This is a genomic window from uncultured Acetatifactor sp. (genome assembly GCF_948601915.1).
Taxonomy (GTDB): domain Bacteria; phylum Bacillota; class Clostridia; order Lachnospirales; family Lachnospiraceae; genus Acetatifactor.
This window is the reverse complement of the sequence record NZ_CAPDXS010000008.1, coordinates 1-55360: the sequence shown is the minus strand read 5'-3', so window position 1 is coordinate 55360 and position 55360 is coordinate 1. Positions and strand designations below refer to the sequence as shown.

The 55360-nt window shown below is 56.5% G+C and carries 54 protein-coding genes and 3 pseudogenes (1 of these 57 cut by a window edge); 13 read left to right on the top strand and 44 right to left on the bottom strand.

The window, feature by feature from the left end; all coding sequences use genetic code 11:
- The 7 genes and pseudogenes from nagB to Q2B33_RS02515 all read right to left on the bottom strand — a co-directional run.
- Nucleotides 1–617: pseudogene (nagB, locus tag Q2B33_RS02545) on the bottom strand (glucosamine-6-phosphate deaminase); it reaches 179 nt to the left of the window's first position.
- A gap of 268 nt (nt 618–885) precedes the next feature.
- Nucleotides 886–3255, bottom strand: coding sequence for a TIM-barrel domain-containing protein (locus tag Q2B33_RS02540; protein ID WP_300564262.1), 2370 nt, complete (start codon nt 3253–3255; stop codon nt 886–888).
- A gap of 106 nt (nt 3256–3361) precedes the next feature.
- Nucleotides 3362–4174 (bottom strand): hypothetical protein, encoded by an 813-nt coding sequence (locus Q2B33_RS02535; protein WP_300564264.1) that lies wholly within the window; start codon nt 4172–4174, stop codon nt 3362–3364.
- A complete protein-coding gene (locus tag Q2B33_RS02530) occupies nt 4171–6510 on the bottom strand; it encodes a glycoside hydrolase N-terminal domain-containing protein (RefSeq protein WP_300564266.1) in 2340 nt (779 codons plus the stop codon). The genes Q2B33_RS02535 and Q2B33_RS02530 overlap by 4 nt, the downstream gene beginning before the upstream one ends.
- Nucleotides 6511–6577: 67 nt before the next feature.
- Entirely contained in the window at nt 6578–8338 is a 1761-nt protein-coding gene (locus Q2B33_RS02525; RefSeq protein ID WP_300564268.1) for an extracellular solute-binding protein, read from the bottom strand.
- 304 nt (nt 8339–8642) lie between these two features.
- The gene (locus Q2B33_RS02520; RefSeq protein WP_296471296.1) at nt 8643–9557 is read right to left on the bottom strand and encodes a carbohydrate ABC transporter permease; all 915 of its coding nucleotides are present in this window, start codon (nt 9555–9557) and stop codon (nt 8643–8645) included.
- 10 nt (nt 9558–9567) lie between these two features.
- Complete coding sequence (locus tag Q2B33_RS02515) at nt 9568–10536, bottom strand: sugar ABC transporter permease (RefSeq protein ID WP_300564271.1); 969 nt, start codon at nt 10534–10536, stop codon at nt 9568–9570.
- A gap of 374 nt (nt 10537–10910) precedes the next feature.
- Between Q2B33_RS02515 and Q2B33_RS02510 the strand changes: the two genes are divergently transcribed.
- From Q2B33_RS02510 to Q2B33_RS02500, 3 genes are all read left to right on the top strand, one after another.
- On the top strand, nt 10911–11780 hold the full coding sequence (locus Q2B33_RS02510) for a helix-turn-helix domain-containing protein (protein ID WP_300564273.1): 870 nt from the start codon (nt 10911–10913) through the stop codon (nt 11778–11780).
- Nucleotides 11781–11855: 75 nt separating this feature from the next.
- Complete coding sequence (locus Q2B33_RS02505) at nt 11856–12125, top strand: hypothetical protein (protein WP_300564275.1); 270 nt, start codon at nt 11856–11858, stop codon at nt 12123–12125.
- The gene (locus tag Q2B33_RS02500) at nt 12118–12330 is read left to right on the top strand and encodes a DUF4160 domain-containing protein (protein ID WP_300564277.1); all 213 of its coding nucleotides are present in this window, start codon (nt 12118–12120) and stop codon (nt 12328–12330) included. The genes Q2B33_RS02505 and Q2B33_RS02500 overlap by 8 nt, the downstream gene beginning before the upstream one ends.
- Before the next feature lie 76 nt (nt 12331–12406).
- Here Q2B33_RS02500 and Q2B33_RS02495 read toward each other — a convergent pair whose 3' ends face one another.
- Together Q2B33_RS02495 and Q2B33_RS02490 are read right to left on the bottom strand one after the other, a co-directional pair.
- Nucleotides 12407–13135 (bottom strand): HAD family hydrolase, encoded by a 729-nt coding sequence (locus tag Q2B33_RS02495; protein WP_300564279.1) that lies wholly within the window; start codon nt 13133–13135, stop codon nt 12407–12409.
- A gap of 35 nt (nt 13136–13170) precedes the next feature.
- Entirely contained in the window at nt 13171–13398 is a 228-nt protein-coding gene (locus Q2B33_RS02490) for a hypothetical protein (protein WP_296471311.1), read from the bottom strand.
- On the opposite strand from Q2B33_RS02490, the gene Q2B33_RS02485 reads away from it, so the two are divergent.
- Nucleotides 13361–14707 (top strand): TrkH family potassium uptake protein, encoded by a 1347-nt coding sequence (locus Q2B33_RS02485; RefSeq protein ID WP_296471313.1) that lies wholly within the window; start codon nt 13361–13363, stop codon nt 14705–14707. The two genes, Q2B33_RS02490 and Q2B33_RS02485, sit on opposite strands and share 38 nt — an antisense overlap.
- A gap of 50 nt (nt 14708–14757) precedes the next feature.
- Here Q2B33_RS02485 and Q2B33_RS02480 read toward each other — a convergent pair whose 3' ends face one another.
- A complete protein-coding gene (locus Q2B33_RS02480) occupies nt 14758–16449 on the bottom strand; it encodes an AAA family ATPase (protein WP_296471316.1) in 1692 nt (563 codons plus the stop codon).
- Nucleotides 16450–16606: 157 nt separating this feature from the next.
- Between Q2B33_RS02480 and Q2B33_RS02475 the strand changes: the two genes are divergently transcribed.
- Together Q2B33_RS02475 and Q2B33_RS02470 are read left to right on the top strand one after the other, a co-directional pair.
- Nucleotides 16607–16930 (top strand): PadR family transcriptional regulator, encoded by a 324-nt coding sequence (locus Q2B33_RS02475; RefSeq protein WP_330691343.1) that lies wholly within the window; start codon nt 16607–16609, stop codon nt 16928–16930.
- 1 nt (nt 16931) lies between these two features.
- A complete protein-coding gene (locus Q2B33_RS02470; protein ID WP_296471321.1) occupies nt 16932–17483 on the top strand; it encodes a DUF2812 domain-containing protein in 552 nt (183 codons plus the stop codon).
- 168 nt (nt 17484–17651) lie between these two features.
- On the opposite strand, the gene Q2B33_RS02465 is transcribed toward Q2B33_RS02470, so the two are convergent.
- Nucleotides 17652–18818 (bottom strand): methyltransferase domain-containing protein, encoded by a 1167-nt coding sequence (locus Q2B33_RS02465; RefSeq protein WP_300898318.1) that lies wholly within the window; start codon nt 18816–18818, stop codon nt 17652–17654.
- A 122-nt stretch (nt 18819–18940) separates the two neighbouring features.
- Between Q2B33_RS02465 and Q2B33_RS02460 the strand changes: the two genes are divergently transcribed.
- On the top strand, nt 18941–19621 hold the full coding sequence (locus Q2B33_RS02460) for a TrkA family potassium uptake protein (protein ID WP_300564290.1): 681 nt from the start codon (nt 18941–18943) through the stop codon (nt 19619–19621).
- A 230-nt stretch (nt 19622–19851) separates the two neighbouring features.
- Nucleotides 19852–20973: a hypothetical protein gene (locus Q2B33_RS02455; protein WP_330684568.1), complete on the top strand. Its 1122-nt coding sequence runs from the start codon at nt 19852–19854 to the stop codon at nt 20971–20973.
- 333 nt (nt 20974–21306) lie between these two features.
- On the opposite strand, the gene Q2B33_RS02450 is transcribed toward Q2B33_RS02455, so the two are convergent.
- From Q2B33_RS02450 to Q2B33_RS02330, 25 genes are all read right to left on the bottom strand, one after another.
- Nucleotides 21307–23001, bottom strand: a complete 1695-nt coding sequence (locus Q2B33_RS02450) for an ATP-binding protein (RefSeq protein WP_300564292.1) — start codon at nt 22999–23001, stop codon at nt 21307–21309.
- Nucleotides 23002–23085: 84 nt separating this feature from the next.
- Complete coding sequence (locus Q2B33_RS02445; RefSeq protein WP_296471336.1) at nt 23086–24114, bottom strand: glycoside hydrolase family 172 protein; 1029 nt, start codon at nt 24112–24114, stop codon at nt 23086–23088.
- Nucleotides 24115–24389: 275 nt separating this feature from the next.
- Nucleotides 24390–26627, bottom strand: coding sequence for a complex I subunit 5 family protein (locus Q2B33_RS02440; protein ID WP_300564295.1), 2238 nt, complete (start codon nt 26625–26627; stop codon nt 24390–24392).
- A 37-nt stretch (nt 26628–26664) separates the two neighbouring features.
- Entirely contained in the window at nt 26665–27069 is a 405-nt protein-coding gene (locus Q2B33_RS02435; RefSeq protein WP_300564296.1) for a DUF4143 domain-containing protein, read from the bottom strand.
- Complete coding sequence (locus Q2B33_RS02430; protein WP_300564298.1) at nt 27056–28531, bottom strand: complex I subunit 5 family protein; 1476 nt, start codon at nt 28529–28531, stop codon at nt 27056–27058. The genes Q2B33_RS02435 and Q2B33_RS02430 overlap by 14 nt, the downstream gene beginning before the upstream one ends.
- A gap of 28 nt (nt 28532–28559) precedes the next feature.
- The gene (locus Q2B33_RS02425) at nt 28560–30203 is read right to left on the bottom strand and encodes a complex I subunit 5 family protein (RefSeq protein WP_300564300.1); all 1644 of its coding nucleotides are present in this window, start codon (nt 30201–30203) and stop codon (nt 28560–28562) included.
- Between the two features lie 180 nt (nt 30204–30383).
- The gene (locus Q2B33_RS02420; RefSeq protein WP_300564401.1) at nt 30384–31907 is read right to left on the bottom strand and encodes a proton-conducting transporter membrane subunit; all 1524 of its coding nucleotides are present in this window, start codon (nt 31905–31907) and stop codon (nt 30384–30386) included.
- Nucleotides 31907–32284 (bottom strand): sodium:proton antiporter, encoded by a 378-nt coding sequence (locus Q2B33_RS02415; RefSeq protein ID WP_296471351.1) that lies wholly within the window; start codon nt 32282–32284, stop codon nt 31907–31909. The genes Q2B33_RS02420 and Q2B33_RS02415 overlap by 1 nt, the downstream gene beginning before the upstream one ends.
- A 14-nt stretch (nt 32285–32298) precedes the next feature.
- Nucleotides 32299–33261, bottom strand: coding sequence for a hydrogen gas-evolving membrane-bound hydrogenase subunit E (gene mbhE, locus Q2B33_RS02410; protein ID WP_300564302.1), 963 nt, complete (start codon nt 33259–33261; stop codon nt 32299–32301).
- Nucleotides 33242–33526 carry a hydrogenase subunit MbhD domain-containing protein gene (locus Q2B33_RS02405; RefSeq protein WP_296462366.1) on the bottom strand — a complete coding sequence of 95 codons (285 nt, stop codon included), beginning with the start codon at nt 33524–33526 and terminating at the stop codon, nt 33242–33244. Before Q2B33_RS02405 ends, mbhE begins: the two co-directional genes overlap by 20 nt.
- A 3-nt stretch (nt 33527–33529) precedes the next feature.
- Nucleotides 33530–34012 carry a monovalent cation/H(+) antiporter subunit G gene (locus Q2B33_RS02400; protein WP_300564305.1) on the bottom strand — a complete coding sequence of 161 codons (483 nt, stop codon included), beginning with the start codon at nt 34010–34012 and terminating at the stop codon, nt 33530–33532.
- Nucleotides 34013–34103: 91 nt separating this feature from the next.
- On the bottom strand, nt 34104–34478 hold the full coding sequence (locus Q2B33_RS02395) for a monovalent cation/H+ antiporter complex subunit F (protein ID WP_300564307.1): 375 nt from the start codon (nt 34476–34478) through the stop codon (nt 34104–34106).
- Nucleotides 34479–34531: 53 nt separating this feature from the next.
- Complete coding sequence (locus Q2B33_RS02390) at nt 34532–34996, bottom strand: Na+/H+ antiporter subunit E (protein ID WP_300564309.1); 465 nt, start codon at nt 34994–34996, stop codon at nt 34532–34534.
- A 174-nt stretch (nt 34997–35170) separates the two neighbouring features.
- On the bottom strand, nt 35171–35362 hold the full coding sequence (locus Q2B33_RS02385; RefSeq protein ID WP_300564311.1) for a hypothetical protein: 192 nt from the start codon (nt 35360–35362) through the stop codon (nt 35171–35173).
- Between the two features lie 45 nt (nt 35363–35407).
- On the bottom strand, nt 35408–35893 hold the full coding sequence (locus Q2B33_RS02380) for an AAA family ATPase (protein WP_296462373.1): 486 nt from the start codon (nt 35891–35893) through the stop codon (nt 35408–35410).
- A gap of 282 nt (nt 35894–36175) precedes the next feature.
- The gene (locus Q2B33_RS02375) at nt 36176–37204 is read right to left on the bottom strand and encodes a lactonase family protein (RefSeq protein ID WP_300564314.1); all 1029 of its coding nucleotides are present in this window, start codon (nt 37202–37204) and stop codon (nt 36176–36178) included.
- Nucleotides 37205–37426: 222 nt separating this feature from the next.
- Nucleotides 37427–38413 (bottom strand): C39 family peptidase, encoded by a 987-nt coding sequence (locus tag Q2B33_RS02370; protein ID WP_300564316.1) that lies wholly within the window; start codon nt 38411–38413, stop codon nt 37427–37429.
- A gap of 78 nt (nt 38414–38491) precedes the next feature.
- The gene (locus tag Q2B33_RS02365) at nt 38492–38689 is read right to left on the bottom strand and encodes a hypothetical protein (protein ID WP_300564318.1); all 198 of its coding nucleotides are present in this window, start codon (nt 38687–38689) and stop codon (nt 38492–38494) included.
- A 114-nt stretch (nt 38690–38803) separates the two neighbouring features.
- On the bottom strand, nt 38804–39982 hold the full coding sequence (locus tag Q2B33_RS02360) for an aldo/keto reductase (RefSeq protein WP_300564320.1): 1179 nt from the start codon (nt 39980–39982) through the stop codon (nt 38804–38806).
- A 132-nt stretch (nt 39983–40114) separates the two neighbouring features.
- Nucleotides 40115–41020, bottom strand: a complete 906-nt coding sequence (locus Q2B33_RS02355; RefSeq protein ID WP_300564322.1) for an AAA family ATPase — start codon at nt 41018–41020, stop codon at nt 40115–40117.
- 25 nt (nt 41021–41045) lie between these two features.
- Nucleotides 41046–41219 (bottom strand): hypothetical protein, encoded by a 174-nt coding sequence (locus Q2B33_RS02350; protein ID WP_300564323.1) that lies wholly within the window; start codon nt 41217–41219, stop codon nt 41046–41048.
- Between the two features lie 11 nt (nt 41220–41230).
- Nucleotides 41231–42307 carry a DUF4253 domain-containing protein gene (locus Q2B33_RS02345; RefSeq protein WP_300564324.1) on the bottom strand — a complete coding sequence of 359 codons (1077 nt, stop codon included), beginning with the start codon at nt 42305–42307 and terminating at the stop codon, nt 41231–41233.
- Nucleotides 42298–42612: a hypothetical protein gene (locus tag Q2B33_RS02340; protein WP_300564326.1), complete on the bottom strand. Its 315-nt coding sequence runs from the start codon at nt 42610–42612 to the stop codon at nt 42298–42300. Before Q2B33_RS02340 ends, Q2B33_RS02345 begins: the two co-directional genes overlap by 10 nt.
- A gap of 308 nt (nt 42613–42920) precedes the next feature.
- Nucleotides 42921–43760, bottom strand: coding sequence for a hypothetical protein (locus tag Q2B33_RS02335; protein WP_300564328.1), 840 nt, complete (start codon nt 43758–43760; stop codon nt 42921–42923).
- A gap of 19 nt (nt 43761–43779) precedes the next feature.
- The gene (locus Q2B33_RS02330) at nt 43780–44400 is read right to left on the bottom strand and encodes a hypothetical protein (RefSeq protein WP_300815610.1); all 621 of its coding nucleotides are present in this window, start codon (nt 44398–44400) and stop codon (nt 43780–43782) included.
- A 398-nt stretch (nt 44401–44798) separates the two neighbouring features.
- Between Q2B33_RS02330 and Q2B33_RS02325 the strand changes: the two genes are divergently transcribed.
- On the top strand, nt 44799–45227 hold the full coding sequence (locus Q2B33_RS02325; RefSeq protein ID WP_300564332.1) for a hypothetical protein: 429 nt from the start codon (nt 44799–44801) through the stop codon (nt 45225–45227).
- Nucleotides 45228–45278: 51 nt separating this feature from the next.
- Here Q2B33_RS02325 and Q2B33_RS02320 read toward each other — a convergent pair whose 3' ends face one another.
- Both Q2B33_RS02320 and Q2B33_RS02315 read right to left on the bottom strand, forming a co-directional pair.
- Nucleotides 45279–45509, bottom strand: coding sequence for a hypothetical protein (locus tag Q2B33_RS02320; RefSeq protein ID WP_300564334.1), 231 nt, complete (start codon nt 45507–45509; stop codon nt 45279–45281).
- A gap of 20 nt (nt 45510–45529) precedes the next feature.
- Nucleotides 45530–45973, bottom strand: coding sequence for a hypothetical protein (locus Q2B33_RS02315; protein ID WP_300564336.1), 444 nt, complete (start codon nt 45971–45973; stop codon nt 45530–45532).
- A gap of 265 nt (nt 45974–46238) precedes the next feature.
- Between Q2B33_RS02315 and Q2B33_RS02310 the strand changes: the two genes are divergently transcribed.
- On the top strand, nt 46239–46982 hold the full coding sequence (locus Q2B33_RS02310) for an MBL fold metallo-hydrolase (RefSeq protein WP_300564338.1): 744 nt from the start codon (nt 46239–46241) through the stop codon (nt 46980–46982).
- A 451-nt stretch (nt 46983–47433) separates the two neighbouring features.
- Here Q2B33_RS02310 and Q2B33_RS02305 read toward each other — a convergent pair whose 3' ends face one another.
- Entirely contained in the window at nt 47434–48531 is a 1098-nt protein-coding gene (locus Q2B33_RS02305; RefSeq protein ID WP_300564340.1) for a helix-turn-helix domain-containing protein, read from the bottom strand.
- A 262-nt stretch (nt 48532–48793) separates the two neighbouring features.
- Here Q2B33_RS02305 and Q2B33_RS02300 point away from each other — a divergent pair, with 262 nt between their 5' ends.
- Complete coding sequence (locus Q2B33_RS02300) at nt 48794–49360, top strand: Uma2 family endonuclease (RefSeq protein ID WP_296462398.1); 567 nt, start codon at nt 48794–48796, stop codon at nt 49358–49360.
- 66 nt (nt 49361–49426) lie between these two features.
- Nucleotides 49427–50227, top strand: coding sequence for an SDR family NAD(P)-dependent oxidoreductase (locus tag Q2B33_RS02295; protein ID WP_300564343.1), 801 nt, complete (start codon nt 49427–49429; stop codon nt 50225–50227).
- 79 nt (nt 50228–50306) lie between these two features.
- On the opposite strand, the gene Q2B33_RS02290 is transcribed toward Q2B33_RS02295, so the two are convergent.
- The 3 genes from Q2B33_RS02290 to Q2B33_RS02280 all read right to left on the bottom strand — a co-directional run bounded on the left by Q2B33_RS02290 (nt 50307) and on the right by Q2B33_RS02280 (nt 54340).
- On the bottom strand, nt 50307–50798 hold the full coding sequence (locus Q2B33_RS02290) for a Fur family transcriptional regulator (protein WP_300564345.1): 492 nt from the start codon (nt 50796–50798) through the stop codon (nt 50307–50309).
- Nucleotides 50799–50921: 123 nt separating this feature from the next.
- Nucleotides 50922–51818 (bottom strand): putative manganese transporter, encoded by an 897-nt coding sequence (locus Q2B33_RS02285; RefSeq protein WP_300564347.1) that lies wholly within the window; start codon nt 51816–51818, stop codon nt 50922–50924.
- A 329-nt stretch (nt 51819–52147) separates the two neighbouring features.
- Nucleotides 52148–54340: an extracellular solute-binding protein gene (locus Q2B33_RS02280; protein ID WP_300564349.1), complete on the bottom strand. Its 2193-nt coding sequence runs from the start codon at nt 54338–54340 to the stop codon at nt 52148–52150.
- Nucleotides 54341–54560: 220 nt separating this feature from the next.
- Here Q2B33_RS02280 and Q2B33_RS24450 point away from each other — a divergent pair.
- A pseudogene (locus tag Q2B33_RS24450) lies at nt 54561–54798 on the top strand (GntR family transcriptional regulator); the annotation flags it as partial.
- Between the two features lie 45 nt (nt 54799–54843).
- On the opposite strand, the pseudogene Q2B33_RS24445 reads toward Q2B33_RS24450, so the two are convergent.
- Both Q2B33_RS24445 and Q2B33_RS02265 read right to left on the bottom strand, forming a co-directional pair.
- Nucleotides 54844–54912 (bottom strand): annotated as a pseudogene (locus tag Q2B33_RS24445) (carbonic anhydrase); the annotation flags it as partial.
- A gap of 170 nt (nt 54913–55082) precedes the next feature.
- Nucleotides 55083–55360 (bottom strand): hypothetical protein (locus tag Q2B33_RS02265; RefSeq protein ID WP_300913847.1); only part of this gene is annotated, 278 nt, incomplete at its 5' end.

Here is a 55360-nt window from a genome sequence, read left to right as displayed (position 1 = left end):
CGGTAACGGGCCTTGGCCTCGCCGGATGCCAAAAGCAGCACCTTCTTCGCGGACATGATGCCGCCGATGCCCATGGTCAGGGCGTGGGTGGGCACCTCGTCGATGGAGCTGAAGAACCTGGCATTGCTGCGGCGGGTCTCCTCCGTCAGGGTCACCACATGGGTCCCCTTCTCGAAGACATCGCAGGGCTCGTTGAAGCCGATATGCCCGTTACCGCCGATGCCCAACAGCTGCAGGTCGATGCCGCCCAGCTCTCTGATCACGCCGTCATAGCGTCTGCACTCCGCCTCGGCGTCCTGTGCCAGGCCGCTTGGCACATTGGTGTTCTCTTTTTTAATATTCACATGGTCGAACAGATTATGGTTCATGAAGTACCGATAGCTCTGGTCATGCTCGCCGGACAGCCCCTTGTACTCGTCCAGGTTCACGCTGCGGATGGCGGAAAAGTCCAGATCCCCCTTGTCATGCCACTCCCTGAGCTGCTCGTAAGCGCCCACCGGGGTGGATCCCGTGGCCAGACCCAGCACCGCATCCGGCTTCATGATGACCTGAGCGGAAATCAGGTTCGCCGCCTTGCGGCTCATGTCCTTGTAGTCTTTTGCTGCATAAATCCTCATAATCGCACCAATTCCTTTCTACGCTTTATTTTCCCCTGCTGAATGCATCTACGCTCCAAAGCAGTCTCCCGGAGGACAAATACTTCGGCAGAATGCACTGCTTCCATGTTCAAGTACGATTGTATTCTAACATATTTAATTTTCATAAGCAATGGTTTTCTGCCCAGAGGCCCTGACCGGCGTGCACATACACCATTCCTGCAATCGAAAAAAGCCGACAATCCCAGCATCCATGCTGCGTGTCGGCTTTTTCAGGCCCTTTTATCCCTCATCCGGCCGCTATCACGACCTTCTCTATCCTGTAACGCCCGGCAATGCTGCCGCACTCTTTCGTCTTTTCCACCCGGAGCTTCCCCGGCCCTTCCTCCCAGCACAGCGTGGTCAGGGCATACTCCCCGTCCTCGTACCCGAAGCCGTCCCCCGCGTCCTCATAGAGGACGAAGCGGCCGTCCCTCCCCGGGTAGACCGTCACCGTCAGGCCCTGCCCCTGCTCCCCGGTGTACCTCGCGGCCTGCGCCATAGGCAGGACGGTTCCCTCCCGGACGAACAGCGGGATGCGCATCAGCGGCGCGGCGGCCTCAATCCACTGCCCTCCCCCATAGGCCTCGTTGGTCCAGTAGTCATACCAGCGGCAGCCCTCGGGCAGGTACACCCGTCTGCTCCTGGGCCTCCCTTCAATCCTGGCCGAATCCCTCCCATAGTACAGCGGCTCCGTCACCGGGCACACCATCAGCCCCTCCCCGAAGAGGTACTGATCCCTTATGTCCCATGCCTGCCTGTCCCCGGGGAAGCCGAACGCCAGGTGCCGGATGATGGAGCGGTCCTCCAGCCAGCTCAGACCCGCAAGGGAGTAGATATAGGGCATCAGCCGGTAGCGCAGCCGGTTGGCCAGCAGCAGCGCGTCGTAGAAGGGCTCCTCCCCGTTGGCGCAGCGCCACAGTTCCCTCCGGCAGTCCGTCCCATGTCCCCGGAACACCGGCAGGAAAGCCCCCCACTGGTACCATCTGACGAAGAGCTCCCTGTACCCCAGGTCCCCGTCGGCCCGGGAATAGTCCCCCTTCCAGTACCAGGGCCTCCCCTCCCTGACGAAGAAGCCCCCGATGTCCACGGTCCAGTAGGGCATGCCGCTGGCGCAGAAATGCGTCCCGGCTGCGATCTGGCGGCGCAGGGTGTCCCAGGTGGCGGCGGTGTCCCCGGACCAGAGCACGGTGCCGTACCGCTGCTGCCCTGTGGTCCCGCTGCGGGTCAGGTTGAACACCCTCTTGTCCCATATGCCGCGCTGCCCCTCGCTTATGGCCCGGGCGTGGAAGAGGCCGAAGGCGTCCATCATCTCCGCCGGGAGCCGCAGCCCGGCGTCCGCGCAGTACTCCTCGTACATCCTGGACGGCTCCGGGCGCTCCATGTGGTTCCATTCCGGCGTGAAGGGCTCGCTGTTGTCGCACCACCAGGCGTCCACGCCGCAGTCCCCATATCCTCTCCGCACCTGGTCCCAGTACAGCGCCCTCCCCTCCCCGCGCAGCGGGTCGTAGATGTTGCTTCCCGGAAGCAGCAGCCCCCGGTCCCGGAATTCCCGGTAGTTTTGCGTACTTTCATCCATGTTCGGCCAGATGGAGAGCATGAAATGCACGCCCTCCCGGTGGAGCTGCCGGACCATCCCGGCCGGATCCGGGAACCGCCCCCTGTCGAAAGACTTCTGGCCCCACTTCCCTTCCTCCCAGGAGCACCAGTCCAGCACTATGCCGTCCAGCCCGATTCCCCTCTCCCGGTACTGCCTGGCCGTCTCCAGGACCTCCTCCTGGGTCTCGTAGCGCTCCTGGGACTGCAGATAGCCGAAGGCCCACTTCGGCAGCAAGGCCGCCTTCCCCGTCAGCATCCGATATTGGGCGACGACGCCGTCCATGGTGGCGCCGTTCATAAAGTAGAAGTCCATCTCCCAATCCGCCTCGGTGTACAGATAGGAGCCGTATGCGGTATCCTGGAAGACCATGGGGCTGTACGTGTCCATCAGGATGCCGTAGCCCTTCGTGGACACCAGCAGCGGCACCGCGATCTTGCGGTTGGCCTGATGCAGGTAGACGGTCTCGCCCCGCAGAGAGCCGAAGCCCTCCTCGTGCTGCCCCAGGCCGAACAGCCCCTCCTCCCCTTCCCATTCCAGGTGCAGCCTGGTATGGAAGCGCGTCCCGTCGGGGATCCGGGCGGCCTCCCTCACCACGTCCTTGACGCCGTCCGGGGTCGCGGCCTTCTCGATCCTGCTCCCCTGGGCCGACAGGCGGTACACCGGGAACTCCTCCAGCACCTTGCTGTCCTTTCCCCTCTCCCGCAGGAGCACCCTGCCCTCCCCGTCGCAGTAGCGGCAGGAGGCGGTCTCCCTGCATATCTCCACCTTTAGGAGCCGCATCTGTAATATAATCTGGCCCCCGGCTTCCGTGTAGTCCCATTCCCCATAGGGGGCCTTCTGCAGAACGCCCGGCTTCTCCTCCTGAGAAAACTGTCCGGACTCTGTATAGGTGACCCTCACGGTCCTGTCGTTCACCGGACTGAGCCGGTGCGTCCCTGCCTGGGAATACAGGTACAGGCTTCCCTCCCTGCGCTCCACTCTTGTGATGGCCCTGCTATCAGGGCTTGCTGCAGCTAACATCCCTCTCCTCCTTCCTTCTCCTGGGCCCCTGCGGCCCCAATCCCGCGCGCATGCCGCCCGGCCCTTCCTCCCGGCACCGTCCCAATCCACGGCGCGGTCCGCCGCCCTACTCAGGATACTCCATCCCAAGCCCGGCGCCCGCCTCCAGCTCCCGGGCCAGGCCCGCGGAGATGGCATCATAGCCCGCCAGATATCCCCGGGCCGTGAAGACGATGGGCACCATCTGCTCCTCCTCGGGAACCCCGTACATGGCAAAGAACGCCTGGATGACCTCATCGTTCCTGCCGGACCTGGTATTGATCCGGACCACCTGCTGGGGATAGGAGGCCCCTTCCACCGTTACGGTCTCCGGCAGCGAGCCTATGACCTCCTCCGTCCGGATGCACTCCTCGCACACTGTCCGGTAGAAATAGACAACGGAGGAGCTGCCCTTCTCCAGCCTGTAGCTGCCCAGCAGCTCTTTCAATGTCTGCTTCCTGCAAGGGTCGAAGACACCTCTGTCGTACACAAACAGATCCTCCCCCGCCGTCAGATAGGCCTCCCGCAGGGACTGGCTGATGGAGTCCATCCCCAGATAGGCCTTTCCGTTCACGGTCATGACGGGATAGGTCAGGGAGCCGATCACCTCCTGGCTATAGCCCAGCTTCCCCAGCTCCCTGTCCCTGTCCTGGGCCGCGGAGGCCTGGAATACATTGTGGGGATATATCTCGTAGGGATACCTGTCGGAGACATCCCCCAGCTCCTCCTTCACCACCCGGTAGAAGTCCTTTGTCCCGTCGCAGGAGGCACAGGGCTCATTATAGAAAAAGTGTATCTCAATCTTCCCGGGCCGCTCCTCTTCCTCCCGGGCACAGCCCGGGAGCACCATGCAAAAAAGCAGGAGGGCCAGCCCCATAAGCCCTTTGCGCATCACTTTCAAAAGTCTACCTCCGTCAGGACGATCCGCTCTTCCCCGGCCAGCCGTATCTGCTTCCGGCTCCCGCCGTAGCACACGGTGAATTCCCTCTCCCGTGGCATCGTGCCTGTCAGCACCGCTTTTTCCAGCTTCCCGTCCCGGAAGCTGATGTCCACCGTCACCCCTCCCCGGGCCCGCAGGCCGGAGACCATGCCCGTGCCGAAAGCCTTGGGAAGAGCGGGCAGCAGCGTGACGGACTTCTCCGTGCTCTGGACCAGCATCTCCGCAATGCCGGCGCAGGTGCCGAAATTGGAGTCGATCTGGAAGGGTGGATGCCCGCCGAACATATTGGGGTAACAGCCGCCGCCCGCCATATAGTTCAAAGGGCTGCTGCCGTCGATGGGGCGCAGCTGCTTCTTCAGGATGCGGTAGGCCCTCTCCCCGTCCCGCAGATGCGCCCACAGGCTGATCCGCCATGCAAGGGCCCAGCCGGTGCTCTCGTCCCCGCGCAGCTCCAGCGTCCGCGCGCAGGCCCTGGCCAGTTCCGGGGTCTCCTCCACCGAAATCTCCCGGCCCGGATACAGCGGATAGAGATGAGAGGTGTGGCGGTGGGCGGGCTCGCTCTCCTCAAGCTCCTCGTTCCACTCCAGCAGCTCGCCCCGGGCTCCTATCTTGTAGGACGGCAGGCGTCCCAGCGCTTCTTCCAGCTCCTCCAGAAACCGGCTGTCCGTCCCCAGGATCCGGCAGCAGGATGCCGCATTGCCCAAAGTCTCCCGGACGATGGCCATGGTCATTGTGGTGGTCTCGCTCACCGCGCAGCGCTTCCCTCCATAGAGGAAATTGTTCTCCGGGGACGTGGAGGGTGAGAATATCAGCTTCCCCTCCTCATTTTCGCTGAGCACGTCCAGGAAGAACCGGGCCGCGTCCCGGATGATGGGATAGCCGGTCCGGCGCAGGAACTCCTCATCCCCCGAGAACAGATAATGGTCGTAGGCATGGGCGCTGAGCCAGCCCGCGGAAAGCGGCCAGAAGGCATAGACCGCAGTGCCCTTTCCCCGGTTGCCCACGGGATTGGAAAGGCACCAGATGTCGCTGTTATGGTGGGCCACGAACCCTCCCGCGCCGTAGTGGGTCCTGGCCGTCCTGGCCCCGCTGACCCGGAGGTTGTCCAAAAACTCCATCAAAGGCTCATGCATCTGCGCCAGATTTGCAGTCTCCGCCGCCCAGTAGTTCATCTCCGTATTGATGTTGACCGTATAGTTGGAGCTCCACGGCGCGCGCAGGTGCTGGTTCCAGATGCCCTGCAGGTTCGCCGGAAGGGTTCCCGGTCGGGAGCTTGCTATCAGCAGATAACGGCCATACTGGAACAGCAGCGCATATCTGGCGGGATCCACGTCCTGCTCCCAATCGGCAAGCCGCTCCGGCGTAGGAAGCTCTTCCCTGCCGGCTCCCAGGTCGATCCGGACACGGTCGAAATAAACCCGGTAATCTTCCACATGCCTGGCGGCAAGGGCATCATAGCCCGATTCCCCGACGGCCCGCAGGTCTTTCAGACAGTTTTCCCGATAGGGCTTCCCCTCCAGGAAGGGCTGGCGGAACGGTCCGTCGAAGCTTGTCCTGGCCGCCAGGTACAGGGTGACGCTGTCCGCCCCCGCGACCTCCAGGCCCTCCGGCAGTTCCGTCACCGTCCCGCCCTTTTGCCGGATGGTGAGCATGGCGCAGAACCGCATGCCCTTCTTCTTTGGATCCTCCTCATAGATGACCGGATCCTCCGATTTCACATAGGAGGGATCCACCTGGGAGGGAGCGATTCCGTCCAGGACCATGCAGCCGTCTTCCACGGAGACCGTGGCGCGGAGCTGACAGGTATACCCGGCCCGCAGGGAGACTTTTCCCGCTTTGTCCGCCGAGATGCGCATCACCATCACCTGGTCCGGGGCGCTGACGAAGGCCTCACGGGCATAGCTGACATTTCCCACGGAGTACCGCAGTCCGCACATCGCCTTTTCCAGATCCAGCCACCGTCTGTAGTCCGAGACCTCTCCCTCCGGATGGACCATGTCCAGAATCAGCTCTCCCAGGGGCAGGTAGCTCTGGGTGTATTGCCCCAGTACATTCTCTTCGATAAGCGCCTGGGCCTCACAGTACTTTTTCTCCCTGGCCAGCCTCCGCGCCTCCTCATAATATTTTTCCGCTCCGGGGATATCGTGGCTCTGGGGATACCCCGACCAGAGGGAGCCCTCGTTCAGCGAGATTTTCTCCTGCTCCACCCCTGACCAGACCATGGCTCCCAGCCTTCCGTTCCCCAGGGGGAGCGCCTCCTCCCAATAAGCCGCCGGCTTCTTGTACCATAATTCCATACTGTTCCCTCCTTAAAAAAACAGCCAGGCCCGCTGCAAGCCAAGGCCTGGCTGTTTGATTTCTGTCCTACTGGCCGATGGCCGTCTTGTATATCTCTACATAGCGGTCCACTCTGTAGGAATCCAACTCGCTCAGATACTCTTCCCAGCCGTTCTCGATGTCACGCTCGCCGGTGATGAACTGGACGATGGTCTTCCTGACGAAGCTGTTGAGGTTCGTCTGGATCTCGGCGTATTCATCCGTCATCTCCAGAGGGATGAAAGGATTGTACTCCAGCCTCTTCTCCGGGATGAATTCCTCCACCTTCTGGGTGTCGAGGGTTATGCGCTGTTCATAGTTCTCCTGCAGGTAGACATTCTCCACCTCGGGCAGCATGGCAAGGCGGAAGGAAGCCACATCAGCCTGAGGGCCAACGCCAAAGCCATACTTGTCGTTCTCTTCCTTATCCTCTTCCGGCACGGAGAGGACTACGTACCTGGCTTCTCCGCCAAACACGTTCTTTGCGCCTTCCGCTGCGCGCTCCCAGCCAAGTCCTTCTTTTCCCTTGAAGCGCATCATGTTGTAGTCGTCGTCATAGAAGAACTCGTCAATCAGACGGAAAGCAGCTTCCGGATACTGGCACTTGTCCGTAATCACCGCCTCGAATCCTGTTATGGTCCCCTCGTTTGCGTTCTGGCCCTGGCGGCGGAAGCCATCGGGACCTGCAACGGGAATCAGAATCTGATAGTTCTCGGCTTCCACGGGATCGCTGTTGTCATAGCCCATAGCAGCGTGGTCGCAGACATACATGCCCACTACATGAGGCTCCGTGCGGACTGTCTGCGCCATGATGTCCTCTTTCTGGGTGAAGGAGGTAGGATCGATCAGGCCCTCGTCATAAAGGCTCTTGATGTAGCGCAGGCCCTCGCGGTAGGCATCGGTCGAAGGTGAGAACTCTACACTCTCGCCGTCAGCGCCAAGGCTGAGCCAGAAGTCAGGCTTCACAGTCTGGAAGGACATGCCCATCAGGGCGAACTCCACCGGCGTGTTCCATGTGGTGGCGCCGATGAGGCCTATCTCATCCTTCTCGCCGTTCCCGTTGGGATCCTCGTTCACGAATGCCCGAAGGACCTCCCGCAGCTCCTCGGTGTTGGTAGGCATCTCCAGATTCAGCTTATCCATCCAGTCCTGACGGAGATAAATCTTGGGGTACGCGGAGCAGTGGTAGCACTCAGAGAAGCGGGCGAATCCGTAGATTTCGCCGTCCGGCGCGGTGCTGCCCTCCCTGTAAGCCGGATTCTCGTCGAAGATCCTCTTCATGTTGTTGCCATACTTGTCCACATACTCGGTGATGGGAAGGAAGATTCCCTCCTTCACTGCGAACTGCATGATATCCGACTTCGTCAGTATCGCGGTCCAGTCTGTCAAAAGGAGATCCGGATAGTCATCGCCCGCCAGCATCAGATTGCGCTTCTCCAGGGAATCCGAGCTGGGGGTGGAGATGATCTCCAGCTTGATGTTGGCCTTCTCCTCAATCTCCTTCAGGAACACGTTCTGGGACCAGTCAGTGTCCGCGCCGCCCTCTATCCATGCCGTGAGGGTGATGGGCTCATTCATGATAGGCATGCCGGTGGCATTGAAGCCGGCAGGGCCCTCCGCAGATTCCCCTTCGGAGCCCGCATCTTCCTCATCTCCGGAACCGGCGTCCGCGGATTGCTCTGTCTTGGATTCGCCGGAGTCCGCTGCCCCTCCCTTGGATTCGCCGGAATCGCCGCCTGAGCCTCCGCATCCCGCCATCGCTGCCGTCATGGACAATGCCAGCAGCAGTGCCAATGCTTTTTTCTTCATGTCTTCTTTCCTCCTTATTCTTTCTGATATCCTCTCGGAATCTCCAGGCCACATATCACGCGGCTTTCCGGAAATCCCTGGGAGCGATTCCTCCCTTTTTCCAGGCGCCGTCCTGCCACAATGCCTGATTATACCTTCTGAAATTCCGAGAGCCTATTTCTGGAACTGTCCGGAAACCCCCATGATGCCTGTTTACCGTCTCCGGAACCTCTATCATGAGCGCTCTTCCATACAAAACCGGAGCGTCCTGATCCCTGCTTCCCGCCTTGCCGACACAATCGGCACATACAACAGAAAATCATGCCTAGCCCTTGATCGCTCCTACCATAATCCCCTTTACGAAATACTTCTGCACAAGGGGATAGAGCAGCATCACGGGCACGGAGCCCACGATGATGGTGGTATACTGCAGCAGGTACTTAGTCTCCTGGATCTCAAGCTGCTTCGTCACGTCCATGGACATGCCCGCCGTATTCATGTTCATCAGGATCTCCCTCATGACCAGCTGGAGGGGGAACTTGGTGGTGGTGTTCAGGTACATCATCTCGTTGAAGTAAGAGTTCCAGTGCCCTACCGCGTACAGCAGCACGTTCACCGCCAGGATCGGCGTGGCCAGCGGGATGCATATCTTGATCAGGAACTTGAAATCGTCGCATCCGTCCACGCTGGCGCTGTCCAGTATCTCCTGAGGAATCGTGGACTGGAAATAGGTGCGGGTGATGATCAGGTTCCACACCGAGAGCGCCGTGGGCATCACAACTGCCCATATGGTGTCCAGCATGTGCAGGTTCTTCACCAGCATGTAGGACGGAATCATGCCGCCGCTGAACAGCATGGTGAACGTGAACAGGAACATCACCGGATTGCGGATCGCCAGATCCCTGCGGGAAAGCGGATAAGCCGCCAGCACCGTCATGACCACATTGATCACCGTGCCCACCACCGTGTACAGGATGGAATTGAGGAACCCGGATATGAGAAGCTTGTGGCCCAACAGCATGTTGTAGCCGCGCAGCGTGAAGTCCACCGGCCACAGATAGACCTTCCCCGACAGCAGCGCCTTCGGCGAAGAGAAGGAGGCCGCCACCACGAAAATCAGCGGAACCAGGATGCACACCACCGATACCGCGCACAGGACATGCACCAGCGCCATGTAGAGATGGTCGTTCCATTTTGTATAATACCGGACTTTCTTGTTATTCTTTATCTCCTTTGCCATGACTGCCTCCTTACCACAAGCTTGTCTCATTGACCTTCTTGGCGAACATGTTCGCCAGGACGATCAGAATCAGGTTGCATACCGAGTTGAACAGGCCCACCGCTGTGGCATAGGAATATTGGAAATTCACAAGGCCCCGTTTGTAGACGAAGGTGGAGATGATCTCTGACAGCTCCAGGTTCACCGGGTTCTGAAGGAGGTAGATCTTCTCGAAGCCGACGCTCATCACGCTGCCCATGGCCATGATCAGCTGGATGACGATGGTGGGCAGTATCGTGGGCAGATCCACATACCACACCCTCTTGAAGCGGCTGGCCCCGTCGATGATCGCCGCCTCCGTCAGGGACGGATCCACGCTTGCCAGGGCCGCGATATAGATGACAGCGCTGTAGCCCATCCCCTGCCAGACCCCTGACCAGACATACATGCTCCGGAACAGCCCGGGCTTGCCCATGAAGTCCGTTGCCGTGCCCCCAAACAGAGTAATCACGTTATTGATCAGCCCCGTGCGCACGGAAAAGATATTCTGCATGATGCCCACCAGAACCACTGTAGAGATGAAATAGGGCAGATATGTAACCATCTGGACTATCTTCTTATAATGCCTGCCGCCCAGCTCGTTGATCGCCAGGGCCAGAAGGATAGGCATAGGGAAGCTGACCACAAGGCTGTACAGGCTGACTGCCAGCGTATTTCTGATCAGAAGCCCGAAATCCCTTGTCATGAAGAAATTCTTGAAATGCCTCAATCCTACCCAATCGCTCCCCCAGATTCCTCTCCGGATGGAGAAATCCTTGAAGGCGATGACGGCTCCCGCCATGGGCACATAGGCGAAGGTGATCAGCCACGCAATCGGCAGGACCAGCATCAGGTATAGCTGCCAGCGCTTCCTCACCTCCAACACTATCGATTCCCACACGCCCCTCTTCCCTGTCTGTCCTTTTGCCGGTTTATTTTTCTCCCTAGCCTTTATGACCATTGAACCGTCCTCCTCTCCTGGCAAAATGAAATATTCCATCTCCTATTGTACCACCCCCCTAGATTGTCAAGAGGAAATTGGTAAAATGACGGTTTCTATTATATTTTTCCGTCATTTTGGGTCATTCTGCTGGCAAATTTTTGTCAAATATATTTATTTTCATGTTATAAAACCCAAAAGCATCAGGCTCTGGGCCTGTTTTCTTATGGCGGAACCGGCTCTGTACACTGAACTGCCGCCGCAGCCCACCCGCGGAACCGTTTAGCCCCGGCTGAACCATCCGTTGTTTTACAGGCCCCTCCTCTTTTGGTACAATAGAATACATAAAAAATGTCCCGGCCGTGGGGCGGGACTCCGATCAGGGAGGCAAGAACATGAACAATAAGACAAACGAATTGATGCAGATAGGCCTGCGGCTGTCCAACTGCCGCCAGGACAGGAACATGACCCAGGAGGAGCTGGCCGGGCGGCTGGGGATAACGCCCCAGGCCGTGAGCAAATGGGAGCGGTGCATAAGCCTCCCGGACATCTCCATGCTCTCCGACCTGGCGCGGCTCCTGGAGGTCAGCGCGGACTGGCTGCTGGGGCTGAGCGTCTGCCGGGACTGGGCTGAGGACTGTGCCGACAGGGCTGCAGGAGATGACGCCCGAATCAGGCAGGTGCAGCAGGAGATGGGGAGCTGCCTGCGCGGCTGCCTGGACCCCCTGGAGCTGGCGTTCGGCATGGGCCTGGTGCCCGCGTTCGCCCAGGGCGCCTCTTTCCCGGAGCGGATCAGGGCGCTGAAGGTCAGCCTGGCCAAAGAGGGCATCTGGACGCCCATCGTCCGCATCCGGGACCTCTCCTCTCTGGGGGAAATGGAATTCGCCGTGTTCTCTTTTCACAATATCCTGTATTCCGAGGTACTGGATTCCGTAGACGACGGGACCCTGGACCATATGCTGGGCAGGCTGGAGGAGACTGTCCGCGGCAGCTACCACGAAATCCTCTACCCGGACCTGGTGAAGGACATAGCGGACAATCTGAAAGTCCGGTATCCCGCGCTGATAGAGGGCATCGTGCCGGAGAAGATTTCCTACGGGCTGCTGACGGGGACGGCGAAAATCGTCCTGGCGGGCGGTGTCCGCCCCTGCCTCTTCCCGAAGATGATCGAGCATCTGGAATGCGCCATGCGCCGCAGCCCGGATGCCACCCCGGAGGAGCTGGCGGAAGATATCCTCATTCAGATGAACAGGAAAAAGCAATGACTTTTGCAGAATAATCTGTTATAATGAGGGCATCCGGCGAAAGCCGCAATTCGTTTTCCGAAAGGAGAGGGTTCCATGGTTTATCCCTATATCACGTTGGCAGACGGTACTGAAATCGTGCACACACAAGTTTTCGAAGAACAGGGAATCCAAAAGGTTGAAGTCCATTTCGAACGGCCTGCGGAGGACGGCTTCGATACCGCAAGATGCCAACTTCCTTCTTATACCTGGCTGATAAAAGAGGGCTTTTCGGCAGAAGAAATGGATTTCTTCGACCGATTTATGCACAGCAATGCCCATTTGTTCTACAAATATGGCACAAATGGAGGGGTACAGATTGCCTAATTTATTTACGATTGGAAGTTACAAAGTCTTCTTCTGGTCAAATGAAAACGATGAGCCGATTCATGTGCATATAGCAAAAGGCACACCAACAGCAAATGCCACAAAAGTGTGGCTGACCAGAGATGGAGGCTGCATCGTTGCGGATAACAAAGACAAGATTTCCAGCAAGGAGCTCCGCAGCCTGCTGGAAATCATTCAGGCGTAGTTTTTCCTGATCTGCGCTGCATGGAAGCAGCACTTCAAAACAGACAGCATCAAATTTTACTGCTGATGGGGCATCCTCATCCCCGACCTTCCGCCAGCATCCCCATGAGCCGGCTCCAATGGGAGACGGTCAGCACATCTGCCTCCTCCCGGACAGGCTCCTGCGCCGCGCCTGTGTACCAGACAGGGAAGAGGCCCGCCTCCCTGGCCCCGACTACATCGCATTCGTAATTGTCTCCGATATACCACACGTCCTCCGGCCCCAGGCCCGCCTTCTCCAGCGCCAGGTGGAAGATTCGCCTGTTGGGCTTGCGGAACATGTACTCGCTGCTGGCGATGATAAATTCAAATGTATGTCCCGGCAACAGAGCCCTTATTCTCTCACTTACCGTCTCGCCGCTAAAGGCGATGTTGCTGATGACACCTGTCCGGATGCCCTGTTCCCCCAGGAAAGCCAGGAATTCCTGGATGCCGTCCGTGGGCGTCCCCGGGGCCGCGGCGTCCCAGAAAATCCTGTCGATTTCCCTGGCCGTCAGAGGCAGCTCGATGCCCATGGACTCGTAGAGATATGCCGTGAACATATGGTTTGGCGCCTCCACCTGGAACAGATGCCGCCTGGCAGGGTCGAACCGGCCCAGCTCGGCGTTGATTTCGTCCGCGGCCGCCTGCACCTGAGCCGCAGTGAAGCCATGCCTGTTCCTCGCGGCGTGCCGCAGCACGGCCTCTGTGCCCTTTATCCCGTTGAACCGCCCTTCGTCCGCCAGGGTCTGGCCATAGTCGAACAGAATCATTTTCGGTCTTCTCATCTTACCCGCACCTCCCGGTTCCAATTTATTTCATTTTAAAACATTATCCTCTTCCCTGCAATCCCTATCTGCAGAGCGCCTTTTCCGGCATCTTTTTCGTTCAAGGCAATTTTTGACAGTTCTGGATTTTCGTAGTATACTAAGCAGGACGAATTTTCTGCCATAAGACAGACAGCATAATAATGAGGAAAGAGAGAGGAAAACGCTTCTGCGTTTGGAAATGATATGAAAAAGCGAAAAACCACCACCACCGGAATCATCATGCTGGGCTTCCTCATCGGCGCGCTGTTGGGGGCGCTGCTCCTGACGCTCCCGATCAGCGCCAGGCCCGGCCAGTCCATAGGCTTCCTGGACGCCCTCTTCGTGTCCACCTCCAGCATCTGCGTCACGGGCCTGTCCACCGTCAACATCGGCCAGACCTTCTCCGCCTTCGGGCAGGTGGTGCTCCTGCTGCTCATCCAGTTCGGAGGGCTGGGCATCGTGACCTTCACCACCATGGTCCTATGGCTGTTCGGCCGCCGGATCACCCTGGCGGACAGGATGCTGATCCAGAGCGCCTACAACCTGGACACCCTCTCCGGGCTGGTGCGGCTGACCATGCGCATCCTGAAAGTGACCCTGTGCCTGGAGGGCCTGGGGGCTGTCGGCTACGCAATTGTCTTCATCCCGGAGTACGGCTACAGGGGCATCTGGTACAGCATCTTCCACGCGGTATCCGCTTTCTGCAACGCGGGGATAGACCTTCTGGGGGGCAACAGCTTCTGCGGCTACAGGGATAATGTCATCATGAACCTCACTACGGTCTTCCTGATCATCGTCAGCGGGCTGGGCTTTCCGGTGTACTGGGAGGTGGCCAGGGTGCTGCGGCCCCGCAGAAGCGACGGGCGCTACGGCCGCAAGATGAACCTGCAGGCGAAAATCGTGCTGACCGCCACCCTGGCGCTGATTCTGGCAGGCGCGGCTTTGACCCTGCTCTTCGAATATGACAATCCTGCCACCCTGGGGCCCTTGGGCTGGCCCAGAAAGGCACTGGCGGCGCTATTCCAGTCCGTGACCCTGCGCACCGCTGGCTTCGCCACCATCCCCCAGGAGTCCTTCCGGCCGGCCTCCTGCCTGGCATACCTGGTGCTCATGTTCATCGGCGGCTCCCCTGCGGGCACGGCGGGGGGCGTGAAGACCGTGACCATCGTCATGCTCATCGCCTCCATGCTGGCCAATATCAAGGGGAAAAAGGACGTCACCGTCATGAACCGGAAGATTGCGGACGAAGCCATCCGCCGGTGCGTGGCCATCGTCACCTTCAGCTTCTCGGTGCTGATGGCGCTGACCGTGGCCCTTCTGGCCGTGCAGCGCAGCGATTTCCTGGACACCTTGTACGAAATGACCTCCGCCATCGCCACGGTGGGGCTGTCCAGGGGGCTCACCGGGGCGCTGTACCCCGCCGGGAAGCTGATCGTGACCCTCACCATGTACCTGGGCAGAATCGGCCCCATCACCCTGGCGCTGGTGTTCAACAGCCGCACCCCGGCGGACAATATCTCCTATGCGGACAGCAAGGTCATCATCGGATAGAAAAGTGCCGCAAGAAAGCGGCACTTTGGCGTTACCGTTGGTTTTCTCTTTTATCCAATCATGACCGTCTTCCCCTGGAACGCAAAGCCATAGCTGCGGATGCGCTCCGCAGAAATCCCCCGCTCCAGGAGCTGGGCGGCGTACTGCTTTTCCTCAATCTGCTGCAGCGCGGCCTGTACGGTGTCCTTCAGGGTCTCCTCGTCCTCCGGGTCGTGGACCTTGAACTCTAAAATCATGGCCTCTTCCTGATTCCTGGCCTCCAGCACCACATCGTACCTGCCAAAGCCGCTCTCTCTGTTGGAAGTAATGATGTATCTGCTCTGGAGCTCCACCAATAGGCCCAGCACAAAGCCGTGGTAAAAGCGTTCCGGCTCTGCTCCCGATGGCTTCTTTCCGCTGTCGAAGTAGCTGAAGATGTTCAGCGCCACACGGTTCATGTAGACGTTCATGGCTTTTTTATCCCCCAGCAGCAGCGCCTTGATGAAATCATTGTAGTCCGTCTCGGCCTCCTTGAACCAGTCACGGACCATGCTCCGGAACATCAGCTTCACCTCCAGATTGGTGATGGTCAGCTCATACTCCGGCTGCGCTCCCTCCGGGATGTCGGTGTAGCTCTCATGGGAAAGCACCTTCAGGTATCCGCCGGCCAGCAGCAGGCTCCAGACCGCGCTTTCGTTTCCTTTCAGCTGGTTATACACAATCTGTTCATCTATCGGCGACTGGATGGTCTCTCCCTGGAGCAGCGCCTCGAACCTCTCCTTCACTGCCCGGCTCCCCTCCCGAATCAGCTTTCCCACTAGGCTGTTGGAGCTGGTGTTGGCCCAGAAAGTCGTGAATCTCCCTGTATCCAGAAAATTTATGATAGACCAAGGGTTATAAATATCCTTATGCTTCCCGAAGATAAAACCATCATACCAGTGCCTCACCTTCTCTTTCTCCGCCGAAAGTCCGCATTCCTCCAAAGCAGCGAACACTTCTTCCTCTGTAAAGCCAAAGGATGTGGCATATTCGTCCGAGGTGGTCGTCACCACCTTTAGATTATTCAAGTCGGAGAAGATAGACTCTTTGCTGACTCTGGTAATACCCGTCATGACAGCTCGCTCCAGCCAGGGATTGGTCTTAAAGGAAGAGTTGAACAGGCTCCTGGTAAAGGCCACTATCTCGTCCCAGTATCCACCCACGTAGGCCTCCTGCATAGGCGTGTCGTATTCATCCAGGAGGATGATGGCTTTCTTCCCATAATAGCGGTACAGATAATCGGAGAGCTGGTACAGCGCCAGGGTCGCATCGCTGTCGCTGATCTCCACTGCCAGGACGCGATTGAAAAACGCCCTGTCCGTATCCGTCAGGACATCGCTGTCTCTCAGGAATATATATTTCACATACAGATTATTCAGGATCCTGTTTATCTTCTCCCTTGTGGTCTTGTAGTCCCTTTCCTTCATATTGGCAAAGGAAAGGCTGATCACCGGATATGTCCCCTGGAGCTTTCTGTACTTCTCATCTTTCCATATGGAAAGGCCCTGGAACAGCTCCCCGCACCCTGCATAGTCCACAGAAAAGAAATGCTCCAGCATGCTCATGTTCAGGGTCTTGCCGAAGCGCCGGGGACGGGTGATCAATGTCACATCGTCCTTACCCTCCCACCATTCACGGATGAATTCGGTCTTATCCACATAAAAGCACTCATTCGTAATCACCTTCGCGAAATCCTGTATGCCGATTCCCACTGTCCTAGCCATAAGCACCTCCCGTTCCATCGCTTGCCGTTTTGTCTGTCATATTCAGTATAACAGCTTGCCGAAAAATTTACAAACAGAAAATGCGGGTTGACAACAGTATATCGTAGTGCTATACTATTATATATCGAAGCGCGATGCATTGCAGTGTTGAGTGGAGGTGGACAGAGTGGACAGCCATATCCGGAAAGTATATGTGCCCATGACCGAGACAGGTTTCTACATCCTGCTCTGCCTAAGGGAAGAGGCCCACGGATACAGCATCGTGAAGAACACGGAGAAGCTGACGAAGGGCGAAATAAAGATCAGCCCCGGGACATTATACGGCAGCCTGTGCAAGATGGAAAAGGACGGATTGATCCGTTTTGTCAGGGAAGAGGAGAACCGCAAGCTCTATCGCATCACGGAGCTGGGCACGCAGGTGCTGGACCTGGAGATGAGGCGGATCGAACGTCTGTATCAAAACATGCTGGAGGCGAGATGACATGAAAGGCAAAAAGACTGAAATGAAATTTTTCCCCATTCCTCAGTGGAAGAAAGAGGAGATGTATTTAAGGGAGCAGCATAGGAAGGGCTGGAGATTCGTGAAGGTGAACGGTCTATGCCTGTATCATTTTGAAAAATGTGAGGCCGAGGATGTAATCTACCAATTGGACTACAATCCTGATGCCATTACTCAAAAAAGCGAATATGTCCAGATGTTCCAGGACTGCGGATGGGAATTCCTGCAGAACTTCATGGGGTATAGCTATTTCCGCAAGGCAGCCCGGGAAATGGACGGGAGGGACGAGGAGATCTTCTGTGACGATGCTTCCCGGCTGGATATGATGAAGCGGGTCTTCAAAGGGCGCGTGGCACCTCTTATAGCCCTGTTCTTTCTGACCATCATACCGCAGATTTATCAGCAGTATTCGTTCGATACGGCTTTCAGCCGGGGATTGCTGGTGTTCTTCTGCGTTATGTTCTGTATCTATCTGGTCATGTTCGTATCTTTTGCAGTTTCGTTCTGGGAATATTATAAATCAGTCCGTAAGTGACGGTTGACTTCCCAATCCCAATATGGCATCCGTGCAAAAGGCTGGTCTTGCCTCCGGGCAACGCTTATTTCCATTCCGTTAGGCCTCAAAAGGAATGGACAATGGGCGTTTCTTTTTTTGTACAAACCCACAGAATTCTATGAAATCGTTTCTCTAATGCCTTGCGGATCACCGTTTTCGTGCCTTTATGATAATCGCATTGTTGATGAGCCTCGCCAGCCCCGCCGAGTAATATTTCCCTTCCCGAAAAATCTCGGCTTCCTTCGGATCATAAGAGGACTCCTCTACTACTCGTTCAATAAGAAAGCCATGATTCGCAAGACAATTCAGGTAGGTTGACAGCTTCCAGTTGTGCAGGCGCAGACCGGCATTTCTCTTCTCTAAGTCAATCACCCTCTCTTCCACATAAGAACGGCTGAGAACATAACGGCCATCCACAGAATCTATGCACTGCATCAATGGATTGTCCCATGAAAAGATGAGCCGTCCGCCGGATTTGAGATATTCGCTGATGAGCTTAATTGTCTTATCCGGATCCGCAGTCCATCCCAGTCCATAAATGGAGAATACCAAATCAAAATGGCGATGCGGAATGCCTGGGTCTATTTCCATCGGTGAAACGAATAATTTCCCTCTCCAATCAGAATCTTTCAGCAGTTCCTCCGCTTTAGCGACGCGGTGGTTGGAAACATCCAATCCCCATAGTTCTCCGGCCCCCTGCTCTTTCATCCATGACAAAGACTCCCCACACCCACAGCCGATTTCCAGCACCGCCTTGCCCCGCACATCCCCAAGTAAATGCAGCTGGTTATCTGTAGGCGTGTAAGGCCCAAAATTTGGCAAAAAGGTTCCCCTCCAATCGCTCTTGGTAAGCTCCGTCCACCCATAATCATTGATCTCCAGCTGCTCTGTAGTTTCCCTGGCCAGTTCCTGCGCATCTTGAGCGCCTTCAAATAAGCTATCGATAGAAACGCCAAAATAGTCTGCCAGCCCAGGCAGCAGAAACAAATCCGGGTTTGCCTTACCCGTTTCCCATTTACTCACTGCCTGGGCAGATACGCCCAATGCTTCTGCCAGCTCTCGCTGTCCGATTCCATGTCGTTGGCGCAGTCGTTGAATCGCATCCCCAATATTTGAACTCATGTATGCTCCTCTTTTCTTAATGTTTTGGAAACCTCTTGAATCTATCATAGCAAACATCGGCATTGCGCACAAGTGATTGGTTTTCAACACCATGCAACCTATGGTTGATTTTCCGCGATGCGATTTCGGATTTTTGAGGTTGTGTCCGAAGTGTCTGAATAAAATTTGGGTAAAATTGTTGATTTTCCGCATGAATTGAGTATAATAGAAGTAGCGCAGAATTCTTCGAGGAGTGTGTTTCAATCACGCTCCTCTTTGCATATGAGGTGCAGAAGAAGGTTCTTGAATGAAGCGAGGCAAAGGAGATCCAATCCATGAAAAAACAATCCCAAAAAGAATACATCGTCATCGGCCTGGGCCGTTTCGGCAGCAGCATCGCCCTGCAGCTGGAGGCCAACGGCTGCAAGGTCCTGGCCATCGACCGCAACGAGCAGCGCGTCCGGCTCATCGCCGATTACGTCACTTTGGCCATGTGCCTGGACGTGGCCAACGATGAGGCCTTAGAGGAGCTGGGCGGCAGGAACTTCGACGGCGCGGTGATCTCCATCGGCCACAGCCTGGACGCCTCGGTGCTGGCCACCATCTGGGCTAAGGAGCAGGGCATAGGCCAGGTCATCGCCAAGGCCTACGACGAGAAGCAGGGCAAGATTCTCACCAAGATAGGCGCGGACAAAATCGTCTATCCGGAAAAGGAAATCGGCATCCAGCTGGCGAACGACCTGGCGTTCAGCAATATGTTCGACACCATAGAGCTGTCCTCGGAATACTCCATCGGCGAGATCATCACCCCCACCGACTGGATCGGCAAGGACCTGCGGACGCTGAAGCTCCGGGAGAAATACAGCGTGAATGCCATCGCCATCAAGCGGGGCGGGACGCTTCTGGTGAACCCTCCCGCGGACCAGCCCACCAAAAAGGACGATGTGTTCATGCTCTTAGGGACAAATTCCACCCTGAAGAAGATTGCCAGCGCGAATGCCCCGCGGAAGAACTGACGCCACGCCCCGGGCATCTTTCACGCGAGTACACACCAAGCCCGATAGTCCGGAAAGGCCCGCGCTGGCGCACAGGATATCCGCGGCCTGCCCGACCCGAATCCTCCAATGGGCTGCAAGCTGAACATAAAAAAAGGAGTACATATCATGATTCAGAGAAAAATCCTATGCGAACACGATTATCTGCACATCCCCGTCATCCCCGGCGGGGAGCGGAATGAGATGTAGATCTGGGCGGGCGGCGGGACTGGAGCATCGCTTCCGGCAGCGCCGTGGTGGACTATGAGGACAGGGCCGGTTACGGCAAGGATGCCATCATCGCCGCCTTCACCGTGCTGGGCACCCAGAACACGGACCCCGCCAAGCCGGGCTATCCCAGCGGCGGGCAGTTCCTAGCCGCCAGCATGGACGATGGGGCCACCTTCTACCGTTTTTCCCATGAGGCCACCGTCCCCACCCAGAACGGCGAGGGCTGGCGGGATCCCCGCCTCTTCCGCTATGAGGACCACTATGTGATGGCTGTCTATGAGACGGACGAAAAAGGGCGGAATTGCGTTTCCTTCTATGTGTCGGAGGACTTCCACGACTGGCGGCGCACCTCCCGCAGCGACGACCTCTATGAATGCCCGGACATCTTCCCGCTGCAGATCGAGGGTGAGGAGGAGACGAAGTGGGTGCTCTACGGCGCGGACGGCATGGCCAGGATCGGGGATTTCGACGGGTACCACTTCGTGGAGTCCGGGCGCTACAATCCTTTAGACTACGGCAACGCCACCTATGCCGGGCAGACCTGGAGCCACCATCCGGAGGGAAAGCGCGTCCATATCAGCTGGGTGCGCGGCATGGGCGGCGTAGGGGAAGACTTAGGGTATGAGGGGATGCCTTTCTCCCAGTGCATGTCCATACCGGCGGAGATTTTCCTGAAGCGCTTCGAAGATGGGCTTAGGGTGTGCCGCAGGCCTGTAGACCAGGTTGACAGCCTCTTGGGAGCCGTGGCATCCGAGGGGGACTTCGCGCTGCAGGGCGAGACCGCTCTGCCCATGCACAATCCCGCCCATTACAGCGTCAGTCTCTCCGCTATCCAGGGGACGGTCTCCATACGGGCCGGGGAGCATAGGATGCGCTTTGATTCCGCCACCCGCACCCTTTCCTTCGAGAACGGCCACACCGCGCTTTTCCATGGAGAGGAGCTGCATTTTGAAGTGCTGGCGGACACCACCACCATGGAATTCTGCTTCCAAGACAGCTCTATGGCCATTTATGCCATGGCTCCTGAACACATGAGCCTGATCTTGAAGGGGGAATGCCAGGTGCGGTACACCTGCCATATTATGGAGAATATCTGGGAATAGAGAACCTCCGGAATAAAAACAAGCATTTCCCATGATGCAACAAAAGCAGTAGCCAAAGAGCCAGAAAGCCGCCCAAACAGCGCACTTTCCGGCTCTTTTTCAGGAAATCGCACACCCTATAGCATATGTTGTAGCTATTCTAGCTTTACCTGAAAGCCATTATGGAAATGGAAATCCGTCCAAAAATACTGCATTTCAAACCCATTGCGCTGCCACCATATAAGGTACAGCAGGATTGATGGCAGCCCGATGCAGACTAGCAGCAGAGGACTTCAGGAACGTAGTCGCCATGCCTGGAGTTGTCCTAACCCAAGGCATGAAAATATTGGCTGACTATTTTTTCTTATAGCGCCTGTCCCGATTGCTCCCGACTATCTCAATATAATCGGAAAGCCCCTGTAAAACGACTTTCGTGCGGCTTTCTTTTAAATCCAATAATTCACAAAAATCCCGAATTCCATATTCTTTCCCTTCTTCCATAAATGCGAGAATCTTGTCATACTGCATTCGGGTCTTTTTCGTCACTTTTTTATCGCCGCTTTTTATCGCCGCTTTTTTATCGCCGCTTTTTATCGCCGCTTTTTTATCGCCGCTTTTTTCATTTCCACTCTCTTTCTTTCGCCAAATACCATCTACACCTACTTGCCCATATTGGCCGTATCTTAGCATGGAAATATATTTTTCGCATCCATATGCGCTGATGGAAACACCTCCGTTTTCAGCATCTATGAGCGGAAGCGGCGCGCCAACCTTTTTACATTCTGCTTTTATCTTTACAAAGCCTCTGCCCCATGCCTCCACATCCCCTGAGCGAAAGGACACATCCGCAATTTTAGGATTGTGCGGTACAGATTCATGTTTCTCGTATACCCGTTCATCCGTAGGCACACGTTTTGACCAGGAGCCCATATTGAAAATAACGATTCTGTCTTCATAAACAGATACCTGAACCGGCACACCTGTTGCATAATCCTTATGGTTGACTGAATTAAGAAGCATCTCACGAATCATGCCTCTGGTAAGCATATGGGTTTCTGTCCGCTGAATGCCCTCATAATCCACCAATGCCTTGAAATACTTTGTAAAAATCAAATCAATCGCTTTATCGACCTGTAAAAGAAGCGGCCCCTCCACAACGTCCTGATACTGCAGATCCTCTATCGGTTCCGCGTCTTCGCCAAAAGCTCCTACCAATGAAAAATAACCGATTTTAATATAGGATCCCGTTACATAGCGATCCGGCGTGGGATGAAACAGCAAAATCGCTGCCCTTGTCAAATATTCTCCATCAAACAGCTTCAGATTGCGCAGCAATAACTCGTCAGAAACATTTACCTCACTTTCTGTCATCCTGTTGCTTCTAACTGCTTTCTCTCTGAACGCCTGCAATGCGTCCTTGCTCAGGTCCGCCACGCTGACCTCCGGAACAGGGACTGCATCCCACGTTTTTCCGGCACGCTCCAAAAGAAAATTCTGCAATTCAAAGCCATTTAATTCATGCAATGTGGAACCGGAACGTTTATAGTATTTTCCATCACACGAAATGGCAAAGGGATATTTTATGATTTCTATGGAGATATACTCTCTTGTGCCATCCGCTTCTTCCCATATTTTATTCTCTTTTTCAATCAAAGCAAGGGATTTGCAACGTTTATCGGTACTTTCTACCTTTTCAGAACTTAGTTTTCCGCAGGCATATTGGTTGATCAGCTTCTCTGAAATGTTTTTGGGAATATGGTTCCCGAAACGTATATTTTCAGCTCCATTCGCTTTATGGATGTTGATGCTGGCTATGATCCCTAACTTGTCATGAATCTTGTTCGGCAAGCCCTCCAGCATCCTTTTGGAATCTTTGATTCCGACCACATAACCATCATCATTTACCCCAATGTATAAAATGCCGCCTTCCGTATTGGCATACCCGCACAGCCATTTTAGAAATTCATCCTGCCATGACCATTTCCATTCCATTTGTTGGGATTCCTGGTTTTGCTGTGGTCTTTCATGATATGAATTCGCTTTATCCATAAGATTCCTTTCAAATCCTGTCATTGTTACGCAGAGGGCCATTGGCCGCGCTTTGGCCGCTCCTCCGCCCGGGAGAGGCCGCGCTTATTTCATGACCATCTCCCCATCCCCCGGCAAGGGCCTTAGCGGTTCATGGGGCAGCGTCTGGTACCAGAATGCCACAGATGTGTAGTCATCATATCTGGGGCCTGTCCAGCCCAGATTGTCCAGGGTCATCCGGAAGCCGGTCTCAAAGTGGATGGGATCCGGCACATGGAAGCGGTACAGCAGGAACCGCTGCTGCCCGTTGTAAAAGGCCGCGTTGTCGCCCAGGATAGCGAACATGCCGGTGTAGAGGCCGCTGTAGGTGTGGTATCTTTTCAGATAGATATCGTTGCCGAAGCCATAGGCGCCTCCGAAATAGTCCTCTGTGCCGGTATAGTGGATGGACGGGTATGGGTCGTCATCGATGTACATCCTGGCCTCCCCCTCCACCCAGCAGGTGTTGTTGCCGTTCATACCCGCTGCCAGGGTCAGGCCCAGGAACTGGCCCTTTCCTTTGATATTGTCGATGACAGTGTAGGAGCGGCCCTTCTGTACGGGATGCTCCTGGTGGTAGGATGCATGGAAATAGCCGATGTTTTCGGGCAAATCCATGTAGCATCCTGTTATCATGTAGAAGAGTGTCTTGTCTTCATCGCTGCGGTTCTCCATGGTGATTCTGCAGTGCTTCCGGAAAGGCATTTCCCAGTAGCAGTTAAAGCCTCTCCCGGGAGCCACCAGAATCTTGGCGGAATTCAAGATGGGGTATCTGCCCTCCCGGTCTTCGAAGTTCTCATCGTAGGCGCAGCCAAAGAAAGCCGATATGGGCGCTTCCACAGATGGGTGCTCATCCTCCTCCCAGTAAATCCGCAGGATGAAGCTGTGCCCTACATATCCCGTGAACCAGATGCTCTGAATCATCCCCGGCCCCTCTGCATCCACCAAAGTGACAGTCTCCCCGGGATGGATGTCGATGCAGGGGCGCAGCTTGGTGCAGTCTCCGCCCCGGGAGCCGCCGGCTCTGGCACCGGTGGGATTTTCGGCGGAAAAGGCGAAGGTCCTGATGTCCTGAATCAGGCTGATGTTTTCCATTTTCTACCTCCTCAAATGCTTAGTATGCTATAAGTCAAGCTGTCCCGATCGTAGCATATAATCTTATCACTGTCAACGGCATATGAAAGGCAATATCCCGCCCATTACAGCGTCAGCCTGTCCTCCATGGAGGAGGCTGTTACACCGGATATACGGGCCTCCGCCCAATTCTCGACACCAAGCCGGGCCATGGCGGAGGCTTTCGGTTCCTTGCCCAGGCCTAGGAACAGCCGCGCTACCCCTGATAAGGTACAGCAAGGTCAGCGCCGGACGCGCTACCACCAAATCAAGTACAGCAAGGTCAACGCCAGCCCGATGCAGAACAGCAGCAGGCCGAAGGACAGGCTCCGCTGGATGATGCGGTTGGTCTCCCTGAACTGCTCGTTCTTCACCGCCGCCAGGTGCACATAGTCCCTGTGGAGAGGGCTTTTCCTGCGCCAGGTATGGTTGCCGAGAGCCTGGATCGCGTTCAGCGCCCGGCCCAGGCTCTCTGTGAGCACATTGCCCTCGGGGCGCTCATGGGGCAGGGGGCTGTCCCGGTACAGGGTCTTTCGCAATGTCACCACCAGGCCGTCCGCCAGGCTGTCCAGAATCCTGCAGAGCGCTCCGGCTATTGTGGACAGGGTCTTTAAAATCAGCGGGCTGCTGAGGATCCTGTCCAGGGCATTGCAGATGCCGCCCAGGAGCCAGGGCAGGAAGCGGAGCATCAGGGGCCTGTAGAGGAGCTCCTCTAAATCCAGCCATTTGGGCCAGATGTCTATATATTCTCCTTTGCTGTTACGCAGAAGCCTTCGGATGAACGCCAGGTACACTGCCGCTCCTATTCCGATGGAAATCAGGCCGCCTTTCAGGTTTCCGGGGCTGAAGTAATTTACTGTGTGTCCTGTTTCCGTGAGCTGCAGGAAGCCCTGGGCCAGCTCTGCTGCCCTGTCCATGAGGTTATATGGGCACAGTCCCCAGATGAACAGCACAGCCGCGCTTCCCGCCAAGGCAAGGATGGAAGCCGGTTTCATGTATTTTCCTCTTCTGTCGTACTTTTCCTGCAGCGCGGGGTTCCCGTTTTTTTCGATGAAAATCGCCACGAACAGCTTGGTCATGTAGGCCACGGTCAGGCCGCCGGAGAACAGGAACGTATACTCCAGGAGCCGCATCCCCAGGCCGCCCCCGTACTCTACGATGCTCTCATGCAGCAGGGTCTTGCTGACGTAGCCGCCGAAGAGGGGGATTCCGCCGATGGCCAGGGTTCCTGTCAGGAAGATGGCTTTCAGCAGGGGCTTTTTTCTGCCAAAGCCCCGGATATCGTTGAGGTTCAGGGCGTGGGCGTTCATGTAGATCGCGCCTGCTGCCAGGAACAGCACCAGCTTTATGAGGGAATGGTTCACCATGTGCAGGAATGTCCCGTGGGCTGCCAATGTACGGTATTCCGCATTCCCCTCCGTCCCGGGCAGGCTGAGCATCCCGATTCCTATCAGGATGAAGCCTATCTGGGACATGGACGAGCAGGCCAGCGTCCGCTTCAGATCCACGGAGAATACGGCAAGCACAGCGCCCCCCAGCATGGTGGCCGCCCCCAGGGCCAGTATCAGCAGGCTCCAGGCCCTGTCCTGGGGGAACAGGCAGCAGCCCAGGATCAGGATGCCGTAGATGCCGGTTTTGGTCAGGATGCCGGAGAGCAGGGCGGAGGCGGGGGCAGGGGCCACGGGATGAGCCTTGGGCAGCCAGATGTGCAGGGGGAAGGCCCCGGCCTTGGCGCCGAAGCCGAAGAGCAGGCAGGCTCCTGCGGCGTAGAGCGTGTTTTTCTGCTGGCGGACTGCCCCGGCATTGAGCGCGTTTTTCTGTTGGCAGGCTGCCACTGCACTTGGCAGCTCCTGGATGGTCAGCGTGCCCAGCTGGTGGTAGAGCAGGAAGATGCCCATGAGCATCACCAGGCCCCCTGTCACCGCTACGGCCAGGTAGGTGGCGGCAGCCCGCAGCGCCGGCCCGTTCTCCTCCTGGGCTACCCATACGTAGGAGGTAAAGGACATGATTTCAAAGAAGACAAATGTGGTATATAAGTCCGCGGACAGGAACACGCCCATGGTGGCTCCCAGCGTCCACAGCAGGAAGAGGTAGAAGCGGCCGCGGTGGTGGTGATGGACGAAGTATTCCCTGGAGAGGATTGCGGCCATCATCCACATGAACGCGGCCACGCAGCCGTAGATGCACCGGAATCCGTCCAGAGCGAAGTGCAGGCCCAGGCCGCAGACGCCGGGGATGTCCAGGGATAGAATCGGCTTCGCGCCATTACCCATGGCGGAAAATGACACAATTGTCATAACGATGAATTCCAGCACCACAAAGGACGCTACAAGCAAGTCCCGCAGCGTCCCCCCGGATTCCTGGCCACGGGCATTTGCCTCTTTTTTTCCATCCGCCCGCCCTGCCAGATAGGCCAGAAGCCCTGCGGCAAAGGGGAAAAATATCAAAAATGCCAATCCTGTCTCCAATTTCGTCACCCTCCATACCAAATCCATCAGTTCCTCCCGCGCTTCCAGGCATGCCATCCACTGCCTAGAGCAGCTCTCTGGTCTTCCTGGCCAGATACAGGGGAAGATTGGTGATAGCCCCGTCCTTCCGGTATCCCCGCCCGGAAAAGCGTATCGCTGATTCCGGTCTGCGCTCAGAAACATAGCGCTTGAAAGAGGGCGCAGACCTGTCCTCACCGCCCTTGGCCTCTATGGGAATAATCTCTGTCCCATTCTGCACCACAAAGTCGATTTCACTGCTCTTGTCAGAAAAGTACCGGGGTGCAGCCTGGAATTGCCCGCGGAGCTGCTGCAGGATGAAGTTTTCCGTCAGCGGCCCCTTGAACTGATAGTCGCTTTTCAGCAGAATCACGCTATTGTCTATCCCCGCCATTTGCTTCAGCAGTCCTGTGTCGAAGAGGAACAGCCTCCGAAAATCACATCGCCCCAAAGGCAACCGCCTCCAGCATTTTTATGACAGGCCCGGAGCGCAGCCCAAAGCACACAATCAATGCCGCAAACACAAGCAGGGGCACCAGCATCCTCCACCCCGGCTCCCGCACGTCTTCAATAGTACTGTAGTCAAAATCGCCTTTCGGGAAAAAGGCCCGCACCACTATGCCAATCATATAAATCGCCGTCAGCAGGGCCGACAGAAGCAATGCCGCCACTCCCGCGTAGGCCAGGGGCTCTCCGCATTCCACTGCCGCTTTGGCCAGATGCCATTTGCTGACGAAGCCGCACAGCCCCGGCACCCCCATCAGGGCCAGGGCCGCCACCGTGAAGCACAGGAACACCCTGGGCATCCGATGTCCCAGCCCGTCCAGCTCATGGACGTAATTCCGGTCTGTCTGGTGCATCACTGCCCCGGCGCAGAGGAAGGAGCATATCTTCATGAAGGAGTGGAACACCAGATGGGCCAGGGCCCCCGTCATCCCCAGGGGCGTCATCAGGGTCACGCCAAAGAGGATATAGGACAGGTTGCTCACCGTGGACCAGGCCAGCCGCCTTTTGAAATGGGTCTCCTTCACCGCCCGGCTGCAGCCGTACACAATGGTGAAGACCACCAGCCCCATCACCACCTGCTGGGCCCAGGTGCCTTTCAGCAGCCCGGTGCCGAAGCTATAGTAGGTCACCCGCATCACCGCAAAGGCCCCGGTGTTCACCACCGCCACCGCATGGAGCAGGGCGGTCACCGGGGTGGGGGCCACGCTGGCCTTTGGCAGCCAGGAAGAGAATGGCCACATGGCCGTCTTCACAGAGAAGCCGCCGAAGCACAGCACGTAGACTAACAGCAATGTATCCTTTTTCTCCAGGATATTGGCCATGTCCAGCACGCCGCCGGGCACAAAGGAGGAGGTGGTGCCGTAGACCAGCACGAAGATCATGCCGATGAACGCAAAGGCGGCGCCGCCCAGCATGTAGTACAGATAGGCCCTGCTGGCCAGGATGGCCTCCCTTGTCCTGGTGTGCATCACCAACGGCAGGGTCACAAGGCTGAGCATCTCGAAGAAGAAGTACATGGTCAGGATGTTCTCCGACAGGGCTACCCCCAGGGTCACGCCGTAGGTGGCGGTGTAGAACAGGAAAAAGGGGCCCGGGTTCTCCTCTTTTTCCATGTATTCAAAAGCGTACAGCATGGCAAAGGGCCAGAGGAACGCCACCAGCCCGGCGAACACCGCGCCCGGCCCGTCCAGCCGCAGGGTGATGCTCAAATCGTGGGTGAAGCGGAAAACTGTGAGGGCCTTTTCGGGCGCGGCAATGAGCAGCCGGCAGACCAGCGCGGAGTTGGCGCATACTGCTGCCTCCAGGTAGATCCACATGGCCCTTTTGCTGCGAAAGGATAACAGCGGCAGGAGAATGCCCGTAAAAATAGGCAGAAGCACTACTATCAGCATCATGACCTCTCTCATGGCAACCAGATCCTTTCTCCATCGTTGGCTATAATACGGATGTGGCAATCCGGGACGCGTATTCTATCAAGCTGCCCGGGAAGATTCCCAAAAGCACCGCCAGGGCCGCAAGGATGACCAAAGGCAGGAGCATGGCCAGGGCTGGCTCTTGTATGGGGTCTGGCTCCGATGCCGAAGACGCTCCCGTCTTGGTCTCTGTCTCCGGCACAGCCGCCAGCCCACCGGAGCCTTTGTCCCCTTCATCCCTGGATTCCGGCTCAGCACCGACGCCCGGGAAGAATCCCTTCATGGCCACCGGCAGCAGATACCCGGCAGTCAGCAGCGCGCTGATCAGCAGCACCACCGGCCCCAGCCAGGCGAAGACCCCGGTATCGGACTGCAGCGCCCCCTCCGCCAGATACCATTTGCTGATGAAGCCCCCGGTAGGCGGGATTCCCACCAGCGCAAGCGACAGCAGCAGATAGCACCACATAGTCTTCGGCATCCGCTTCCCGATCCCCGTAAGCTGCTCCACCCTAGTATAGTCAAAATAATATACAAACACGCCAGCCGTCAGGAACAGGCCGCATTTCACCACTGCGTGCACCGCCACATGGAGCATGGCTCCGGTAAAGGCATCGGCAGTCAGCAGGGAAAGCCCGAACATGATGTAGGATACCTGGCTTACCGTGGAATAGGCCAGCCTTTTTTTGAAAACCTGCTCCCGGTAGGCCAGCATGGAGCCCATGAACACGGTCAACAGCGCCAGCGTCATCCAGGCCTGCTGCACCCAAGTCCCCCGCAGGAACTCCGCCCCCACGATGTAGAACACCACCCTGACCACAGCCAGCACGCCGGACTTTACGATGATGGCAGAGAGCACCGCGGACGCCGGGGACGGGGCCACGGGATGGGCCGTGGGGAGCCAGGCGTGGAGCGGCACCATGCCGGCCTTGGCCCCGAAGCCCAGGAGCGCGGCGAACACGGCGATCAGCAGGATTCCCTCATGTCCCTGCGCTGCCGCCATGTTCAATGTCCCCCCTGCCGCAAAGGTCAGAGTATTGCTGTAGCGATATAAGATGAAGATGGCGAACAGTCCCCCATACGCTCCGCACAGGGAGTAGAAGAGATATTTCAATGCCGCCATGACGGACTCCCGCTTGCCGCTGTGGAGCACCAGGGGCATGGACGCCAAAGTGGTCAGCTCATAGAACAGGTACAGGGTCACCAGGTTCCCCGCGAAGTCGGAGGCCACCAGTATCCCATATAATATCAGGTAAAAGCCGAAATACCGTTTCTCTTTCCCCTCATGACGCATATAGACAAAGGCGGACAGGGCAGACATGAGCCATATGAGGCTGACCACCGTCACGAACAGCCTGCCCACGGCGTCAATGCGGAAGTACACGGGGATGGTGTCCAGCAGCGTGAACAGCACAAGCTCCCGCTCCCCCGTCCAGGACAGCGTCAGTGCCAGAATCACGGAAATGCCCAGCACCATGCCCACATAGACGCAGAGCCCTACACGGCTCTCCTCCTGGCCTCCGGCGGTGCGGCTGGCCGTCAGGCCGCTCCCTCCGGTTCCGGAATCTTGTCTGCCCGCCACGGACGCCCCCTCCCGAAAGGACGAAACCAGCAGAGCCGCGCCGCCCACCACAGGCAGTGCTATCGGAATCAGCAACAACGCATCCATCAAAGCTTCCCTCCTAGTTATTAGTTCCGCATCTGCCCCGCCCAGCACCCAGACATGGGCAGAGAATTTCCGGCCGCGAAAGAAACGCGTCCGTAAATCCTCCGGGGTGCCGCGCGGGGCAGACGCTGTTTTCATTTGGCTCTTGATATTTCTTAGCTGGACTTAAGGCCCTCCGGCCCACTACTCGAACATCTCAATGCCGCTCTGGATCAGCCGGACGATAGGATCCGAATTCAGCCCCAGTATCAGATTCAGCAGAATGAAGCACACCAGCGCAGCCGATTTGGCGGGCTGCTCCCTGAGGCTGACCACCCTGCCGGTTTCAGCGCCCCCACTGCCCATCCCGGACAGCCCCATGGGCTTCCTGGTATAGATCCGAATCACCGTCTTCATGAAATATACGGCATTCAGCACGGTACTGATTGCCAGGGCGATGACCGTGGGGAGCATCTTGTGGGTATGCCCCACCGCTGCCTGTGCGAACAGCAGCTTGGAGATGAATCCCGAGAACACGGGCATGCCCACCATGGACAGGGAGCCCACCGTGAACGCCACCCCGGCCAGCCGGTTCCGGAAGCCCGCTCCCGTGATGTCCCCGTATCTGTCGCTCCCCCCGGAAGCATCCGCAAGCCCCGCTGCCGCCACGAACAGCAGCGACTTAGTGGCCCCATGGGAAAGCACATGGTAGAGGCTGGCGATGGAACCAGCCTCTGTGGCCAGCCCCAGCCCCATGTAGATATAGCCGATCTGGGCCACCGAGGAATAGGCGATCATCCGCCGCAGGTTCCCCTCCCCTATAGCACTTACAGACCCCATGATCATCCCGGCGATGCCGAAGACGAACAGCACGTTGACCACTTTGCTCTCCCTGACCACCTCGAATCCCACCACCCGGTAGAATATCTTGATCAGCAGGAAGATATACCCCTTGGACACCAGCGAGGACAGGATGGCCGAGGAGGACAGGGTGGAATACCCATAAGCGTCCGGCAGCCAGGCGTGGAAGGGATACAGGGCGCTCTTGATGGCCAGCCCCACGGACATCAGCCCCAGCGCCACCATCAGGGAGATGTGGTACTGCCCCGTGGCCGCAATAAGCTGCACCTGCTGCCGGATATTGCTCATGAGCAGATGGCCTGTGACGGCGTACAGATGGCAGATGCCCAGAAGCAAAAGGCCGGAGCCCAGCAGGCTCATGATCATGTACCGTGCGGCCGCCTCAAAGGTCCGCCCGGTCTGGCGAATCATGATCAGGCCACAGGCGGAAATCGTGTTGATCTCCACGAACACATAGGCGGTGAACAGGTCATTGGTGTAGATCAGGGCCAGCAGGGAGCACAGCAGGAGATTCACCATCACATAGTATAGGTTCTGCTTTCCCTCCTCAATCTGCGCCTCCCGCTCCCTGATACCCCCCAGCATGCACAGCAGCATGATGACACAGAAGAAGCAGGCCATAAAGGCCTCCAGGATGCCCACCCGAATCTCATTGCCCCAGGGCGCAGGGAAATGGCCCATAAGGTACACATAGGGCCGCCCGGCGGATATGGCGTTTCCCAATACAAGCGTTGACATGATTCCGATTATCGAGATTACAGCCGTGTTCACCCGCCTGGCCCATTTCCCGTTCAGCACGGAGCACAGGGGCCCGGCGAAAAGGGATAAAATAATGGACAGGAAGGGAAAATTCTGCACGAACTCCATCATTTCCCCTCCCTCTTCAACCGGGTGGTGATCTCGTCCAGATCCAGGGTGTGGTATCTGCGGTAGAGCCTAATGGTCAGGGACAGCATCAGCGCCGTCACGGATACGGACACCACGATGCCCGTCAGCACCAGCCCGCTGGGGATGGGGTTGATATAGGCCTCCGGGCTGGTGACGCCGTCCACCACCACTGGCGCTTTCCTGTCCGCGATGTAGCCCTTCAGGGCCAGGAACAGGTAGGTGGCTGTGTCCATGATGTTGAGGCCTATGATCTTCTTGATCAGGTTCTTCTGCAGGAGCAGATTGGAGAAGCCGATGCCGAACAGAATCATGGCCACAGCCTCCTCATAGTTGTTCAGTAAGTATTCCCAGTGCATGGATTCACGCCTCCTCAATAGCCGCCCTTGCGGAACATGACATAAAAGGTATACATAGTGCCCGCCACCACCACGCCCACGCATATGTTCAGGACCAGTATCAGTCCACCGCTCAGGATCGCGCCAGGCGTTCCCAGGGGGACGACGCTCTCGATATGGTTGGCCCCTGTGTAGAAGGAATAGCTCTTGGCGATGCTGTAGCAGGCCAGGGCACAGAAGCTCATCCTGCGGTAGGTCTTCGCCGTAAAGAACCGCTCCGTCTTCGCGAAGCCGAAAGCGTTCAGGTACAGAATCAGCCCCGCGCCGATCACCGCGCCCCCAGAAAACCCGCCTCCCGGCCCCAAATGTCCCGCCAGAATGATGTATATTCCAAAGAGCAGGATGGGCGGCACCAGGACTCTGGCCACGGTCTGCAGAATCACATCGTTTTTGGGCTCGTAGAGCCTGTCATTGTCCTGTCCCTCCTCCTGCTCCTTTTTGTCGTCCCTGCGCAGCAGAATCAACACGGTGCAGGTGGCGATGAAGAGCACATGGGACTCGCCCAATGTGTCGAAGGCCCTGTAGTCCAGGATCATGCCCGTGACGATGTTCACCGCGCCGGTCTCCTCCAGGCCCTTCTCGATATAGCGCTGCGCCACCTCGTTGTTGGCCGGGTTCTCCGCATGGCCGAAGGGGGGCAAGTCTGACACTGCCGCCAGCAGCATGACCACCAGGAAGATGCAGAACAGGATGCAGAATACTCTGTAAATCCTGTTAAAGATTCGCATCTCGAAATTGTGCTCCAGGTCGTAGACCTTCGCCTCCAGCGCCTTGCTGTCCTGTTCTCTGCGCTCCCTTGCCTCTTCGCTTTCGACAAAAGGCTCCCGGGGCTCCATCTCCACCTGCCCCAGGAAGGAATCCTTCGTCCCCTCAAGCCAGCATCTGAATTTATAGGAAAAGGTCTTGCGATACCTCTCCTCAGGCACCTTCCTGCTCATCCGTCCTCTCCTCCCGGGCGCTCTCCTTTTTGATGATAGCGTCGATTTTCTTCAATGTCACCAGGAACAGCACTGTGGTGACCCCGGCCCCCACAGCGGCCTCCGTGATCGCCAGGTCCGGGGACTCCAGCAGCACCCAGATGATGGACATCACCAGGCTGTAGGACATGAAGATCAGTATAGTGTTCAGAAGCTTTTTGGACAGGCTGGCCGCAATGGCGCAGACCACCAGAAATCCAAGCAATATACAGGTAAATATGGTCACAGCTTACGCCTCCTTCCCCTCTGCAGGTCCCTGGCCTCCCCCGCTCCGGCTCTCTGTCTTCTCCCCGGCCCGCCCGCTGTCCCCGCCGCCATGCGCTCCTCCCGGCAGGCTTTCGTCGGCCTCCTTTCCGGTCATCCCGGGTCTATCCCCGGGAGGCTCCAGCCGCATCACCCGGTAGTGCTTTCCGCTCTCCTCGTTGGTGCTCACCTCCAGCCTGGCGATCAGGTGGGAGGACACCGGGGAGGAGAACCACAGGAACACGATCACCAGGAACAGCTTCAAGGACGTAAAGTTGAAACCGCTCATGACGATCAGCCCCAGCAGGGCGAAGCCGATGCCCAGGGTATCCCCAGTAGCCGCCGCATGCATCCGGTTCAGCACATACCGGAACCGGAACACGCCTATGAGTTCAATGATAAAAGTACCCAGCCCGCACAAAAGCAGTCCGCCGCCTGCCAAAAAGCGCAGCCATTCCAGCACGATCACGATGCATCCTCCTCTTCCCGTCTGCAGGATTCCCTCCTCTCTGCAGCCGCCCGCTTTAACTGTCCTCCGACGCTGCCTTAATCGGCCCCGTTCACGGCTCGTCCTTTGGGCCCTCCCGGGCAGCCGCCCCTCCTATTACGTCAGCATCGTCATCTTTCCTCTCCCGCTTCCCCTCCAGGTACACGCCCATATACACCTTCACCAGCACGATCACCGCCAGAAAGCTGATCATGGCGTAAATCAGGCAGATATCCGCCAGATACCCCTCCTCCAGCATCAGCGCCAGGATGGCGATCATCACGATGACCATGGTGCCCGTCATGTTCACCGACACGATCCTGTCCGCCACCCTGGGCCCGATGATGGCCCGCACCAGGCACAGCACCACCAGCACCGCCAGCACGATCAGCGCCCCTGTGAAAAACACCTCATAAGCCCTCTCCAGGCCCTCGATCCCTCTTCCCATCCTGTCCTTCTCCTCTAAAGCGCTGCCATACCCAAAGCCGGTCGGCCGCGCAATTATATGGTTTCCTCAAATTTCCGGATATATGCCGCGAAACCGCCCTCCTGCAGGCCCTCCGCCATGGACTCGTCCAGGCAGTGCACCGTGTACTCGGAGCCCTCCAGGGTCACAGTGATGGTCCCCGGGGTCAGGGTGATGGCATTGGCCAGCATGGCCTTCCCCACCTGGGACTTTAAGTCGGTTTCGAAGCTCACCAGCACAGGCTCTATCTCTTCCCTCTGGGTCAGTATCATGCGGATCGCGCTCACATTGGCCCTGACGATCTCCGTGACCAGCAGGCCGCAGTATCTGAGGAACAGGAAGCCGTTCCTGTACACCCTGCGCTCCCTGGCCAGGCTGTAATCCACGAACCTGCAGGAAAAGGCAAGCAGCGCCCCGGCAATCGCCAGGCCGAACAGGCATATCTCCAAAGTGATCCGGCCGTTGAAGACGATCCACAGCAGAAAATACAGCAAAAACATGGCACACCTCCCTACAAGTGTTCTATTGTAATCCGAATGCGGCCCGCTGTAAAGAGTTTTTTTCACGATTCCAGACCGATTCCAGACCGGCCGCGGCATAAAGAAACACCCCTAAGACCGTATCCGAAGGTCCTAAGGGTGCATCCGCACAGTTCTGTCCGATTCCGGGTGGAATCATTCTTTCATTTTATCAATATCCGTAAGGTTGACACCTGCCACTGTCAGAATCGCTTTTAAGGAAAGATATTCGTCCTTCAGCTTTGCGTATGTCCTTTCCGCGTTCTCTTCCCTGGCCAGGATCATATAGTCCTGAATCTTTTTAAAATCATCAATGGCTGCTTTCATAATTTCGAGACCATTTGGCATATGACCACCCGCTTTCCCTGAAAAGAATTTTCAATACCCGTCCCTTTATATGACTTCAATCCGCTCAAAATATTTCAGCATGATGCCCGCGCAGTTCTGGATGCCGAACTGGGAGGTGTCCAGGATCATGTGGTAATTGTTCACGTCTCCCCAGACCTTTCCGGCGTGCCTGTAGTAGTATTCGCTGCGGGCCTTGTCGTTCTCCTCCAGCATGGCCTTCGCCTCCTCGTAGGGCAGGGATTTCTGCTCCATGACCCGATGGATGCGGTCTTCCTTGTCGGCGCAGACATAGACATTGAACACATTCCCCTGGTCCCGGAGAATCTCCGAGGCGCAACGCCCTAAAATGATGCAGGGGTGGGAGGCCAGCTCCCTGATCAGCTCTGCCTCGTCCGCATAGCTGTGGCCTTCCAGCTCATGCTCTATGTACGCCTTGTCATACACCGGAATGTCCAGCTTTCCGGACAGCTCCGCCGCAATCTCGCTGGCACCGGTTCCAAACCTCCGACTCATGGTAATCACCAGATTCATACTCGTTCCTCCCCATCTGGCCGCTTCCTGCCTTGATATTGTCGCCCACTTGCTTCTATGATTCATGATTCATAATTCATAATTCATGATTCCCTGCGCCGCAGCGCATTATCATTATATCATATCCCCCCCTTTGTTACAAGGGTGTATGAGAACCAAGTTATGGCATTTGACTAAATCGGCATCACACTTCGGGGCGTTTTCCCCCGCGCGGCGCCTCTATCGCCGTGAAGGGAGCCGGGCCGCAGCCCGCATCGGGAAAGAACGCCCGCCCTCAGGATACTACTGCGGCGGCACGGGGCAGATGCAGGTAGGCCGGGACATGGGCGCGGATATGCCTGTCCGCTCCAGCTTCCCCGTCTCCGGATCCATGCGCAGGACCGTGATCTCATCGGAGCCCTGGTTGGCGACCGCCATATATTCCCCCATGAAGGCGAAATCCCTGGGCGTCCTTCCCCCTGTGGGGATTGTCTGGCACAGGCGCAGGCCCCCGTCCTCCCCCATGGAAAAGGCCGCTATGCTGTCATGGCCCCGGTTGCTGACAAAGAGCCTGTCTCTCCGAAGGCGGATGGCAGCCGCCGTGTTCTCTCCGGCAAACCCTTCCGGCAGGGCCGATACCCTCCCCTCCGGCAGGTACGCCCCGTCCTTTTCCCGAAACAGCGCCACGCTGCTGTCCAGCTCGCAGGCCACATAGAGCAGCCCGGGGATGTGGGGGTGGAACGCCAGATGCCTGGGGCCCGCCCCGGACGGAAGCCTCAGGGCCTCTCCCGTTTCCAAAAGCCGCCCCGTCTCCCCCTCCAGGCCGTAGACGGACACCAGATCCGTGCCCAGATCCACTACATAGGCCCGCTCCCCGGCCACACAGGAGAAATGGACATGGGGCCCCTCCTGCCTTACAGGGTTCCTGCCTCTGCCGCTGTGCCGGATGAAGTCCGTCTCCCGGACAGGGATTCCCTCCCCGTCCAGCCCGAACACCGCCAGGGAGCCGCTGGTATAATTGGCCGCCAGCAGATACCGCTCCCCCTCGTCCAGGCAGATATGGCAGGGGTCCGCCCCTCCCGTGGACAGGCTGGCCAGAGGCTCCAGCCCCTGCTCTCCCACGCCGAATGCCAGAATCCGCCCCTGAGGCGACAGCTCCTCCACCGAATACAGGACTGTCTTCCTCCAGTTCAGGCAGATCCACGACGGATTCTCCGCCCCGGAGCAGCCGCAAATCTTCTCCATCTGCCCGGTTTCCGTATCCAGCGAAAATCTGGCAATCGTCTCCTCTTCCTTTGTTCCGTAGGAACCTGCCCAAAATTCATATCTCATCCGAAACGCCTCCCCATTGTTTTCCTCTGAATCCAGAGCTCCAGGTCCCCCGATCCGGGCTTCCCTTTCCGATATAGACACCCTCATTATACGTGAGAAAAAAAGGGAAGTAAAGCACAAATCCGGCGAAACCGCGCCTGCCATCGGGGACAATGCCTGGGGATTTCTTAGGATTTTGCCGGGGATTTCCCCGCAGGATAGAAACGAAGACACCTGGCGGCCTCACCACTGGGCGGCGGACAATGCCCAGAGGTTCCGGATCTGGCTCCGCAGGGCGTCGAATTCCCACTGCTTTTCGCTGTTGCTCCTGCGGTTCGGATCGTTGACGTAGAAGCCGTTCCCGTCATAGCCCCGGATCAGGATGAAATGGCCCTCCGTGGTAAAGTCCCCGGGGCCCATGCTGCAGATGATTATTTTCCTGTCATCAAGCGTCTGTTTCATCCTGTTTTCGTCCAGGGGCAGCTCCTCCCCCACAAGCCCAAGCTTCCCTGCGCCCTCTGTCCAGAAGCTCCATTTCGTCCCCGCGTCCTCCTCATAATATCCGTTGTCGTCCGCGAAGGCCGCCATCTCCCGGGGCGTCATGGCGGTATCCCCGGTGAAATGCAGATAGGCCATGGTCATGCACACCGGCCCGCAGCCCGCAAGGCCTATCATGTTGCCGCCGTAGGCATTGTAGCCCCAGCGCTTGTCCCACTGCATCAGAAGGGGGACGCTGCCGCCCTGTATCTCCTGCGCCAGGTCTATGGGCTGGCTTTTGTAGGCTTCCCGCTGGGGATAGCTTTCCACATAGTCCGCCGCCTCCTCATTGAGCTCCAAAAGCTCCGCCAGCTTTTCTCCGTACCTGTCCCCGTAGAGGGCGCCCGTATCCTCCTCCGGGAGTATCGGGCTTCCGGTCTCCTCCTCCCTCCTGCTTCCCAGCGCCTCGCCCAGGGAAGCCGCCAGGGTGATCCCGCCCTTGACCATCGCCAATATGCCGAACACCAGGAACAGGCATACCGAAAACCTCAAAAATATCAGGGCCTGCCGCCTCCTCTTTCGCCTTCTGCGCATCTCCCTCTGGGCCGCTGCGCTGCGCATGGCCGTGCGGCTCCTGTTCTGCGGCCTGGGGCCTTGCTGCCTGGCTCTCCCGGCGGCCCCCCCGCCGGCCCCGTCTCTTCTGACTCTCCCGGCGGCCCCGTCTCTTTCCATCGTCCTGTAATATCCCATCATGAAAACCTCCTGCTGTCTCGATTATAAAATAGCAGGAGGCCCGGGTTTTTTACTTTTCTATTGTGTAAATGTTAAGATTTAATAAAGCTTTGGGCGCGGCTCCCCCGAAAGCTGATCCACGCTCACCCTCTCCTCGTCTCCAAAGACCAGGAACCCCGTCCCATTGTAATACTCATAGCCCACGATTTCCTGCGGGCCTCCCTTTCCCTCCCGCTTCGGCAGATCCACCTTCGCGCCGATCGGATACCGCTGCACCATCTCCAGGAATGATATCATCGCCCTTTCCCCTTTCCCGCTGCAAGGCCGCTGTGGGGGCCGAAGGTACTGCGCTCCGGTCCGGCCTTTTGCCTTTGGCAGGAGTGTTGCCGGTTTCAGGGGATTTATACAGCCTCAATAGGCCCTGAACAGCTCCACCGCCTTCCGGCCTATCCGGTAGACGGGCCCTTCCAGCTGCTTCCTGGCATTCTTCAGCTCCCGGCGGATCTCGATGTGCTGGGGGCAGTGCCCCTCGCATTTCCCGCATTCGATGCAATTGGAGGCCGCCGAGGAGTCCTTCCGCAGAGCGGTGCACATGAAATACTCCATGAACGCCCCCCGCTTCCCCTCGGAATAGCATCTGTTGTAAGCCGCGAAGGTGCCCGGGATGTCCACGCCCCTGGGGCAGGGCATGCAGTAGCCGCAGCCCGTGCAGCCCACCTTCATCTTCGCGTCTATGGCCCGCACCACGCTCCGCAGCATGTCCTCCTCCGCCTGGCCCATCTCGCCCACATGGCTCTCCGAGGCCGTCCGCAGATTGTCCGCCACCATTTCTTCCGAATTCATGCCGGACAGCACGCAGGTCACCTCCGGCTGGTTCCAGAGCCACCGAAACGCCCATTGGGCTGGTGTATGCTTCACGGGATACCGTTCAAAAATCTCCTCCGCCTCTCCGGGCAGGCGGTTCACCAGCTTGCCGCCCCGCAGAGGCTCCATGATTATCACCGGCAGGCCCTTCTGGTTGGCGTATTTCAGGCCTTTCCGGCCCGCCTGGCTGTTCTCGTCCATGTAATTGTACTGGATCTGGCAGAAGTCCCAGTCGTAGGCATCCACCAGCTGGCAGAACATGTCGGAATTCCCGTGGTAGGAGAAGCCGATCTGGCGGATGGCGCCGCTTTTTTTCTTCTCCTCCAGCCATTCCAGGATGCCCAGGGCCTTCAGGCGCTCCCAGGTCTTCACGTCCGTCAGCATGTGCATCAGGTAGTAGTCCACATAATCCGTGCGCAGGCGGCTCAGCTGCTCCCTGAAATATTTCTCACAGCTGTCCGCGGACTTGATGAGGTAATGGGGCAGCTTGGTGGCGATGGATACCTGGCCGCGGATGTGGTTGCGCTCCAAAATCTCCCCCAGGGTCGCCTCGCTGCCGGGGTATACATAGGCGGTGTCGAAATAGTTCACGCCGCCCCGGTAGGCCGCCATGATCTCCTTCTCCGCCTTCTCCATGTGGATCCTGCCTGCCGTCCTGGAAAACCGCATGCAGCCGTAGCCCAAGGCGGAAATCCGGTTTCCGTATCTGTCTGTTCTGTAATTCATGGATATCCTCCCATTCTGTTTTGTTTCGGCCAATCCTGTGCCCTGTTCTCTGTTTCGGCCAATCCCGCGCTTTCCTGACAACAGGCGTCAGGGTTCTCCGATCCTATGCCATAGCCAATAGCCGCTGGAAATTCATTCCGGCTCCTCTGCAAGTAGGCTCTCCGGCTCGGCCTTGATCCGCCTCCACGTGGCCAGCTCCTCCGGTGTCAGCTCCCCCTCCAATACCACCGGGAATCTGCCGGGCGCGTTTATCTTGAACCACAAGGTGCCGTCTATCCCGCAGTCGCCGCATGTCCTGGGGCCAAGCAGGCCGAAATGTCCCATCCGGGGCGGATAGTCCCAGCCGCTGTCATAGGCATCCCCGGCCGTGAGGAACTCCTTCCTGCCGCAGACCTCACAATAGTGCCAGAATGGTCTGACGGACATGCTTTCCACCAGTTCCTTTCTTCTGCGCCGAACCTCGTCCTCCTCCCGGATGCCTTCCGCCTCCCGGGCAAGCTCCTCTTTTGCCCTCTCCAGGATTTCAGGCCTGGGCGCATCCATCCGCAGCGTTACGGCTCCGTCCACGGCCTCATATATCCTGTCGAAGCCTTCCGCGGGATTGGGGAACTCCAGCTCCGCCGCTTCACGTCCGTACCCCTCATAGCTGCCCTTAAGCCCCCTGCTTTCCAGATTCGCCTTCCAACGGGAATCGCCGGGGCGCATGACATATACCTCGATCCGGACCTCCGCCGCCTGTCTGATCCTTTCGATGTACGTGATGCGCCGTTTCGCTTTGTAGAAGGTCTGCTCCACGACCACGTCCCGGCCCACCGACATTCTTTCCACGATATCCTCCAGCAGCATGTCCTGGGCCCTCATAAGGCAGCGGAACCGGGCTCCGAAGGGAATCGAATCGCCGAATCCGGCTTCCTGGTATGCGCGCTGCTGGTAATCGTATATATTCAGAATATCGACATCTCTTCCGGAATAATTCATATTGATGAAATAAGTTTTGCCGGAGGCTGTGGCTCCGATCACGAATGTCACTGTCTGCACAGGCTTTGTCCCTCCTTATACGGGTTCAATCCATGATGTCCTGCCTGGGTTCCCCGGACAGGACGATTACCATCCTTTTTACCCGGGTTGTGTCCCAATCCTTATATCTGGGGTTATGCACTTCTTCGGAATCGGCCTCCATTCCGATTCCGTATACGCGCATACAGTCGTACCTTATTTCCTGAAATGTAATTGCCATCTGGACTCCCTCTAGTCCCACCACAACGTGAACGTGCGTTCTCTCATCATATAGGACACCAGCTCCTCCGGCCTGCAGTCTACAATCTCCGCATGGAGCCCGGCGGCCTGTGCTATGATTTCCCCGGCCTGTTCTGCCGACAGGCTGGGGCACCGGAATGTCAGGGTATCGTGGGAGATCCTTGTGAGCTCCGCGCCGTAGCTTTCCTGCCATTGCTTTGCTTTTTCCTTCATGGTCTGGCAGTCAGGGCATGCGTTGAAGTCGCCCCAGTACCATTCAAGGAAATCGAATGCCTGATAGGTATGCTCTATTTCAAACCGCACGGGGATGGTCTTGGCTTCGTTCCTTCTGCCGTTATCCGGGGAATGGTCATAGAAATACCCGGACAGGCCTTTTCTTACGTTCTCCAGTATCCACAGGAACATATACGGCGCGTCGATGAGGCATTCGATCTCTTTATGCTTGTCTGTATCCGCAGGGACATTTCTTTTGAACATCAACTCCGGGTCAACGTCATGGCTCCATTTTCCTGTGGCCTCGTCGAAAATATGGACCATGATTTTTTCATGCGCTCTCGTGGAATCATCGGCAGTTTTTCGATGCTCCTCTTCCAACTGTACGGCTGCTTTGACGTAGGCGTCCCTTGCCTGATGCCAGGCCTGATATATGCCGATCCATTCATCGCTGTCGTGAAAGCCATCGCAACCTCTCATAATGAAATAATGTTCATGGCAGGACTCCTGTTCCGCTGTATAGGCCCACATGTAGTTGTTCCAGTATGCTAAGATTTCTTCCTCCGGCAAAGCGCCTGGTTCATCATAGAGAAAGGCGGTCAGCTCCTGTTCCGCCCTGTCCACCTCCCGCATAAGCGCCCTGTTCTTCGGGTCGGCTTTTATGATGTCGAACATGCGCTTTATGGTGTGGGTATAGCCGTTCTGGCCGTATGCCTCTCTGCCCTGCTGCCGGATACTCTGCTTTGTCTGACGTGTTGCATTATGTTTGACGATATGCTCTACTTCCTCGCCTATCCATGCCATCTGTTCATTGAATGTCCTTGGGAAGCAGGTTTCTTTGTCTTTTATCTCCATGTATCCTCCAATTTATCCACAATCGCTGCTGCCCTGCTTATATCTGCGGAGCAGGTGCGGATTTGTTCTTTGACTGCCGCAATCACTTCCCCATATCCATCATAGACCTGCTCTGTCAGGAACACCTTCTGCATGAGAAGTGCATACACATCAGGAAATTTCATGGAAATCTCCAGCATGGCTGTCATAAACACTCCTCGCCGGGCAATTCCTCTGTTTATGTTTCTGCACAGATCCTCCAATTCCTCTTTTTTCGGCAAGACATTTTTATCATCCCATATGCCCAAGGAATCCCATGTCTGCATTTTCAGCCTGTGAGAATCGCACAGAGGCCGCATTATCCGAGATAAAAACTTATCCGATGTAAATTGATTTAATCCGATAAATACAGCATTTCAAAACGATTATCTCGGATAATTAAACCCGTTATCAACTTGTGGATGATTTGCACCTATCCGAGATAATTGGACAATCACGCCTTAATCTCGGATAATCATTGAGATGGCAGCTACTCTTGTGAGAAATAATTATCCGAGGTAATTTCTTTGAAAGCCTTTCCTATCAGCGGTTTTGAAAGTTTTCTCGGTTAATTGAAAATCTCGGATAATGCGCCCTATCCGAGTTCTTGGATAGGGCGCACTTCATAGATACCTTCAGCGCTCTTTTCCACATAATCCCAGAGAAATGAAAAGTTGATATATCTATTAAAGCGCTTCTCCCTCTCCTTCGAATCTTCTCCGAAATATTTGGCTTTGCCGTCACAGTCATGGAGCAAATTGAAGAGCGACAAATCCGCGTAATCCCGTATCTCCTTTGCCATGCCGCGTCTTCTGTTATAACCGCCCGGGATGAGCACCAGATTTCCCATCGAATGTGTAAGATTCACGAAACGGGAGAGCTCCTCATTCTTCACAAGCTGTTCGATAAATCCTTTTCCATACAGACAGTACAACTGTATGCAGAAGCGTATGCTCGCATTCCCGCCGGGCATTATGTGTTGTTTATATTCCGAATCATTTTCTACTATATTATGAATATATCGATTCAACGTCGTCTGTACAGAATTAAATGTATCCCCGCCCAACACGATTGGTTCCACTGCCCGATAAAGGGAACTGTCCCCCTCTTTCCAGCCCCAAAGCTGCTGATACAGATCTATAGCCAATTTGCATCTGCCGCCCCAGCCATCGCAGTCTGGAAGATCATACTTCCGGTAACTGTCCACGCAAAAATTCGCCGCCTCATGGTAGCAGCCCTCCGCCCATCTCTCGTCAAGTCCGCTCTTTTCCGCCTCCTTCAATATATGGTCACCCAGGGCTGTGGACTTATATACAAGATACCTTTCAAATAACGGCAAGGCCTTGTAATCTTCGTAGTCACATTCCAGTTCAAAGTTATAGGTGGATGGGCTTGCACAGTCCTGCATCAGTTTTTTAATATTTCGGTATGCCATAATCCGTCTCTCCTTCCTTTCACACATATTCTCTTTCGCCGAGAATCTCCGTCTTCACCCTCATTATGGCCTGTTCCGCGCTCATTTCTCCGAGAAGCACACAGAAGATGTGGGCACTCAGCATTTCGAGCACATCCGGACAGGCGCCAGTGACATAGTCTTCGGTCTCCAATGGCGCCACTTCATAAAAATCGTAAGGAATCATGGTAGTCATGACAATATCGAAATCCTCCGTCATGTAGAACCGCGAAGTATAAAGATAATTGAGGCTATAAAGAGCGCCGCCTTCCCCGTCATCCATGCTAACCCAGAGTCTTGCGTTAATAAAATTCAGCAGTTTAAGCAGGTCATCACGGTTCTTGCTTTCCCTGCACCACTGCTGTCCGTTTCTATTATAATAGACACGGCATTCCATGAGATCCTGGTAAAACCAGATACATGCCTCCAGCACCTTGTCAGGGCAACAGTCGCAGCCTTCATATAGCATAGTGTATCGGCTTACACCATCATCAGTATCTTCCTGATGCTTTATGAAGTGCTCTTTCAGATATTTCTTCATCTTAGATTTCGCCTGTAAGCTTGTCATAAAAAATCCTCCCACGCGGTCTTCCCCGCTCTTCAAAGCTTCATCATTCCTCATTACTCATTCGTTCTTCATCGCCCCGGTCTCCCCGGCTCCCATTCAAGCGCTGTCTTAAAGACTTAAAGAAAAATTCCTTGAATGCTGCCCCTTTTCCATCTGTTCTGCAGCCACTATGCGCCCAGACCTAAACCTCACTTTCTTTTCTTCTTCCATCTTTTTTCTCCTTTCGTAAAAAACAAGTCCTGAATCCGTGAGACTAACCATCCACCATACCGGCATAGAGCTTATCTATTAATACTTTAACCAGTATCTATATCATACTTTAACATATGCCAAGCAGAAATACAAGCCCCAAAAAACAAATACTTCCCCCCTCATCATACCCTTGACTTCGGGCCGCGGACAGTTTATATTACTCTTATCGGGATGCTGAAAAGAACAAAAGGGGACAGACAATGAATGAATATATTACAAGCGCACATTTCGTACGCTCAAAAGAAAGCGTCAGCGAGCACAAAGAACTGATTGAGGACTGCAGGGTCAAATTCAATGAGCGTAGCCAAAGCAGCTCCAACTATAAGGTTATACACAATATTACGTATCCGAACGATTATGTCATGGAAATACGCTGGGGTTCCGCAAATCCCATCGATGTCCTGCAGGCCGGACGCACTTTGAGGCTGTTCGCAGATGAATTGCTGAAATCCGAGATAATGCAGAAAAAGGTCATCAGCGGCAAATTTCTGTCTTATCACACGATCAATGCCAGCCCCAATGACGCTTCTCTGTCAGATATTGAAATGATCGAGAGACTTGCCAATCTCCTGAGGACCAATCCTTCCAGTGAGCGGATCAAAGAAATCAGAGAAATTTTACTGCGATAGAATTAGGGAAAGCGAGAGCCAAAACCGCATGCGCGAAATCATTGAAAAGGCTTACCTTTCCCACTCCTTCCGCCTCCCGATTTTCTCCGCGTCCCTTCGCGTCCACCGGATTACATAGTCGTTGATGTCCCAGGTCTCGTATATCTTTTTATACAATTTGCGCTTGCCGGTGGAAAATGTGTCATTTGGGGCGCGGCGGACTTTCCTGTTGGCAATCCTCTTTCCATCTGATTGATAGCCCCCGTCCTTATAAATCGGTGTCTTTTTGAAGCTCCTGCTCATATCCGCCCCCCTGCCTCTGTTTAATCCAGCAGATGCCCCTCTCTATAACAGCATTCCAGATAATTCGGATTCTGATAATAGACATCTGTCTGGAAATCGGATATCTCATCGCTGATGAAGGACGAAAAAATCTTCATGAGCTCGGCCACCTCTCCGCCGGGCTCCGCGCAGTCTTCAATCATTATGCTGTACAGCTTCCCGATATCCTGAAAACTGGGGACTACATATTTGCATTCTGTAATCGTATCGAAGTCTCCGTTGGAGATTCCATACTGTTCTATCACCTCATCGCTTACCTGCTCAAAGGAAAGGCAATGATTTACCTCCGCATCATAAAGAAGCTTCTCCACACCGCTTTTCCCCAATATTCCAGCGATGATCCCCCGCCTGTTCTTCGTCTCCCGCGCGATATACTCAATCAATGAACACACATAAAAATAATCATTTCTTTCTTTTTCGGTCATACAGGATTTCACTCCTTTCATAAGTCAGGCAGTTCAGCGCCGATAATTTATATCTTGTTTTCCGTATCTCAGGAAATTCAACCCTCTGTTTGCTGGCATGATAAAGAACCACGGCAAAACCATCCTTTCCAAGCAATCCATTCATTTTTTGACTTGCTGCCGCGTGAACGGCCTGTTACAATATTACTACAAAATCATCGGAGGCACAATATGGCTGCATCGGAAAGTTGCGCCCATGGCCTGCCCGGACAGGAGGAAATCACATATGAAACTCACCTTTTTAGGAACCAGCCACGGCGTCCCGGCGGCGGACCGGTATTGCCAGAGCATCCTTGCCCAGACGGAGAACGGCGGCTACATCATCGACGCGGGAGCCCCGGTGTTCGACTGTCTGCTGCGGCAGAACGTGGACATCAACAAAATCAGGGCGGTGTTCATCACCCACATGCACGGCGACCATGTGGACTGTCTCTTCGGGCTGATTGGCATCGCCTGCTGGTACTATACGGATATGCGCTTTGACGTGTTCCTGCCGGAGCAGAAGGGCATCGACGCGGCGACTGCCTTTCTGGAGGCCACCCTGGGGGATCCTGCCCTTTTCCCCAATGATCGTGTACGCCTGCGGCTCATGAAGGAGGGGGAGGTGTATCAGGACGGGGAGATGAAAGTGACCGCCTTCCCCACCGGGCATCTGCGGGCCCAGGGCCGCCCCGCATACGGGTATCTCCTGGAAAGCGGCGGCAAGAGGGTGTACATCTCCGGGGACCTGAACGGAGAGACGATAGATTATCCGGCATTCCTGGAGGAGGAGCCAGTGGACGCTTTCGTGGTGGAGTGCGCCCATTTCCCGGCGGAGCGGCTGGCAGAACGTCTGCTAAGCTGCAAGGCGGAGAAGGTGCTGCCGGTGCATGTATGGCCCCTTGATAAGTATGATATCCTGAAGCAGGCGGAAAGCACGCTGCCTTTCCCCATGGCGTATCCGGCAGACGGCGACAGCTATGTAATATAATTTCAGCATGATACCGATGCTGAAAAAACTGTCCTTAAGAACCGGCTTTTTCAGCGCCTGGCAAGCCATCCGGCGCTGCCGGAATACATGCGCCACGCCCATGGGCCGCACTACGCCACGAGCCTCTCTTGTCCATGCTCCGCCAAACCCTTGAGACACTTAAAGCCATGCCCCGCAGCCCTTGGGCCCCTCATAGCCATGCCCCGCCAAACCTCGGGGGCCCTTAAAGCCATGCCACTCTAAACTCCTTGGGTCCCTCATAGCCATGTCCCACCAAACCCTTGGGTCACTTAAAACCATGCCATGCCAAAACCCTGGGGTCCCCCATAGCCATGCCACTCTAAACTCCTTGGGATCCTCATAGCCATGCCCGCAGCTACCGGAATGCCTGCACAAAGCGGATAGTGTCCGTTTCGTGCAGGCCATTCCAGTCTGCGCAGCTCGGCGCTTCCTAGCGGTTATTAGAGAAGTGGGCCCCACTACCTCCCTGGCCCCACGGAACCTCCCCGCAGCTTTCCAACAGCTCCTGCCAGCGTGCCTCCCCTTTCATGTACCCGAAGTTCTCCTCCTCCCGCAGCGCCTTTATCAGGGTCTCCCGCATCTGCCCACAGAACTCCTCCGACAGCTCCTTGAACTCCATATGCCCATAAAGCCGAGACCGGCTGTAGCTGGTTATGTCTTCTATGCATGACAGGAGCTTTCCCGCAATCCGCATGGTGGCCTCCGGATCCTTCTCCGCCATGGCCAGGTCCATCTCCATGGTGGCCTCCTGGTACTGGCCTATCTCCATCAGCCGGGCCAGGCCTGTCTGCTTCTCCACAATGAAGCGGGCCGTCTCCATGTCCTTCTCCTGCTTTGCCAACTGGCTGATGCTCTGCAGAGCCGTCTGCAGCTTATGGTATCCTGAGAACACAAGCTCCTCGTACAGCTTATAAGCCTCCCGGACCCGCCCCGTCCTGCTGTAGATATCGCCCTGCCGCCTCTTCCGCTCCGGATCCTCCTCGGAATAGTACGCGAGATAGCCTTCCGCCCTGTCGTATTCTTCCCGCCAGAAATAGAATCCGAACAGCCCTGCCGCGCCATGGAGCCTGATGCCCTCGTCCCCGCTCTCCAGGGCCCGGGCATAGCAGGAGCTGATATAGGCGTCATACTGCTCTGCCGCCTCCTCCGGGATTTCTCCCACCCTGCGGGGCACGTCCAGCAGCAGCGCCATCTGCCAGATCAGGCTGTCGCAGTTTGGATACTGCTCCAGCACGGATTTCGCCCAGTTGAAGACATCATCATAGTCCTCCTTCCGCAACTTCTCGCCCGCCTCCTGCACGAACCGGCGGATCTCCTCCTCCGTAAGCGCCTCCCTGAAGCACAGCAATGTGTCCGTGGTAATGCCAAGCATCCTGGCGATGGGGGCCAGCAGGGCGATGTCCGGGGCCGACGCGCCGCTCTCCCATTTGTTCACTGCGGGAGCCGTGACGCCCAGGCGCCTGGCCATCTCCTCCTGGGTCATGTCCTTCTCTTTCCTGTATTTCCGTATGACCTGTCCTATCTCCATATGACAATCTCCTTTACATGATTCGGATTCGCATGGGCCTCTGCTGTCTTTTATCCTATCAGACGGACAGCGGGACTGCAACTGAACAGATGTTAAATATTGCTCACAGAAATTAACCGCGGCTCAATATACTGGTCCTGTCTTACTTCCGGCCTGCCAAGAGGAAAATCCAGCGCAATCGTCATTGCCATCACATTTCGTATATGCTATACTACCACTAAGCGTTGGGCCATTCCCTGGCATCCGGAAAGGAAGGAACACTATGTCGCCAGCATTACAATTACAGTCGGAATGCATTACTCTGGAACAATATGAGGCTCTGCCGGAGGACAGGCGGGTAGAAGTCTTTGACGGTGTCGTCTATGATATGGCCAGCCCCTCACAGATTCATCAGGCGCTGTCCATGGAGCTGTCGAATATCCTCTACAACTACATCAAAAGCAAAAAGGGCCCCTGCCAGGTATTCGCCGCCCCCTTCGATGTAAAGCTGTCCGACAAGCCTCTTACCATTGTGCAGCCTGACATCATGGTCATCTGCGACAAGGATAAACTGGACGGAAAGCGCTGCAATGGCGCGCCTGATTTCATCATCGAAATCGTCTCCCCCGGCAATCCGTCAGACGATTATATCCGGAAGGCATTCTACTACAAAAGTTACGGCGTCCGTGAATACTGGATCGTGGATCCAAAACGCCGGATGGTAACTCTCAACTATTTCGAGGAAGACCTTATCAATGTGGCGTACAGCTTCGATTCCACGATCAAGGTAGGCATCTATGACGATCTGCTGATCGGCTTCTCCGCGATTGCGGATCTGTTGGACATTTAGCCCCGGGAAAAGGCAGTGGTTTTTGCGCGAATTCAATCTATTTTTCATCTAAAGGAGGTAACAATCATGGGTTTTCTGACTGGTAAGACGGCAATCATCACAGGCGCGGGCCGGGCGGTATTGAGCGACGGGCGCTGCGGCTCCATCGGCTACGGCATCGCCACCGCATACGCCAAGGAAGGCGCGAACCTGGTCATCACAGGCCGCAATGTGAAGAAGCTGGAGGACGCAAAGGAGGAGCTGGAGCGGCTGTATGGCATCCAGGTTCTGACTGTGCAGGCGGACGTGAACGCGGGCGCGGACAATGAGGCCGTGGTGGGGGAAGTGGTGAAGCAGACCATGGAGAAGTTCGGCAGGATCGACGTGCTGATCAACAATGCCCAGGCTTCCGCTTCCGGCGTGCCGCTGGCGGAGCACACCACGGACCAGTTCAATCTGGCCCTCTATTCCGGGCTCTACGCGGCGTTCTATTACATGAAGGCATGCTATCCCCACCTGGCCGAGACCAAGGGCAGCGTCATCAATTTCGCCTCCGGCGCGGGGCTCTTCGGCAATTTCGGGCAGTGCGCCTACGCTGCGGCAAAGGAGGGCATCCGGGGCCTGACCCGTGTGGCGGCCACAGAGTGGGCCAAGGACAGCATCAATGTGAACATCATCTGCCCTCTGGCCTGGACGGCCCAGCTCGAGAACTTCGAGAAGGCTTATCCGGATGCCTTCAAGGCGAATGTGAAGATGCCTCCCGCGGGACATTACGGCGATTCCGAGCTGGAGATCGGCCGGGTCTGCGTCCAGCTTGCCTCCCCGGACTTCAAGTACCTCACGGGCGAGACCCTTACCCTGGAGGGCGGCATGGGGCTTCGTCCGTAAGCCTCTCGGTTTTCAGGATCCGGCGGAGGATACGCCCTCTTTCCGGTATCTGCGGAATGGTCCCACCGGCAGCAGGTTTCTATTCCACCTGCTGCCTTTCATTTTCCAGACAGTCCCTGCAGTATCCGTACAGTTCCAGCTTATGGCCCGTCACCGCGAAGCCCTCCATCCCTTCCTCCAGATGGATATGGCTGAACGGACAGTGCCGCAGGGGAATCCGGGTATGGCAGTTCAGGCAGACCGCGTAGTGGGTATGGCCTCCGCGGTTCAGGCTGTATACTACAGACCCGTCTTCCATCCAGGCGCTCTTCTCCACCAGTCCCATCTCCTCGAAGGCCGCCAGGATGCGGTAGACCGTGGAAACGGCATATCCGGCTCCCCCTCCGCTGTCCTCACCGACCGTTATCCGCTGATAAATCTGTATGGCGCTGAGGGGCTCCGCCGTCTCCCAGAGCACTCTGTATACACTTTTCCTCTGCCTCGTCCATTTCAGTCCCTGGGGATAGGAAATTTCTTTTCCGCAGTCCCCGTAGGGCAGATCCTGGGCGGGCATCTTCAGTTTCCTGTTCATGGCTGTCTTCTCCTGTCCTTCCGCAATGCATGGGCCATTGCCGGAGCCTTCGTCTGTCCCTGTCCTTTGCGGGCTATAAGCAACCCAGCACCCGGGCCACTGCCCCCAGAGAGCGAACCGGTCTCATGCGATTCCCATCCACTCCACGGCAATCCCCGCCGCCACGCCGATCGCGTAGAGCAGCCCCAGTATCTTTAGGTTCTCCCGCCTGTCGCGGTTCACCCGGAAAAGCACCAGCACCCCTACCCCGGAGCCAGCCAGCAGCCCTGCCATGGCGGCCCCCAGCCCCATGGAGCCCGACAGGTACAGCTGGGTGATCGCCACGGAACCGGCGCAGTTGGGTATCAGGCCCACAAGCCCCGCCAGCACAGGCCCCGCGAAAGGCCTGTTCAGGATCAATGTCCCCAGGGCGTCCTCCCCCAGGAAGTGCAGGATCAGATTCAGCCCCAGGTTCACCGCCAGGATGAAGAACGCGATCTTCGCCGTATGGGACAGGGCGGAGCGCAGGATGCCTTTCTCGCAGTGGCAGCGCTCCTGCTCGCAGATGTCATGGATGCCGTCGGGCTTTTGTCTTCCCTCCCTGTTGCGGCCAAGCAGGTCAATGACAAGCCCCGCCGCCATGCCCACCAGGGCCTTGTCTGCCAGGATCTTCAGAATCATGCCCATAGGGGCCCGCTGGGAAATCAGGATGGGCAGCATCTCGTCCGATGTGGACAGGTACACCGCCATCAGCGTGCCCAGCGTGATGACCCGCCCGGCATACAGGTTCGATGCCGCCGCGGAGAAGCCGCACTGGGGCAGGGCCCCCAGCAGCCCGCCCACAATGGGCGCGGCCAGGCCCGCGGCGAAATGCCTCCGCGGGGAATGGCCCGTATCCTCCATGGCTCCCGGCCGCCGGATCAGCTTCCTGGCATGTTCTCCCGTCCTGTGCTCCAGGTACTCCATCGCGAGATAGGTCAGGAATAAAAAGGGAATCAGCTTCACGCTGTCCATGAGCGCGTCCTCTATTAAATGCAGCATTGCAAACATCCTTTCTGTTCAAAGACAGCCATTCGGCAAAGTCAGTCTTTTCCGAATACTGCATGATTCGTCCGGGCTTTGCCTTCACACCACAAAGTCCCAGATGCAAATGCGACTCATTTGCATCTGGGACTATAACACATTTTTCCCTCTTCTGTCAATACCTGTTCCTCAAATCTCACGGCGGGCGATGCATATGCGCTTGCTGTCTCGTGATTTTCGTGCAAAATGCGCGCGAAAGCGCTTCGCTGAGACATCTACAATCTGTAAACAATGACCACATGCGCGCTGCCCGGCAGGCCCGGAAAAGTCCATTGCCGAGGACGGCATCACTCCGCCAGATACATCTTCAGCCCGTCCTCTATCCTCTGGACAGTGGCTTCATTGGTCTGCGCGCCCTCCAGATATGCCCCCAGCGCCTCGATCAATACCTCCCGTATCTTCGCGTCCTCCACCGCCGGCCGATCCAGGGATTTGCATATGGCAAGCAGAGCCTCCGCCGTCTCGTCGGAATACTGCCTGATGGCGAATTCCACCTCGCCGCCCTCCGCCTCTATGGATGTGAAGGCCTCCGATTCCGAGCGGTCCTCATGGGCCTGCTTCTCCAGAGAGGCCAGATTCACCGGGAAGCCCAGATAATGGTCTGTATCCTGCACGCTCTCGGACAGGGCCAGGCGCAGGAAATCCATCGCAGTGTCCTGATACCGGCTCTTGGCGCATATCCCTGTCTGCAGGAGCGGCAGGAAGCTGTTCTCATAGGCGGCAAAGCTTCCCTGGATATAATCCACGATTGCTACAGGGAACATGCAGTTCTTGAATCCGGTCGCTTCGCTGAACGCAAGCTTTGCCCCAGAAGCCAGATCCCACATGCTGTAGGCCCGCTCCCCCTTTCCTCTGGATTCCGCAATGCCGCAGTTCTCCGCAATCTTTTTCAGGCACTCCAGCTTGCCGCCCAGCGCTTCCCTGTCCAGCTGCTTTCCTTTGACGATATCCCCGCAGAAATAAGGATAGAACTTATCCACCAGCTCGCCGACTGTCTGAGGGCCCAGGTAATTCTCCTCCGTCCCGGACAGGAAATCCGCCAAAGCCTCCAGGGATGCCATGTTTTCCGCTTCCAAGTCCCTCCCCAAGGCCATGTTGAAGCCGAACTGCAGGGGCACGATATAGCGCTTGCCGTCTTCCTGAATATAATTCCCCGTAATTCCGGACAGCAGCTCTCCCCGCTCCTCCATGGGGCCTACAGCCTCCCCGATGTCTGCCAGCAGTCCTTTTTTCATGAAAGAATCCATGTCCAGCCCATCCAGCACCAGGATATCCGGCGCATCCTCCCCCATCAGCAGGGTATTGAGCTCCTGGTAGACCGCATTGTAATCAGCCTCCCCGCTGTCGTAGGCGGAATAGGCGTACTGTATCGTGATCGCCACCTCGGGGTGCTCCCTGTGGTACATGACGGCGGCCTGCTGCAGGAGAGGGCTCTCATAGACAGTGTACAGGTGCAGCTCCTCCTCTATCTCGACCACCGCCTCCGGATCATAAGCATAGCGGTTCAGCCTCGCGCCGCCTCCCGATTCCTGAAACAGCGCGTAGATGCTGCCGTCTTCCTGAACGGCCAGTCCCGCGCACCAGCAATCGGACATGGCGAAATCCGTCTCCGGGCCATCCAGCAGCTTCTCCCAGGCATCCGCTTCTGCCCGGCGGCGGAAAATGCCGTCCGTGCCTGCCACGATTAGGCTGCCCTCCTCTGTGGCACAGATATTCGCTCCATACGCGCTGTCTGTGGGAAAGTCGATTTTGGTCACGCTGCCGCCTGGACTGCCCTGGCGCTTTTCTATCTGCATGCCGGGATTCTCTGTGGCGCACAGATAGATATTCTCTCCGTCGGATACCACCGTATCATTATATTGCGCAGATACTTCTTCGCTTTCCAGCACATTTCCGTCCTCCCCTGACAGCAGGTCCATGGAAGTGTAGGTGAGGGCGAACAGGGAACCGTCCTCCAGCGCCGCGATTCCCCGGAGGCTCTCGTACATGCACCATTCCTCGTTCGGTACCGTCCATTTCTCCGGCGTGATGTCCTTTGCCTGACCGGCGTCGCTCTTCCATAGGCAGCTCCTATAGGAAGTCTCTTCTGGCAGGGCATAGTTGGCGGCCAGATACTGCGTGCCGTCTCCGCTCTGAGTCAATGTGACGCCCACGACTTCCTCACAGGGCAGCTCCACCGAGGCCAGCCACCCCTGTGTCACATCGGTAAAAACCTCTCCCTGTCCGGCCCATTCGCTGAAGACGGTTTTTCCGTTTTCCTGCCTGGACGCCAGCAGATGCACCTCGCCTCCTGCGGAAAACATCTGCCTTAGATTCCATGGAACCAGCTCCTCCGGCAGCTCCTCCCTTGTCTCCACCCATCTGCCTTTACGCTGTTGTTCTGCCCCATTATCTTTCGTTTCCTTTTTTCCGCATCCGCCCAGCGCGCCTACCAATACCGCCAGGCTTAAAGACACCGCAATGCTCCTTACATGTCTCATATCCCATACCTCTTTCCGGCAGCCTTTTCCGCACTGCTGCCTGACAGTATTATAATTCCTTTCGCCGCCGGGATTTCCTAACTATCTCCTAAGAAGAAATTGATAATATGTTAAGCCGGGATAAAAAACGAATTTTTATATTGGCAGCAAAACCAAAATTATATGCTGTATTTATCGAACCAGTGCGTATATAACACAAAGCACAATCGAGGGGGAATGCATGGAAATCATAATAAGCAACAGCAGCGATAAGCCCATCTGCGAACAGATTTGTGTGCAGGTCAAGAGCCTGATCATGAACGGAACCTTATCTGCCGGCGAGGCGCTGCCGTCCATGAGGGCCCTGGCGAAAGACCTGCACATCAGCGTTATCACCGTCCAGCGGGCCTACGAGAATCTGGCCCCAGGACGGCTTCATAGAGACCATATCCGGCAAGGGCAGCTTTGTGGCGGCCCAGATGGTCCGCTGCGTACTCCACGATGCCCAGATGGTTGTCGTCCATGACATTTCCGGCTACCCGGGTGTTGAACAGCTCGCCGATGCCCGCGGAGAAGATGCTCTCCAGAATCACACGGGAGTCCGAGCGCGCGACTACAATAATGTAGTAGTTCCGGCCGCTCTCACAGGTATCTTTCCGGATTGCGGGGGAGATGTCCGGCCTGGCGGCAGTCCCGGGGCGGCACACCGCTTTCGGGACAGGGTTTTGCCGGCATTGGTTACAGCCGGATGGCGGCGGGTGTCCTATGGGGCAGACAGACTCTGCCTGACCTCTTCTACGGAGGCATGGAACGGCGGATAGTCCGGTACATCGTTGTACCCGCGATACCCATTCCAATATCTCAACCAGTAAATATCTGTGCACCAGTCTTCACCATCTACTGCCGGGAATTCCAGAGAATCGTACACCTCGAAACGAGCGTCTATCTCCTGGTTTACCTGACTGCTTCTTCTTTCTATCTCTGCCCTCTCTTCCGCAGTCACATCATCTCCTCCGCCGGGATAGACAAAGAAGCTTACAT

Excerpts from the sequence above, each read along its gene's own strand:
- Q2B33_RS02460 (WP_300564290.1), top strand. The coding sequence starts at position 18,941 with ATGAAAAAACAATCCCAAAAAGAATACATCGTCATCGGCCTGGGCCGT.
- Q2B33_RS02450 (WP_300564292.1), bottom strand. The coding sequence starts at position 23,001 with ATGGATAAAGCGAATTCATATCATGAAAGACCACAGCAAAACCAGGAA.
- Q2B33_RS02290 (WP_300564345.1), bottom strand. The coding sequence starts at position 50,798 with ATGAACAGGAAACTGAAGATGCCCGCCCAGGATCTGCCCTACGGGGAC.
- Q2B33_RS02515 (WP_300564271.1), bottom strand. The coding sequence starts at position 10,536 with ATGGTCATAAAGGCTAGGGAGAAAAATAAACCGGCAAAAGGACAGACA.
- Q2B33_RS02300 (WP_296462398.1), top strand. The coding sequence starts at position 48,794 with ATGTCGCCAGCATTACAATTACAGTCGGAATGCATTACTCTGGAACAA.
- Q2B33_RS02495 (WP_300564279.1), bottom strand. The coding sequence starts at position 13,135 with ATGAGAAGACCGAAAATGATTCTGTTCGACTATGGCCAGACCCTGGCG.
- Q2B33_RS02390 (WP_300564309.1), bottom strand. The coding sequence starts at position 34,996 with ATGTTTTTGCTGTATTTTCTGCTGTGGATCGTCTTCAACGGCCGGATC.
- Q2B33_RS02510 (WP_300564273.1), top strand. The coding sequence starts at position 10,911 with ATGAACAATAAGACAAACGAATTGATGCAGATAGGCCTGCGGCTGTCC.
- Q2B33_RS02350 (WP_300564323.1), bottom strand. The coding sequence starts at position 41,219 with ATGGCAATTACATTTCAGGAAATAAGGTACGACTGTATGCGCGTATAC.
- Q2B33_RS02480 (WP_296471316.1), bottom strand. The coding sequence starts at position 16,449 with ATGGCTAGGACAGTGGGAATCGGCATACAGGATTTCGCGAAGGTGATT.
- Q2B33_RS02360 (WP_300564320.1), bottom strand. The coding sequence starts at position 39,982 with ATGAATTACAGAACAGACAGATACGGAAACCGGATTTCCGCCTTGGGC.
- Q2B33_RS02285 (WP_300564347.1), bottom strand. The coding sequence starts at position 51,818 with ATGCTGCATTTAATAGAGGACGCGCTCATGGACAGCGTGAAGCTGATT.
- Q2B33_RS02470 (WP_296471321.1), top strand. The coding sequence starts at position 16,932 with ATGAAAGGCAAAAAGACTGAAATGAAATTTTTCCCCATTCCTCAGTGG.
- Q2B33_RS02425 (WP_300564300.1), bottom strand. The coding sequence starts at position 30,203 with ATGGATGCGTTGTTGCTGATTCCGATAGCACTGCCTGTGGTGGGCGGC.
- Q2B33_RS02310 (WP_300564338.1), top strand. The coding sequence starts at position 46,239 with ATGAAACTCACCTTTTTAGGAACCAGCCACGGCGTCCCGGCGGCGGAC.
- Q2B33_RS02335 (WP_300564328.1), bottom strand. The coding sequence starts at position 43,760 with ATGGCATACCGAAATATTAAAAAACTGATGCAGGACTGTGCAAGCCCA.
- Q2B33_RS02415 (WP_296471351.1), bottom strand. The coding sequence starts at position 32,284 with ATGCACTGGGAATACTTACTGAACAACTATGAGGAGGCTGTGGCCATG.
- Q2B33_RS02530 (WP_300564266.1), bottom strand. The coding sequence starts at position 6,510 with ATGGAATTATGGTACAAGAAGCCGGCGGCTTATTGGGAGGAGGCGCTC.
- Q2B33_RS02430 (WP_300564298.1), bottom strand. The coding sequence starts at position 28,531 with ATGAGAGAGGTCATGATGCTGATAGTAGTGCTTCTGCCTATTTTTACG.
- Q2B33_RS02440 (WP_300564295.1), bottom strand. The coding sequence starts at position 26,627 with ATGGATTTGGTATGGAGGGTGACGAAATTGGAGACAGGATTGGCATTT.
- Q2B33_RS02490 (WP_296471311.1), bottom strand. The coding sequence starts at position 13,398 with ATGATGATTCCGGTGGTGGTGGTTTTTCGCTTTTTCATATCATTTCCA.
- Q2B33_RS02320 (WP_300564334.1), bottom strand. The coding sequence starts at position 45,509 with ATGAGCAGGAGCTTCAAAAAGACACCGATTTATAAGGACGGGGGCTAT.
- Q2B33_RS02420 (WP_300564401.1), bottom strand. The coding sequence starts at position 31,907 with ATGGAGTTCGTGCAGAATTTTCCCTTCCTGTCCATTATTTTATCCCTT.
- Q2B33_RS02385 (WP_300564311.1), bottom strand. The coding sequence starts at position 35,362 with ATGCCAAATGGTCTCGAAATTATGAAAGCAGCCATTGATGATTTTAAA.
- Q2B33_RS02305 (WP_300564340.1), bottom strand. The coding sequence starts at position 48,531 with ATGGAGATAGGACAGGTCATACGGAAATACAGGAAAGAGAAGGACATG.
- Q2B33_RS02525 (WP_300564268.1), bottom strand. The coding sequence starts at position 8,338 with ATGAAGAAAAAAGCATTGGCACTGCTGCTGGCATTGTCCATGACGGCA.
- Q2B33_RS02330 (WP_300815610.1), bottom strand. The coding sequence starts at position 44,400 with ATGAGGAATGATGAAGCTTTGAAGAGCGGGGAAGACCGCGTGGGAGGA.
- Q2B33_RS02340 (WP_300564326.1), bottom strand. The coding sequence starts at position 42,612 with ATGCAGACATGGGATTCCTTGGGCATATGGGATGATAAAAATGTCTTG.
- Q2B33_RS02505 (WP_300564275.1), top strand. The coding sequence starts at position 11,856 with ATGGTTTATCCCTATATCACGTTGGCAGACGGTACTGAAATCGTGCAC.
- Q2B33_RS02485 (WP_296471313.1), top strand. The coding sequence starts at position 13,361 with ATGAAAAAGCGAAAAACCACCACCACCGGAATCATCATGCTGGGCTTC.
- Q2B33_RS02520 (WP_296471296.1), bottom strand. The coding sequence starts at position 9,557 with ATGGCAAAGGAGATAAAGAATAACAAGAAAGTCCGGTATTATACAAAA.
- Q2B33_RS02280 (WP_300564349.1), bottom strand. The coding sequence starts at position 54,340 with ATGAGACATGTAAGGAGCATTGCGGTGTCTTTAAGCCTGGCGGTATTG.
- Q2B33_RS02395 (WP_300564307.1), bottom strand. The coding sequence starts at position 34,478 with ATGGGAAGAGGGATCGAGGGCCTGGAGAGGGCTTATGAGGTGTTTTTC.
- Q2B33_RS02365 (WP_300564318.1), bottom strand. The coding sequence starts at position 38,689 with ATGATATCATTCCTGGAGATGGTGCAGCGGTATCCGATCGGCGCGAAG.
- Q2B33_RS02325 (WP_300564332.1), top strand. The coding sequence starts at position 44,799 with ATGAATGAATATATTACAAGCGCACATTTCGTACGCTCAAAAGAAAGC.
- Q2B33_RS02375 (WP_300564314.1), bottom strand. The coding sequence starts at position 37,204 with ATGAGATATGAATTTTGGGCAGGTTCCTACGGAACAAAGGAAGAGGAG.
- Q2B33_RS02445 (WP_296471336.1), bottom strand. The coding sequence starts at position 24,114 with ATGGAAAACATCAGCCTGATTCAGGACATCAGGACCTTCGCCTTTTCC.
- Q2B33_RS02540 (WP_300564262.1), bottom strand. The coding sequence starts at position 3,255 with ATGTTAGCTGCAGCAAGCCCTGATAGCAGGGCCATCACAAGAGTGGAG.
- Q2B33_RS02345 (WP_300564324.1), bottom strand. The coding sequence starts at position 42,307 with ATGGAGATAAAAGACAAAGAAACCTGCTTCCCAAGGACATTCAATGAA.
- Q2B33_RS02380 (WP_296462373.1), bottom strand. The coding sequence starts at position 35,893 with ATGAATCTGGTGATTACCATGAGTCGGAGGTTTGGAACCGGTGCCAGC.
- Q2B33_RS02315 (WP_300564336.1), bottom strand. The coding sequence starts at position 45,973 with ATGACCGAAAAAGAAAGAAATGATTATTTTTATGTGTGTTCATTGATT.
- Q2B33_RS02295 (WP_300564343.1), top strand. The coding sequence starts at position 49,427 with ATGGGTTTTCTGACTGGTAAGACGGCAATCATCACAGGCGCGGGCCGG.
- mbhE (WP_300564302.1), bottom strand. The coding sequence starts at position 33,261 with ATGAGCAGGAAGGTGCCTGAGGAGAGGTATCGCAAGACCTTTTCCTAT.
- Q2B33_RS02370 (WP_300564316.1), bottom strand. The coding sequence starts at position 38,413 with ATGATGGGATATTACAGGACGATGGAAAGAGACGGGGCCGCCGGGAGA.
- Q2B33_RS02465 (WP_300898318.1), bottom strand. The coding sequence starts at position 18,818 with ATGCGGAAAATCAACAATTTTACCCAAATTTTATTCAGACACTTCGGA.